This is a genomic window from Streptomyces sp. NPDC093261, assembly GCF_044753645.1.
Classification (GTDB): domain Bacteria; phylum Actinomycetota; class Actinomycetes; order Streptomycetales; family Streptomycetaceae; genus Streptomyces.
The window spans coordinates 472543-528310 of record NZ_JBIVNO010000004.1 but is presented as its reverse complement, the minus strand read 5'-3'; the positions used below and the strand labels follow the sequence as shown (position 1 = coordinate 528310).

Annotated in this window: 53 protein-coding genes (1 of these 53 cut by a window edge); 31 read left to right on the top strand and 22 right to left on the bottom strand. The window is 72.2% G+C overall.

What is annotated here, in order from left to right; genetic code table 11:
* Nucleotides 1–179 precede the first annotated feature (179 nt).
* The 8 genes from ACIP94_RS13915 to ACIP94_RS13880 all read left to right on the top strand — a co-directional run bounded on the left by ACIP94_RS13915 (nt 180) and on the right by ACIP94_RS13880 (nt 8690).
* Entirely contained in the window at nt 180–2888 is a 2709-nt protein-coding gene (locus ACIP94_RS13915; RefSeq protein ID WP_402424208.1) for a DNA translocase FtsK, read from the top strand.
* Nucleotides 2889–3179: 291 nt separating this feature from the next.
* Nucleotides 3180–4049, top strand: coding sequence for a helix-turn-helix domain-containing protein (locus ACIP94_RS13910; RefSeq protein WP_402424205.1), 870 nt, complete (start codon nt 3180–3182; stop codon nt 4047–4049).
* 124 nt (nt 4050–4173) lie between these two features.
* A complete protein-coding gene (gene rimO / locus ACIP94_RS13905; protein ID WP_402424204.1) occupies nt 4174–5646 on the top strand; it encodes a 30S ribosomal protein S12 methylthiotransferase RimO in 1473 nt (490 codons plus the stop codon).
* Nucleotides 5643–6461: a CDP-diacylglycerol--glycerol-3-phosphate 3-phosphatidyltransferase gene (gene pgsA, locus ACIP94_RS13900; protein ID WP_402424201.1), complete on the top strand. Its 819-nt coding sequence runs from the start codon at nt 5643–5645 to the stop codon at nt 6459–6461. The genes rimO and pgsA overlap by 4 nt, the downstream gene beginning before the upstream one ends.
* Nucleotides 6458–7003 carry a CinA family protein gene (locus ACIP94_RS13895; RefSeq protein WP_402424198.1) on the top strand — a complete coding sequence of 182 codons (546 nt, stop codon included), beginning with the start codon at nt 6458–6460 and terminating at the stop codon, nt 7001–7003. The genes pgsA and ACIP94_RS13895 overlap by 4 nt, the downstream gene beginning before the upstream one ends.
* A gap of 109 nt (nt 7004–7112) precedes the next feature.
* Nucleotides 7113–7490, top strand: a complete 378-nt coding sequence (locus tag ACIP94_RS13890; protein ID WP_037620346.1) for a helix-turn-helix domain-containing protein — start codon at nt 7113–7115, stop codon at nt 7488–7490.
* 257 nt (nt 7491–7747) lie between these two features.
* Nucleotides 7748–8218, top strand: coding sequence for a Dps family protein (locus tag ACIP94_RS13885; protein ID WP_402424195.1), 471 nt, complete (start codon nt 7748–7750; stop codon nt 8216–8218).
* Nucleotides 8219–8426: 208 nt separating this feature from the next.
* Complete coding sequence (locus ACIP94_RS13880) at nt 8427–8690, top strand: hypothetical protein (RefSeq protein ID WP_402424192.1); 264 nt, start codon at nt 8427–8429, stop codon at nt 8688–8690.
* 238 nt (nt 8691–8928) lie between these two features.
* Here ACIP94_RS13880 and ACIP94_RS13875 read toward each other — a convergent pair whose 3' ends face one another.
* The 3 genes from ACIP94_RS13875 to ACIP94_RS13865 all read right to left on the bottom strand — a co-directional run bounded on the left by ACIP94_RS13875 (nt 8929) and on the right by ACIP94_RS13865 (nt 15653).
* A complete protein-coding gene (locus ACIP94_RS13875; protein ID WP_402424189.1) occupies nt 8929–9690 on the bottom strand; it encodes an SDR family NAD(P)-dependent oxidoreductase in 762 nt (253 codons plus the stop codon).
* A gap of 33 nt (nt 9691–9723) precedes the next feature.
* Complete coding sequence (locus tag ACIP94_RS13870) at nt 9724–10566, bottom strand: Fpg/Nei family DNA glycosylase (protein ID WP_402424187.1); 843 nt, start codon at nt 10564–10566, stop codon at nt 9724–9726.
* 89 nt (nt 10567–10655) lie between these two features.
* Nucleotides 10656–15653: an ATP-dependent helicase gene (locus ACIP94_RS13865; RefSeq protein WP_402424184.1), complete on the bottom strand. Its 4998-nt coding sequence runs from the start codon at nt 15651–15653 to the stop codon at nt 10656–10658.
* Between the two features lie 98 nt (nt 15654–15751).
* On the opposite strand from ACIP94_RS13865, the gene ACIP94_RS13860 reads away from it, so the two are divergent.
* From ACIP94_RS13860 to ACIP94_RS13850, 3 genes are read left to right on the top strand one after another with little or no spacing between them, the layout of a single operon-like run.
* Complete coding sequence (locus ACIP94_RS13860) at nt 15752–16633, top strand: AraC family transcriptional regulator (RefSeq protein WP_402424181.1); 882 nt, start codon at nt 15752–15754, stop codon at nt 16631–16633.
* A 10-nt stretch (nt 16634–16643) separates the two neighbouring features.
* The gene (locus ACIP94_RS13855) at nt 16644–17426 is read left to right on the top strand and encodes an AzlC family ABC transporter permease (protein ID WP_402424178.1); all 783 of its coding nucleotides are present in this window, start codon (nt 16644–16646) and stop codon (nt 17424–17426) included.
* A complete protein-coding gene (locus ACIP94_RS13850; protein ID WP_402424175.1) occupies nt 17423–17731 on the top strand; it encodes an AzlD domain-containing protein in 309 nt (102 codons plus the stop codon). Before ACIP94_RS13855 ends, ACIP94_RS13850 begins: the two co-directional genes overlap by 4 nt.
* A 60-nt stretch (nt 17732–17791) precedes the next feature.
* On the opposite strand, the gene ACIP94_RS13845 is transcribed toward ACIP94_RS13850, so the two are convergent.
* Nucleotides 17792–18736 carry a hypothetical protein gene (locus ACIP94_RS13845; RefSeq protein ID WP_402424172.1) on the bottom strand — a complete coding sequence of 315 codons (945 nt, stop codon included), beginning with the start codon at nt 18734–18736 and terminating at the stop codon, nt 17792–17794.
* A 79-nt stretch (nt 18737–18815) separates the two neighbouring features.
* On the opposite strand from ACIP94_RS13845, the gene ACIP94_RS13840 reads away from it, so the two are divergent.
* Complete coding sequence (locus tag ACIP94_RS13840; RefSeq protein WP_402424169.1) at nt 18816–19010, top strand: DUF3046 domain-containing protein; 195 nt, start codon at nt 18816–18818, stop codon at nt 19008–19010.
* A gap of 61 nt (nt 19011–19071) precedes the next feature.
* The gene (locus tag ACIP94_RS13835) at nt 19072–20286 is read left to right on the top strand and encodes an AI-2E family transporter (RefSeq protein WP_402424166.1); all 1215 of its coding nucleotides are present in this window, start codon (nt 19072–19074) and stop codon (nt 20284–20286) included.
* Nucleotides 20287–20299: 13 nt separating this feature from the next.
* Here the strand turns inward: ACIP94_RS13835 and ACIP94_RS13830 are convergent, their stop codons facing one another.
* Complete coding sequence (locus ACIP94_RS13830) at nt 20300–21148, bottom strand: hypothetical protein (RefSeq protein ID WP_402424163.1); 849 nt, start codon at nt 21146–21148, stop codon at nt 20300–20302.
* A 336-nt stretch (nt 21149–21484) separates the two neighbouring features.
* Here ACIP94_RS13830 and recA point away from each other — a divergent pair, with 336 nt between their 5' ends.
* Both recA and recX read left to right on the top strand, forming a co-directional pair.
* Complete coding sequence (recA, locus tag ACIP94_RS13825) at nt 21485–22612, top strand: recombinase RecA (RefSeq protein ID WP_402424160.1); 1128 nt, start codon at nt 21485–21487, stop codon at nt 22610–22612.
* Nucleotides 22613–22615: 3 nt separating this feature from the next.
* A complete protein-coding gene (gene recX, locus ACIP94_RS13820; protein ID WP_402424157.1) occupies nt 22616–23392 on the top strand; it encodes a recombination regulator RecX in 777 nt (258 codons plus the stop codon).
* 228 nt (nt 23393–23620) lie between these two features.
* Here the strand turns inward: recX and ACIP94_RS13815 are convergent, their stop codons facing one another.
* From ACIP94_RS13815 to ACIP94_RS13780, 8 genes are all read right to left on the bottom strand, one after another.
* Entirely contained in the window at nt 23621–24022 is a 402-nt protein-coding gene (locus ACIP94_RS13815; protein WP_402424155.1) for a rhodanese-like domain-containing protein, read from the bottom strand.
* Complete coding sequence (locus tag ACIP94_RS13810) at nt 24019–24567, bottom strand: cysteine dioxygenase (protein WP_402424152.1); 549 nt, start codon at nt 24565–24567, stop codon at nt 24019–24021. Before ACIP94_RS13810 ends, ACIP94_RS13815 begins: the two co-directional genes overlap by 4 nt.
* A gap of 71 nt (nt 24568–24638) precedes the next feature.
* Entirely contained in the window at nt 24639–24686 is a 48-nt protein-coding gene (locus tag ACIP94_RS13805; RefSeq protein WP_309506048.1) for a hypothetical protein, read from the bottom strand.
* A 181-nt stretch (nt 24687–24867) separates the two neighbouring features.
* Nucleotides 24868–26544 (bottom strand): FAD-dependent monooxygenase, encoded by a 1677-nt coding sequence (locus tag ACIP94_RS13800; protein WP_402424150.1) that lies wholly within the window; start codon nt 26542–26544, stop codon nt 24868–24870.
* A gap of 346 nt (nt 26545–26890) precedes the next feature.
* The gene (locus tag ACIP94_RS13795; RefSeq protein WP_402424147.1) at nt 26891–27775 is read right to left on the bottom strand and encodes an amino acid ABC transporter permease; all 885 of its coding nucleotides are present in this window, start codon (nt 27773–27775) and stop codon (nt 26891–26893) included.
* Nucleotides 27772–28437, bottom strand: coding sequence for an amino acid ABC transporter permease (locus ACIP94_RS13790; RefSeq protein ID WP_402424144.1), 666 nt, complete (start codon nt 28435–28437; stop codon nt 27772–27774). Before ACIP94_RS13790 ends, ACIP94_RS13795 begins: the two co-directional genes overlap by 4 nt.
* 77 nt (nt 28438–28514) lie before the next feature.
* A complete protein-coding gene (locus tag ACIP94_RS13785) occupies nt 28515–29354 on the bottom strand; it encodes a glutamate ABC transporter substrate-binding protein (protein ID WP_402424141.1) in 840 nt (279 codons plus the stop codon).
* Between the two features lie 99 nt (nt 29355–29453).
* Nucleotides 29454–30230, bottom strand: a complete 777-nt coding sequence (locus ACIP94_RS13780) for an amino acid ABC transporter ATP-binding protein (protein ID WP_402424139.1) — start codon at nt 30228–30230, stop codon at nt 29454–29456.
* A 365-nt stretch (nt 30231–30595) separates the two neighbouring features.
* On the opposite strand from ACIP94_RS13780, the gene ACIP94_RS13775 reads away from it, so the two are divergent.
* Complete coding sequence (locus tag ACIP94_RS13775) at nt 30596–31282, top strand: response regulator transcription factor (protein WP_402424136.1); 687 nt, start codon at nt 30596–30598, stop codon at nt 31280–31282.
* Between the two features lie 10 nt (nt 31283–31292).
* Complete coding sequence (locus ACIP94_RS13770; protein WP_402424133.1) at nt 31293–32717, top strand: ATP-binding protein; 1425 nt, start codon at nt 31293–31295, stop codon at nt 32715–32717.
* A gap of 42 nt (nt 32718–32759) precedes the next feature.
* Here the strand turns inward: ACIP94_RS13770 and ACIP94_RS13765 are convergent, their stop codons facing one another.
* Complete coding sequence (locus ACIP94_RS13765) at nt 32760–33758, bottom strand: TAXI family TRAP transporter solute-binding subunit (RefSeq protein WP_402424130.1); 999 nt, start codon at nt 33756–33758, stop codon at nt 32760–32762.
* A gap of 97 nt (nt 33759–33855) precedes the next feature.
* On the opposite strand from ACIP94_RS13765, the gene ACIP94_RS13760 reads away from it, so the two are divergent.
* Nucleotides 33856–34260, top strand: coding sequence for a MazG nucleotide pyrophosphohydrolase domain-containing protein (locus ACIP94_RS13760; protein WP_402424127.1), 405 nt, complete (start codon nt 33856–33858; stop codon nt 34258–34260).
* Between the two features lie 450 nt (nt 34261–34710).
* On the opposite strand, the gene ACIP94_RS13755 is transcribed toward ACIP94_RS13760, so the two are convergent.
* The gene (locus tag ACIP94_RS13755) at nt 34711–34902 is read right to left on the bottom strand and encodes a hypothetical protein (RefSeq protein WP_402424124.1); all 192 of its coding nucleotides are present in this window, start codon (nt 34900–34902) and stop codon (nt 34711–34713) included.
* Between the two features lie 209 nt (nt 34903–35111).
* Here ACIP94_RS13755 and ACIP94_RS13750 point away from each other — a divergent pair, with 209 nt between their 5' ends.
* The 3 genes from ACIP94_RS13750 to tatA all read left to right on the top strand — a co-directional run bounded on the left by ACIP94_RS13750 (nt 35112) and on the right by tatA (nt 38441).
* Entirely contained in the window at nt 35112–35477 is a 366-nt protein-coding gene (locus ACIP94_RS13750; protein WP_402424121.1) for an ArsR/SmtB family transcription factor, read from the top strand.
* The gene (gene mgtA / locus ACIP94_RS13745) at nt 35467–38043 is read left to right on the top strand and encodes a magnesium-translocating P-type ATPase (RefSeq protein ID WP_402424119.1); all 2577 of its coding nucleotides are present in this window, start codon (nt 35467–35469) and stop codon (nt 38041–38043) included. Before ACIP94_RS13750 ends, mgtA begins: the two co-directional genes overlap by 11 nt.
* 140 nt (nt 38044–38183) lie before the next feature.
* Complete coding sequence (gene tatA, locus ACIP94_RS13740) at nt 38184–38441, top strand: Sec-independent protein translocase subunit TatA (protein ID WP_402424116.1); 258 nt, start codon at nt 38184–38186, stop codon at nt 38439–38441.
* A gap of 31 nt (nt 38442–38472) precedes the next feature.
* Here tatA and ACIP94_RS13735 read toward each other — a convergent pair whose 3' ends face one another.
* Nucleotides 38473–38703, bottom strand: coding sequence for a hypothetical protein (locus tag ACIP94_RS13735; protein ID WP_402424113.1), 231 nt, complete (start codon nt 38701–38703; stop codon nt 38473–38475).
* A 299-nt stretch (nt 38704–39002) separates the two neighbouring features.
* On the opposite strand from ACIP94_RS13735, the gene ACIP94_RS13730 reads away from it, so the two are divergent.
* Complete coding sequence (locus ACIP94_RS13730; protein ID WP_402424110.1) at nt 39003–39410, top strand: DUF3592 domain-containing protein; 408 nt, start codon at nt 39003–39005, stop codon at nt 39408–39410.
* A gap of 158 nt (nt 39411–39568) precedes the next feature.
* On the opposite strand, the gene ACIP94_RS13725 is transcribed toward ACIP94_RS13730, so the two are convergent.
* Complete coding sequence (locus ACIP94_RS13725) at nt 39569–40216, bottom strand: protein-L-isoaspartate O-methyltransferase (protein ID WP_402424108.1); 648 nt, start codon at nt 40214–40216, stop codon at nt 39569–39571.
* Nucleotides 40217–40333: 117 nt separating this feature from the next.
* Here ACIP94_RS13725 and miaB point away from each other — a divergent pair, with 117 nt between their 5' ends.
* Nucleotides 40334–41863: a tRNA (N6-isopentenyl adenosine(37)-C2)-methylthiotransferase MiaB gene (miaB, locus tag ACIP94_RS13720; RefSeq protein ID WP_402424105.1), complete on the top strand. Its 1530-nt coding sequence runs from the start codon at nt 40334–40336 to the stop codon at nt 41861–41863.
* 387 nt (nt 41864–42250) lie between these two features.
* Nucleotides 42251–42970 carry a class III extradiol dioxygenase subunit B-like domain-containing protein gene (locus tag ACIP94_RS13715; RefSeq protein ID WP_402424102.1) on the top strand — a complete coding sequence of 240 codons (720 nt, stop codon included), beginning with the start codon at nt 42251–42253 and terminating at the stop codon, nt 42968–42970.
* Between the two features lie 120 nt (nt 42971–43090).
* Here ACIP94_RS13715 and ACIP94_RS13710 read toward each other — a convergent pair whose 3' ends face one another.
* Together ACIP94_RS13710 and ACIP94_RS13705 are read right to left on the bottom strand one after the other, a co-directional pair.
* Nucleotides 43091–43324 carry an antitoxin gene (locus tag ACIP94_RS13710; RefSeq protein WP_402424100.1) on the bottom strand — a complete coding sequence of 78 codons (234 nt, stop codon included), beginning with the start codon at nt 43322–43324 and terminating at the stop codon, nt 43091–43093.
* Nucleotides 43325–43349: 25 nt separating this feature from the next.
* On the bottom strand, nt 43350–43610 hold the full coding sequence (locus ACIP94_RS13705) for a hypothetical protein (RefSeq protein ID WP_402424097.1): 261 nt from the start codon (nt 43608–43610) through the stop codon (nt 43350–43352).
* Between the two features lie 181 nt (nt 43611–43791).
* On the opposite strand from ACIP94_RS13705, the gene miaA reads away from it, so the two are divergent.
* The 6 genes from miaA to hflX all read left to right on the top strand — a co-directional run bounded on the left by miaA (nt 43792) and on the right by hflX (nt 52545).
* On the top strand, nt 43792–44730 hold the full coding sequence (gene miaA / locus ACIP94_RS13700; protein ID WP_402424094.1) for a tRNA (adenosine(37)-N6)-dimethylallyltransferase MiaA: 939 nt from the start codon (nt 43792–43794) through the stop codon (nt 44728–44730).
* A gap of 108 nt (nt 44731–44838) precedes the next feature.
* Nucleotides 44839–45327, top strand: a complete 489-nt coding sequence (locus tag ACIP94_RS13695; protein WP_402424290.1) for a hypothetical protein — start codon at nt 44839–44841, stop codon at nt 45325–45327.
* Between the two features lie 413 nt (nt 45328–45740).
* Entirely contained in the window at nt 45741–46700 is a 960-nt protein-coding gene (gene dapF / locus ACIP94_RS13690; protein WP_402424091.1) for a diaminopimelate epimerase, read from the top strand.
* Between the two features lie 337 nt (nt 46701–47037).
* Nucleotides 47038–49251 carry a RelA/SpoT family protein gene (locus tag ACIP94_RS13685; protein WP_402424088.1) on the top strand — a complete coding sequence of 738 codons (2214 nt, stop codon included), beginning with the start codon at nt 47038–47040 and terminating at the stop codon, nt 49249–49251.
* 133 nt (nt 49252–49384) lie between these two features.
* Nucleotides 49385–50857, top strand: a complete 1473-nt coding sequence (locus tag ACIP94_RS13680) for a M1 family metallopeptidase (protein ID WP_402424085.1) — start codon at nt 49385–49387, stop codon at nt 50855–50857.
* A gap of 194 nt (nt 50858–51051) precedes the next feature.
* Nucleotides 51052–52545 (top strand): GTPase HflX, encoded by a 1494-nt coding sequence (hflX, locus tag ACIP94_RS13675; RefSeq protein ID WP_402424082.1) that lies wholly within the window; start codon nt 51052–51054, stop codon nt 52543–52545.
* Nucleotides 52546–52661: 116 nt separating this feature from the next.
* On the opposite strand, the gene ACIP94_RS13670 is transcribed toward hflX, so the two are convergent.
* Complete coding sequence (locus tag ACIP94_RS13670) at nt 52662–53894, bottom strand: trypsin-like serine peptidase (RefSeq protein WP_402424079.1); 1233 nt, start codon at nt 53892–53894, stop codon at nt 52662–52664.
* Nucleotides 53895–54143: 249 nt separating this feature from the next.
* Between ACIP94_RS13670 and ACIP94_RS13665 the strand changes: the two genes are divergently transcribed.
* The gene (locus ACIP94_RS13665; RefSeq protein ID WP_402424076.1) at nt 54144–54728 is read left to right on the top strand and encodes a DsbA family protein; all 585 of its coding nucleotides are present in this window, start codon (nt 54144–54146) and stop codon (nt 54726–54728) included.
* A gap of 35 nt (nt 54729–54763) precedes the next feature.
* Here ACIP94_RS13665 and ACIP94_RS13660 read toward each other — a convergent pair whose 3' ends face one another.
* On the bottom strand, nt 54764–54976 hold the full coding sequence (locus ACIP94_RS13660) for a hypothetical protein (RefSeq protein WP_402424073.1): 213 nt from the start codon (nt 54974–54976) through the stop codon (nt 54764–54766).
* Between the two features lie 551 nt (nt 54977–55527).
* On the bottom strand, nt 55528–55768 hold the 3' portion of the coding sequence (locus ACIP94_RS13655; RefSeq protein ID WP_402424070.1) for a GreA/GreB family elongation factor. 221 nt of this gene lie beyond the right edge of the window; the window shows 241 of its 462 coding nt (coding positions 222–462); its start codon lies beyond the right edge, outside the window; the stop codon is at nt 55528–55530.

Below are 55768 nucleotides of genomic sequence, written 5' to 3'. Positions count from 1 at the left end.
TGACACACGGGGGGGGTCCCGGGCCTTTGCCGTCTGCCGCCCGGTGCGCCACGCCTCTGCGCCAAGCGGCTCAGTCCGCTTGAGCCCGCGTCAGTTTTGCGCCTCTCCCGGAGCGACACGAACGGGTGAAGCAGTGGCCACGCGTGTCCCCTGTCGCCTCCACCGGTAATCTCACACTCATGGCCTCACGTCCCGCAGCCAAGAAGTCGCCCGCGAAGAAGGCGGCCGCTCCGAGGCAGGCTCCGGCGAAGAAGGGCCCCGCGAAGAAAGCCGCCGCCAAGAAGGCCCCCGCCAGGAAAGCCGCGGCGAAGAAGCCGGCTCCCGCGCCGGCACCCAACCCGACCGCGGGCGTGTACCGCCTCGTGCGCGCTCTCTGGCTCGGCCTGGCGCACACCGTCGGAGCGATGCTCCGCGGCCTGGGACGGGGCGCGCAGGGGCTCGACCCGGCGCACCGCAAGGACGGCCTCGCGCTCCTGCTGCTAGGTCTGTCGCTGATCACCGCCGCGGGTACCTGGGCCAGTCTGCGCGGCCCTGTGGGCGACCTCGTCGAGATGCTGGTCACCGGCGCCTTCGGCCGGCTGGATCTGCTCGTGCCGATCCTGCTCGGCGCGATCGCCGTGCGCCTGATCCTGCACCCGGAGCGGCCGGAGGCCAACGGCCGTATCGTGATCGGCCTGTCGGCGCTCGTCATCGGGGTGCTCGGCCAGGTGCACATCGCCTGCGGCGACCCCGCGCGCAGCGGGGGCATGCAGGCGATAAGGGACGCCGGCGGCCTCATCGGCTGGGGCGCGGCCACCCCGCTCACGTACACCATGGGCGATGCCCTCGCGGTGGCCCTGCTCGTCCTGCTCACCTTCTTCGGGCTGCTCGTCGTCACCGCCACGCCCGTCACCGCCATTCCACAGCGGCTGCGGCTGATGGGGGTGAAGCTGGGCCTTCTGCACGCCCCGGACGACGGCGACGGCTTCCGCAGCGAGGACGACGAGCGCTACGACGAGCAGTGGCGCGAGGCACTGCCCCGCTCCCGCCGGCGAGGATCCGCCGAGGAGCCCTACGACCCGGACGGGGCCGAGCAGGAGGCGATCGCCCGGCGACGCGGCCGCTCCCGGCGCCCCGCCGTGCAGCAGCCCGCCATGGGCCGGCAGATGGACGCCGTGGACGTCGCGGCGGCCGCGGCCGCCGCACTGGACGGTGCCGTCCTGCACGGAATGCCGCCGTCCCCGCTTGTCGCCGACCTCACCCAGGGGGTCGCCACCGGGGACCGCGAGCCGACGACGCCGACGCCCGTGCCGGCCGCACGGCCCCAGCAGGACAGGCTCCCGGCCGACTCGGCGGTGCCCGACCTCACCAAGGCGGCGCCGCAGGAGGTCCGCGATCTGCCGCCGCGCGCCGAGCAGCTCCAGCTCTCCGGGGACATCACCTACTCCCTGCCCTCCCTGGACCTCCTGGAGCGCGGCGGCCCCGGCAAGGCGCGCAGCGCCGCCAACGACGCCGTCGTCGCCTCCCTCACCACCGTCTTCACCGAGTTCAAGGTCGACGCGGCCGTCACCGGCTTCACCCGAGGCCCGACGGTCACCCGCTACGAGGTGGAGCTGGGCCCCGCCGTGAAGGTCGAGCGGATCACAGCCCTCACCAAGAACATCGCGTACGCCGTCGCCAGCCCCGATGTCCGGATCATCAGCCCGATCCCGGGCAAGTCCGCGGTCGGCATCGAGATCCCCAACACCGACCGGGAGATGGTCAACCTCGGCGATGTGCTCCGTCTCGCGGCGGCCGCCGAGGACGACCACCCCATGCTGGTCGCGCTCGGCAAGGACGTCGAGGGCGGCTATGTGATGGCGAACATCGCGAAGATGCCGCACATCCTCGTCGCCGGTGCCACCGGTTCCGGCAAGTCGTCCTGCATCAACTGCCTGATTACCTCGATCATGATGCGGGCGACCCCGGAGGACGTGCGCATGGTCCTCGTCGACCCCAAGCGCGTCGAGCTGACCGCGTACGAGGGCATCCCGCACCTGATCACGCCGATCATCACCAACCCCAAGCGGGCCGCCGAGGCGCTCCAGTGGGTCGTACGGGAGATGGACCTGCGCTACGACGACCTCGCGGCGTACGGCTTCCGGCACATCGACGACTTCAACGAGGCGATCCGCAACGGCAAGATCAAGCCGCCCGAGGGCAGCGAACGCGAACTGCAGCCCTACCCGTATCTGCTGGTGATCGTCGACGAGCTGGCCGACCTGATGATGGTCGCGCCGCGCGACGTCGAGGACGCGATCGTGCGCATCACGCAGCTCGCGCGCGCGGCGGGCATCCATCTGGTGCTCGCCACGCAGCGGCCGTCGGTGGACGTCGTCACCGGTCTGATCAAGGCGAACGTGCCCTCCCGGCTGGCCTTCGCCACCTCCTCCCTGGCCGACTCGCGCGTCATCCTCGACCAGCCCGGCGCCGAGAAGCTGATCGGCAAGGGCGACGGGCTCTTCCTGCCGATGGGTGCGAACAAGCCGACCCGTATGCAGGGCGCGTTCGTGACCGAGGAGGAGGTCGCGGCGGTCGTCCGGCACTGCAAGGACCAGATGGCGCCCGTCTTCCGGGAGGACGTCACCGTCGGCGGCAAGCAGAAGAAGGAGATCGACGAGGACATCGGCGACGATCTCGATCTGCTGTGCCAGGCGGCCGAGCTGGTCGTCTCCACGCAGTTCGGATCCACCTCGATGCTCCAGCGCAAGCTGCGCGTCGGCTTCGCCAAGGCCGGCCGTCTGATGGATCTCATGGAGTCGCGCAACATCGTCGGTCCCAGCGAGGGATCCAAGGCGCGCGACGTTCTGGTGAAACCCGACGAGCTGGACGGAGTGCTCGCCCTCATTCGCGGGGAGTCTCACCCGTAGGGATCGGACGTTCCCGGAAGCGCCGCACGAGCGGGCCGCCCGGGCGCGTCACCGGCACGCCCGGCGACGCGCCCGGCATCCGACCGTGACCCACTCGTAAGTGATCCGTGAGCAACCGTTCCCCCGCCGCGCACGTCAACTTGAGCAAGACGACAGCAATATGTCCCACCATCAGGATGACCGGCCATTCAGATGGCGTACAAAGTCGTACCGCCCGGTTGCCCCACCCTTTCGTACCCCCCCTAGACTGAACTTCCAGCACAGGTGGCTACACGCTCGAAAGGCGCCCCCGTGTCCATCGGCAACTCCCCAGACGGCAACTCCCCTGAGGACGTACCTCCCTTCGACGACGCTCGCGAAGGCGCCCCCGCGTCGGAGCGCCCCTCGATCGGCCGAGCCCTGCAGCAGGCGCGCATCGCGGCCGGCTTGACCGTCGACGACGTCAGCAACGCCACCCGGGTCCGCATCACGATCGTGCACGCGATCGAACAGGACAACTTCACGCCGTGCGGCGGCGACGTCTACGCCCGCGGCCACATTCGTACGCTTGCACGAGCCGTGCATCTCGACCCCGCCCCGCTGCTCGAGCAGTACGCCGAAGAGCACGGCGGACGGCCCGCCCCGACCCCGGCGGCCCCGCTCTTCGAGGCGGAGCGGATCCGCCCCGAGCGCCGGGGGCCCAACTGGACCGCGGCCATGGTCGCGGCCATCGTCGCGGTGATCGGCTTCGTCGGCTTCACCCTGGTCAAGGGGGGTGACGGCGAGCAGAGCGCCAAGACACCGGTCGCCAAGGGTCCCCAGGCGAGCACCGGGAAGACCGCCTCGGCCACGCCCAAGAGCAGCAAGCCTGCCAGCCCGACGCCCGAACCGTCCGACAGCGCGATCGCGGCCGCGCCCGGCGACAAGGTGACCGTGCAGGTCAGCGCCGCCGAGGGCCGCAGCTGGATCTCCGCAAAGGACCACAACGGCCGCACCCTCTTCGACGGGCTGCTCAAGCAGGGCGACTCGCAGACCTTCCAGGACAAGGAGAAGATCGACCTGGTCCTCGGTGACGCGGGCGCCATCCAGCTCTACGTCAACGGCAAGAAGATCCAGGACGCCTTCCAGCCCGGCCAGGTCGAGCGCCTGACCTACACGAAGGGCGACCCCGTCACCGGGTGACGGACGGCCTCGGCGCCCGAGCGGTGACCGAGCGGTACGCAAGGGGCACGGGCACACGGGGTTGGCCAAGATCGGCCAACCCCGTCGACGTGGGCTGTCAGCGGGACGAAGTAGTCTTGAGCCCATGTCTGAACGCCGTACCGTCGCACTCGTCACTCTTGGCTGCGCCCGCAACGAGGTGGACTCGGAGGAGCTCGCAGGCCGTTTGGAGGCGGACGGCTGGGAGCTCGTGGAGGACGCCCAGAACGCGGACGTCGCCGTCGTGAACACGTGCGGCTTCGTCGAGGCCGCGAAGAAGGACTCCGTCGACGCCCTTCTGGAGGCCAACGACCTCAAGGGACAGGGCAGAACGCAGGCCGTCGTGGCGGTGGGCTGCATGGCCGAGCGGTACGGCAAGGAACTGGCCGAGGCCCTCCCCGAGGCCGACGGCGTGCTCGGTTTCGACGACTACGCGAACATCTCTGACCGCCTCCAGACCATTCTGAACGGCGGCATCCACGCCTCCCACACCCCGCGCGACCGGCGCAAGCTGCTGCCGATCACCCCGGCGGAGCGGCAGGAGTCCGCCGCGGGCATCGCGCTGCCGGGTCACGGTCCGGCCGACCTCCCGGAGGGCGTCGCCCCGGCCTCGGGCCCCCGTGCGCCGCTGCGCCGCCGGCTGGACGGCTCCCCGGTCGCCTCGGTCAAGCTCGCCTCGGGCTGCGACCGGCGCTGCTCCTTCTGCGCCATCCCGTCCTTCCGCGGCTCGTTCATCTCGCGCCGCCCGAGCGATGTGCTGAACGAGACGCGCTGGCTGGCCGAGGAGGGCGTCAAGGAGATCATGCTGGTCTCCGAGAACAACACCTCCTACGGCAAGGACCTCGGTGACATTCGTCTCCTTGAGTCCCTGCTGCCGGAGCTGGCCGAGGTGGACGGCATCGAGCGGGTCCGCGTCAGCTACCTCCAGCCGGCCGAGATGCGGCCCGGACTGATCGACGTGCTCACCTCGACCCCCAAGGTCGCCCCCTACTTCGACCTGTCCTTCCAGCACTCCGCGCCCGGTGTGCTGCGCGCGATGCGGCGCTTCGGCGACACCGACCGCTTCCTGGAGCTGCTGGACACCATCAGAAGCAAGGCACCGGAAGCGGGTGTGCGGTCCAACTTCATCGTGGGCTTCCCCGGCGAGACCGAGTCCGACCTGGCCGAACTGGAGCGCTTCCTGAACGGCGCCCGGCTGGACGCGATCGGTGTCTTCGGCTACTCCGACGAGGAGGGCACGGAGGCCGCGACGTACGACGACAAGCTCGACGGGGACGTCGTCGCCGAGCGACTGGCCCATATCTCCCGGCTCGCCGAGGAGCTGGTGTCGCAGCGCGCCGAGGAGCGCGTCGGTGAGACCGTCCATGTGCTCGTGGAGTCGGTGGACGCGGAGGAGGGGGCCTACGGCCGCGCCGCGCACCAGGCGCCCGAGACGGACGGCCAGGTGCTGTTCACCGGGAGCGAAGGCCTGGGCGTGGGCCGTATCGTCGAGGCGAAGGTGGTCGGTACGGAGGGTGTCGACCTGGTGGCCGAGCCGCTCACGGGCTCGCTCGGGTGTCCTGAGGAGGCGGGCAGATGACCGGAATCCCGGCATCCGCGGCGGGCGGCTCCTCCCGTCCGCGGGGCGCGGCATCCGTGCCGGGCGTCCCCGGCACCGCGGCCATGTCCGGCTCCAAGGCGGGCAAGGGACCGTCCGGCACCCCCGCCGCCCGGGCGGCCGACAGCCAGGACGCACCCGGTTCCTCCGGCTCCCCGGACGGGGTCCGGCCGCCGCGGGGCGGCAAGCTGACGGCCGCCGCGGTCAACCAGGCCAGTGTCTGGAACGTCGCCAACCTGCTGACGATGCTCCGCCTGGTCCTGGTACCGGGCTTCGTCGCGCTGATGCTGGCGGGCGGCGGATACGACCCGGCGTGGCGCTCGCTGGCCTGGGCTGCCTTCGCCATCGCCATGATCACCGATCTGTTCGACGGTCATCTGGCGCGCACGTACAACCTCGTCACCGACTTCGGGAAGATCGCCGATCCCATCGCCGACAAGGCGATCATGGGCGCGGCCCTCATCTGTCTGTCCTGGCTCGGCGACCTGCCGTGGTGGGTGACGGGTGTGATCCTCGGGCGTGAGCTGGGCATCACCCTGCTGCGTTTCCTGGTCATCCGCTACGGCGTGATACCGGCCAGCCGGGGCGGCAAGCTGAAGACGCTGACCCAGGGCGTCGCGGTCGGGATGTACGTCCTGTCGCTCACGGGGTGGCTGGCGACCTTGAGGTTCTGGGTGATGGCCGCGGCGCTCGTCCTGACCGTCGTCACCGGGCTCGACTACGTACGGCAGGCCATTGTGCTGCGCAGGCACGGCATCACCGAGCGCCGCGCGGCGGCCGAGGAGGCGGAACGTTGACATCGCTGGCCGCCGAAGTGCTGCGACTACTGACCGTGAGAGGCGAGACGCTCGCCGTCGCCGAGTCCCTGACCGGTGGTCTGGTGGCCGCGGAGATCACGGCGGTGGCCGGCGCTTCGAAGGCCTTCCGCGGCTCGGTGACCGCTTACGCCACCGATGTGAAGCGGGACGTCCTCGGCGTGGACGGCACTCTGCTGGCCGATCGGGGAGCGGTGGATCCGCAGGTCGCGACCCAGATGGCGGCCGGCGTACGCAAGGCGCTCGGGGCGGACTGGGGGCTCGCGACGACCGGCGTGGCCGGCCCCGATCCGCAGGACGGCCGGCCCGTGGGCACGGTGTTCGTGGCCGTGGACGGGCCGTTCGAAGAGGTTTCCGACGAACTTGGTGGCGGGAAAGTGGCGGCGCTGCGGTTGAACGGCGACCGTGCGGAAATCCGTATGGAGAGTGTACGGAGCGTACTCGCACTGCTTCTCGCGGAGCTTGCGGGCGAACAGACCGGGAATGAGCGGGCACAGGATACGGAACAGAACGGGGGGACTTGATGTTTGCAGCCCTGAGTGAACACAACAGCGCTCCCCGCACGGCCGCGGCGCAAGGCGGTACGGTGGGGCGTGAAGGATGCGGTTTCGCGGTCCGAGGAGGGAGCCACCGATGATTCTGCTCCGTCGCCTGCTGGGTGACGTGCTGCGTCGGCAGCGCCAGCGCCAGGGCCGTACTCTGCGCGAAGTCTCCTCGTCCGCCCGAGTTTCGCTCGGCTATCTCTCCGAGGTGGAGCGGGGGCAGAAGGAGGCGTCCTCCGAACTGCTCTCCGCGATCTGCGACGCGCTGGACGTACGGATGTCCGAGCTCATGCGGGAAGTGAGCGACGAGCTCGCACTCGCCGAGCTGGCACAGTCTGCAGCGGCCACCGAGCCGGTGCCCGCACCGGTGCGTCGCCCGATGCTCAATTCCGTGTCCGTCACCGGTGTCCCGCCGGAACGCGTCACGATCAAGGCGCCCGCCGAGGCAGTGGACGTGGTCGCCGCCTGAAGCCCCCCACAGGGGCGCGCACGCGCCGATGTGGACGAGAGCCCCGGCCGGGGCCCCTCCGGGAAGACCTGGAGGGCGCGGCCGGGGCTCTTGTGCGTCCGTGGCCGTGCTGCTCGCGGGACCGGGCGGGTGCGGCGGGCCCTGACGCTTGGGGGGCGGTGGCGCAGGCGGGCGCGCGGTCCCGTTTGCCGGGCCCGGGGGGTGCGGTCATCGTGGAAGGGCGCTCGGGGCCGTACGCACGCTTGCGAAGGATGCCGATGTACGTCGTGAAGAGCCCGCTGCCCGACACGCACCTCAAGATCGTGGCCGAGGCCCTCCAGGGAGCCCTGGTCGATCTGGTGGACCTTTCCCTCGTGGCCAAGCAGGTCCACTGGAACGTGATCGGGCCGCGCTTCCGCTCCATCCACCTCCAACTCGACGACGTGGTCGACAGCGCGCGCCTCCACTCCGACACCGTGGCGGAACGGGCCTCGGCGCTCGGCGTGCCCCCGGACGGGCGCGCCCCGACCGTCGCCCAGGGCAGCGGCATCGGGGCGGTACCCCAGGGCTGGGTCAAGGACACGGACGCGGTGGGCACGCTTGTCTCCGCGCTCGGCGCGGTCATCACACGGATGCGGGAGCGGGTGCGGGCGACCGCCGAGCCCGACCCGGTGAGCCAGGACCTCCTCATCGGCATCACCGCGGACCTGGAGAAGCACCACTGGATGTTCCAGGCGGAGAACGGGTGAGGCGAACAGGCGAGCGGGACGGGCGACGAGAGGCTCCGGCATCGCCTGGTGGGGCCGGGCGAGCGGGAGGGCGCGCGCGGGGTGCGCCGTGTGTGACAGATGCCCGGGGCATGCGCTGGGTCCAGTGCGCCTGTGTGCCGCTGGTGCGCCCTCCCTGGTGGTGACAGGGCGGTCTAGGGTCTGGTTCCTCGGGTTGGAGGTGACGGCCATGGCGGGGCGCACGGCGCGCTGGGGGGCGACGCTGGCGCTGGGGGCGCTGTGGTGGTGGGGGGTACTCCGACTCGTGCTGGCACCCGATGCGGGGGTGCTGGAGGGTGCGGTCGCGACCGGGGGGTGGGGGCTGAGCCTGCTGCCGGTGCACTGTGTGCCGAAGACCCGTGCCGTGGGGGCGGCCGGGCCGGACCAGCAGGCCGGGTCCTGGCGCCGGTGGTGGACCGCGAGGGGGCGCGGGAGGGGCGCGCAACCGGGGTGAGGGGGGCGAGCGGGTCGGCTGGAGACGGCGTCCGGGGGCGTTCAGGGGGCTCCTGGGTGCGGTTTACGGCCGGCCCGGCCGCCGAGGACCGCAAGGCCCTGTGGCCTGCGTGCGGGCCGTGCGGCCGCCTCGCGACGGGATTTCATCAGAGCGTCGCGACGGGGACCTCACCAGGGCGTCGCGACGGGGATCTCCAGGGCATTGCGACGGGGATCTCCAGGGCGTCGCGACGACGGTCTCACCAGGGCATCGCGACACCGCCGTTGGGGCGGAGGATCTGGCCCGTGGTGAACGAGGCGGCGTCGGAGGCGAGGTGCAGCACCGCGTGGGCGATGTCCTGTGGTTCGCCGACCCGGCCGAGCGGTGACAGCCGCGCCATGGACGCCTCCGTCCGTGCCCGGCTCTCCCTGTGCCGGTCGGTCATCGGCGTGCGGGTCCATCCCGGCGCCACCGCATTGACCCGGATCCCGTGCCGCCCGACCTCGGCCGCCAGCGTCTTCGTCAGCTGCACCACGGCCGCCTTTGCCGCGCCGTAGCACAGCAGCCCCGGACCGCCGGTGTCGACGGCGCCGGACGCCATCGTGACGATGCTGCCGCGGGTACCGTCCGCGATCATGCGACGGGCCGCCTCCTGGCAGGCGTAGAGCACACCCTTGAAGTTGACGGCCAGCACCCGGTCCAGGTCCTCGTCCCGGGTCTCCAGCACGAAGCTGCTGTGCATGATCCCGGCGACGGCCGCCATCGCGTCCAGGCGGGCGCAGGCTTCGACCGCCTGCTTCAGGCGCGCCCGGTCCGTCACATCGAGCGGGTGCGGATGTGCCGTGCCGCCGCGGTTCTTGATCAACGCCGCCGTTTCGTCCAGACCCTGTGCGTCCCGGTCCGCGCAGTGCACGGTCGCTCCGGCCTCCGCGAACAGCACGGCCGTGGCCCGGCCGATGCCGCTGGCGGCGCCGGTGACGAATGCGGTGCGTCCGCTGAGGTCGTACGCCGTGACGGGCATGGTCTCGACGGTACGAGCATTTCTGACGGGCCGTCAATTAGCTGTGCGGGAACGGCTGCCGCGCAGGTCCCCGGGGCGCGGCAGCGGAGCCGGGCCCCACTGGCAGGCCGGGCACCAGTAGGTGGGGCGGTCGCGGGAGCCGTCGCCCTGGTCGGCCACCCGGATCGGGGTGCCGCAGTACAGACAGGGACGGGGCGCACGCCCGTACACGAACAGGTTCTGCCCGCGCCGCCCCGTGGTGTTGCGCGCCGGGCGGTCGCGGTTGGCTTCCAGAAGCCGCCGGGCGAGGGCGGGGAGCTGTGCGACGTGCTCGGCCGGGAGGTCGCCGACGGGCAGCCACGGGGTCACCCGCAGCAGAAAGCACAGTTCGCTCTTGTAGATATTGCCGATGCCGGCCAGATTGCGCTGGTCCAAAAGGGCCTCGCCGAGGGAGCGGGCGGGGTCGCGCAGCAGGTTCTCCCGCGCCAGCGCGGGATCCCAGTCCGGCCCGAGGAGGTCGGGGCCGAGGTGGCCCACGGCGCGGTCCTCGTCGGCGGTGCGGAGCAGTTCCAGGACGGGCAGGCGATAGCCGACGGCCGTACGGTCGGCGGTGCCGAGGATCGCCCGGATCTGGTGGGCCGGGCCGCCGCTCCAGCGCTGCCCTGCCGCGAAGATCTTCCAGGCGCCGTCCATCTTCAGATGGGAGTGCAGGGTGAGTCCGCCCTGGATCCGGGTCAGCAGGTGTTTGCCGCGCGGGGTGACGTCCAGGACGGTACGGCCGGTGAGGTCGGCCGTGGCGTACCTGGGCACCCGGAGGTCGGAGCGGGTCAGCACCTTCCCCGCGAGCGCCCCGTGCAGACGCTTCGCGGCCAGATACACGGTGTCGCCTTCGGGCATGGGTCAAGGGTGACACGTCGGGACGGCGCGGTGGCGGGCCGATGGCCGGGGCAGCGGACCCGTACTGTCGCCGGGGTGCCGCACAGGGCTCACGCGCGGATGCGCAGGCCCCGCGGAGTCGCGATGAAACCCGCTCCTTCCAGGAGGATGCCGAAGGGGGACGACAGGGCGGAGGCGCCGTTGACGCGCTCCACCGTGACCGTGCCCAGGGAGCCCGCCCGCGCTGCCGCCCCGAGGGCCTCGGCGGCCGCACGCAGCCGCGTGTCCTCCGTCGGCTTGCCCTCCGGGTCCACGGGCCAGGCCAGCAGGGTCTTGCCGCCGCGCTCCATGTAGAGCGCCAGTTCGCCGTCGACCAGGACCACCAGCGAACCCGCCTTGCGCCCCGGCTTGTGCCCCGCGCCCGTGGGCGGCTCGGGCCAGCCGAGCGCGGCGCCGTACGCGTTGGCCGGGTCGGCGGCCGCGAGGACCACCGCGCGGGCGGGGCCGGTGGAGCGGGTCCGGTTCGGCGGCAGCCCCGGCCCGCGCTGTCCGTACGGCGGACGGAGGCCGGATTCCACGCCCGCCCCGGAGCCGGAGCGCGGACCTCCGAAACCCGGTGCGGACAGCGGGTCGGGGATCGCCGGGCCCGTGTCGAAGGGGTCGCCGAAGCCGGCGGTGGGTGGGCCCTCGAAGCCGTCGTGGTCTTCTGTGCCGAAGGGGCCGTCCGGGGTGTCGTCGTAGCCGGTGCCGAAGGGGCTCTCCGGCGAGGGCGCGTGGCCCCCCGGGAACCCGTTCGTGAAGCCGTCGGCGAAGCCGTTGCCGGCGCCGGATGCCGCGCCGGGCAGCGGTTCGCCTCGGTCGCGGGCGTTCGCCACCGCGCGCAGTCGGTCCACCGCGCCGTCCATCGCGAACTGTGCCGCACCCAGCCCCTCGACCACATAACCACGCCGGGCCTGGCCGCTGTCCTCGAAGGCGGACAGGACGCGGTAGACGGCCGAGAAGCCGCCCTCCACGCCTTCCGCCGCCACCGCGCCCCGGGTCACGACGCCGTGCCGGTCCAGCAGTGTCCGGGCCAGGGCGTGGGCGCGGACGGTGGGGTCCGCCTCACGGGAGGGCAGCAGCGACCAGCGGCCCGCGACGGTCGGCGGTCCCGTACGGGACTGGGGGCGGGCGGCGGCCGTGAGCGATCCGTACCGCCCGCGCGGGACCGCGCGCTTGGCGCGGTGGGCGGTGGAACCCGCGGTGCGGCCCGAGCCGAGCAGCGATCGCATCGGCGCCAGCGTGTCGTTCGTCAGCCGGCCCGACCAGGCCAGGTCCCAGATGGCGTCGGCCAGCTGGGGGTCCGTGACGTCCGGGTGCGTCGTGGCCCGGACCTGGTCGCCGATCTGCCGGAAGAACAGGCCGTAGCCCCCCGAGAGGGCGGCCAGGACCGACTGGTGCAGCGCGGTCAGCTCCAGGGGGTGCGGGTCGGGCAGCAGCAGGGGGGCCGCGTCGGCGAGGAAGAGGGAGATCCAGCCGTCCTTGCCGGGCAGCGCGCCCGCACCTGCCCACACCACCTCGCCGGCGGCGGTCAGCTCGTCCAGCATCGCGGGCGTGTAGTTCGCGACACGGGACGGCAGAACGAGCTTCTCCAGGGCGGACGCGGGCACGGACGCGCCCTGGAGCTGTTCGATGGCGCGCACCAGACCGTCCACGCCCCGCAGACCGTGCCCGCTGCCGACGTGCTGCCACTGCGGCAGGAACTGTGCCAGCGCAGCCGGAGGCACCGGCTCCAGCTCGTGCCGCAGCGCCGCCAGCGAACGCCGCCGCAGCCTGCGCAGCACGGTCGCGTCGCACCACTCCTGGCCGATCCCCGCGGGATGGAACTCTCCCTGGACGATTCGGCCGGACGCCGCGAGCCGCTGCAGCGCGCCCTCGGTGACGGCCACCCCGAGACCGAACCGCGCTGCCGCGATGGCCGATGTGAAGGGGCCATGCGTGCGCGCGTAGCGCGCGAGAAGATCTCCGAGCGGGTCCTTGACCGGCTCGGTGAAGGCCTCCGGGACGCCCACCGGCAGTGCCGTGCCCAGCGCGTCCCGCAACCGGCCGGCGTCCTCGATCGCCGCCCAGTGGTCGGTGCCCGCGATACGGACCTTGATCGCACGGCGGGCGGCGGCCAGCTCCGGGGCCCAGTGCGGCTCGGCTCCCCGCTCCACCAGCTCGGCGTCGGTGAGCGGGCCCAGCAGCCGCAGGACGTCCGCGACCCCCTCGATGTCCTTGACCCGCCGGTCCTCCGTGCGCCACTGCAGCTCTCGCTCCAGCTCGGTCAGCACCTCGGTGTCGAGCAACTCCCGCAGCTCCGCCTGGCCCAGCAGCTCCGCCAGCAGCCGGGAGTCCAGCGACAGCGCTGCGGCGCGCCGCTCGGCGAGCGGGGAGTCCCCCTCGTAGAGGAACTGAGCGACGTACCCGAACAGCAGTGAGCGGGCGAACGGGGACGGCTCCGGGGTGGTGACCTCGACGAGCCGTACCTTGCGTGACTCGATGTCGCCCATCAGCTCGGCGAGACCCGGAACGTCGAAGACATCCTGCAGGCACTCGCGGACCGCTTCGAGGACGATCGGGAACGAGCCGAACTCACTGGCCACCTGGAGCAGCTGGGCGGCGCGCTGACGCTGCTGCCACAGCGGAGTGCGGCGGCCGGGGTTGCGCCGCGGCAGCAGCAGCGCACGGGCCGCGCACTCGCGGAACCGGGACGCGAACAGCGCCGACCCGCCGACCTGGTCGGTGACGATCTGGTCGACCTCGCCCTTGTCGAAGGCGACGTCCGCCGCGCCGACCGGCGCCTGCTCGGCGTCGGCCGCCGTATACAGGGGTGCGCCCGCCTTCACCGGCTCCTGGTCGAGCAGGTCCAGGCCCATCAGATCCGCGTCCGGCAGGCGCAGCACGATGCCGTCGTCGGCGTGCATCACCTGGGCGTCCATGCCGTACCGCTCGGCCAGCCGGGCGCCCAGCGCGAGCGCCCACGGGGCGTGGACCTGAGCCCCGAACGGGGAGTGCACCACGACCCGCCAGTCGCCCAGCTCGTCACGGAATCGCTCCACGACGATCGTGCGGTCGTCCGGGACATGGCCGCAGGCCTCGCGCTGCTCGGCCAGGTACGACAGCACATTGTCCGCCGCCCAGGCGTCGAGTCCCGCCGCGAGCAGCCTCAGCCGCGCGTCCTCCTTCGGCAGCGAGCCCACCTCGCGCAGGAACGCGCCCACCGCACGGCCCAGTTCCAGCGGCCGGCCCAGCTGGTCGCCCTTCCAGAAGGGCAGCCGGCCGGGGACGCCGGGCGCCGGGGAGACCAGCACACGGTCGCGCGTGATGTCCTCGATCCGCCAGGAACTGGTGCCCAGGGTGAACACGTCCCCGACCCGGGACTCGTACACCATCTCCTCGTCCAGCTCACCGACCCGGCCGCCGCCCTTCTTCGGGTCGGCTCCGGCCAGGAAGACCCCGAAGAGCCCGCGGTCCGGGATCGTGCCCCCGGAGGTGACGGCGAGCCGCTGGGCGCCCGGGCGGCCGGTGATCGTGCCCGCCACCCGGTCCCACACCACGCGCGGGCGCAGCTCCGCGAAGGCGTCCGAGGGATAGCGGCCCGCCAGCATGTCCAGGACCGCGGTGAACGCCGACTCGGGGAGCGAGGCGAAGGGGGCCGCCCGGCGGACCGCGGTGAGGAGGTCGTCGAACTGCCAGGTGTCGAGCGCCGTCATGGCGACGAGCTGCTGGGCGAGCACATCCAGCGGGTTCGCCGGAATCCTGAGCGACTCGATGGAGCCGGAACGCATCCGCTCGGTGACCACGGCCGCCTGGACCAGGTCGCCCCGGTACTTGGGGAAGACCACGCCCGTGGAGACCGCTCCGACCTGGTGCCCCGCACGGCCCACGCGCTGGAGCCCGGAGGCCACGGACGGCGGTGACTCCACCTGGACGACGAGGTCCACCGCGCCCATGTCGATGCCCAGCTCGAGGCTTGAGGTGGCGACCACGGCGGGCAGCCGGCCCGCCTTCAGGTCCTCCTCGACGAGGGCACGCTGCTCCTTGGAGACCGAGCCGTGGTGGGCGCGCGCGAGCACCGGCGGCGCTCCCTGCGCCGCACCCGAGCCGCCCATCAGCTGGGCCGGGGAGTGGTGCTCGTCCAGCGACTCGCCGGTGGCCCGCTCGTAGGCGATCTCGTTCAGCCGGTTGCACAGCCGCTCCGCGAGGCGGCGCGAGTTGGCGAACACGATCGTCGAGCGGTGGGCCTGGACCAGATCGGTGATCCGCTCCTCGACATGAGGCCAGATGGACGGGCGCTCGGCGCCTTCCGACCCGTCGCTGACCGGGGAGCCGCCCAGCTCACCGAGATCCTCCACGGGGACCACGACGGACAGGTCGAACTCCTTGCCGGACTCCGGCTGGACGATATCCACCTTGCGGCGCGGAGAGAGGAAGCGCGCGACCTCGTCCACCGGGCGGACGGTGGCCGACAGGCCGATGCGGCGCGCGGGCTTCGGCAGCAGCTCGTCGAGGCGCTCCAGGGACAGGGCGAGATGCGCACCCCGCTTGGTGCCCGCCACCGCGTGCACCTCGTCCAGGATCACGGTCTCCACGCCCGTCAGCGCATCGCGCATGGCGGACGTCAGCATCAGGAACAGCGACTCCGGTGTCGTGATCAGGATGTCCGGCGGGCGCGTGGCGAGGGCGCGGCGCTCCGAGGCCGGGGTGTCGCCGGAGCGGATGCCGACCCTCACCTCCGGCTCGGGCAGGCCGAGCCGGACCGACTCCTGGCGGATGCCCGTCAGCGGACTGCGCAGATTCCGCTCGACGTCGACCGCGAGGGCCTTCAGCGGGGACACGTACAACACCCGGCAGCGCTTCTTGGGATCCGCGGGCGGCGGGGTGGACGCCAGCTGGTCGAGCGCGGCGAGGAACGCGGCCAGCGTCTTGCCGGAGCCGGTGGGGGCGACCACGAGCACGTCCGAGCCCTCGGCGATGGCGCGCCACGCCCCGGCCTGGGCCGCGGTGGGCGCGGAGAACGCCCCCGTGAACCAGCCGCGGGTCGCGGGGGAGAAGCCGTCGAGGGCTCGGTGTGCAGGACTGGGCATGCGTCCATCCTGCACCCGGCCACTGACAATCCCATCTGACCTGCACAAAAGCCCGGCCAGGCGGCCGGAAGGTGTGGGCCGTGCCGCAGAATGGAGGCATGGCAGGTTCCGGCGAGCGGGCACGGCACTGGCGGTACGAGGAACTGCCGGGCGTCGACCTGTTGCGGGCCCGCTACATCCACAAGACGTTCGTGCGGCACACCCACGAGAACTTCGTGATCGCGGCCATTGCCGACGGCGTCGAGATCTTCCACCACGGCGGTTCGGACCAGTACGCGGGCCCGGGAGCCCTGGCGCTGGTCAACCCCGACACCCCGCACACGGGCCGGGCCGGCGTGCCGGAGGGCTGGCGGTACGGGGCCGTCTACCCCTCGCCGCAGCTGGTGGCCGAGATCGCCGCCGAGACCACGGCCATCCGCGGCACCCCCGGCTTCACCAGTCCCGTCCTCGAGGACCCGTATGCGGCCGGCCTGGTCCACGAGGTGCTCCGGGCCACGGACGAGGGCAACGCGCTCGCCGCCGACACCCTGCTGCGGGTCGCCGTGACCCGGCTGCTGAGGCTCAACGGCGGGCCGATGCCGCAACGGGCCGTGCGCACCGCGGGAGCCCGGGCCGCCGCACGCGCGCGTGCCGTGCTCGAGGAGCGGATGGCGGAGCCCCCGAGCCTGGAACGGCTCGCGGCCGAACTCGGCGCCAGTCCCTTCTCGCTGCTGCGTGCCTTCCGCGACGCCTATGGGATGCCGCCGCACACCTGGCTGACCGACGCCCGCGTGCGCCGGGCCCGGCGTCTGCTGGACGCCGGGACGACGCCCGCCGAGGCGGCCGTCGCGGTGGGCTTCACCGACCAGCCCCACCTCAACCGTCACTTCACGCGGATCGTGGGCGTCCCGCCGGGGGCGTACCAGCGCGAGCGCAGGGGGACGGTGTCCGCGCCGCGGGGCGCAAGAACGTACAAGACCCGGGAGCGTGAGCGCTCGTAGCCTCCGCGGCGTGGCAGAACAGAGCGCTCTCGCGACCCTCCACAGGGGAGACGGTGAAAAGCCGGACGCCGCCGTCGTCCGGGACGCCCTCGGCGTCGGGGTGGCCGTCGGCCTGTCCGGTTTCGCCTTCGGGGTGACGTCGGCCGGCAGTGGACTCACCCTGCTGCAGACCTGCGCGCTCAGCCTCCTGGTGTTCACCGGCGCCTCGCAGTTCGCGCTCGTGGGCGCGCTCGCGGCGGGCGGCAACCCGTTCACGGCGGCCGCGGGCGCCTTCTTCCTGGGCGTGCGGAACGCGTTCTACGGGCTGCGGCTGTCGCAGTTGCTGGCCCTCCCGCGCGCGGTGCGGCCGTTCGCCGCGCAGTGGGTGATCGACGAGACCACCGCCGTGGCGCTCGCCCAGCCGACCCGGCGGAGCGTCCGCCTCGGCTTCACCGTGACCGGGCTCACCCTGTACGTGCTGTGGAACCTGACCACGCTGCTGGGGGCCCTCGGCGCGCAGGCCATCGGCGACACCAGGGCATGGGGGCTGGACGCCGCCGGGCCCGCGGTCTTCCTGGCGCTGCTCGCGCCGATGCTGAGGACGGCCACGGAGCGTGCCGTGGCGGGCGCGGCCGTCGTGCTGGGGCTCGGGCTGCTGCCGGTCCTGCCCGCCGGTGTGCCGGTCCTGGTGGCGGCGCTGGCGGCCCCGGTCGTCCTCTTCCTGGAGGGCCGGCGGACGGCGGCGAACGCGCGGGGCGCACAGACCGAGGCCGTGAAGAGGGCCGACCAGGCCCAAGGGGGAGAAAACCGTTGAACGTCTGGATCGCGATCGGCGTCACCGCCGTCGGCTGCTACGCCGTCAAGCTCCTCGGACTGCTCGTGCCGGCCGGGCTCCTGGAGCGGCCGCTCGTCCAGCGGCTCGCGGCCCTGCTGCCCGTCGCCCTGCTGGCCGCCCTCACGGCCCAGCAGACCTTCGCCGACGGCCGTGCCCTCGTACTCGACGCCAGGGCGGCGGGGCTCACCGCGGCCGCCGTCGCCCTGCTCCTGCGCGCCCCCTTCCTGGTCGTGGTCGGCGTCGCGGTCGTGGTGACGGCGGGGCTGCGCGCGCTCACGGGCTGAACGAGCGGCCCGCCCGCCCTCAGGGGCGTCGGCAACCGGCGGGCGAGCCGGCCCGGGGCCTCAGCCGATGGCCCGCCCGTAAGCCCGGAGGGTGAGCAGCGCCTCGACGGTCACCATGGGGCGGCATTCCAGGGCCGTGCCCGGAGCCCACCGGCGCCACCGGATGGGCCAGCCGCCGTCCTCTTGCTGCTCGGCCGTGAGGTGGTCCAGGGCGCGGTCCATCTCCTCGTCGGTGAACCACGCGCGCGCGAGGGAGTCCGGTGTCCGCGCGAAGTCGTACGCGAAGTGGTGCTCGCCCGGCGCGTACCCGGGGGCGACCGGGTACGCCTCCGGACGGCCGGGGTCCAGGCACACGAGCCGTTCCTCCCGCACCAGGCGGCCCAGCCGGTCGGCGGCCGCCTGCGCGCGCGGCCGGTCGGGTGCCGAGTCCAGGAACGCCACCGCCGCCTCCACCTCGTAGGGATGCGTCTTGCGCAGGGACTCGACCGCCTGCCAGCAGAAGTCGGTGGCCCGGAACAGCCACGCGTGCCACACCTCGTTGCGGTGCAGCAGGCCCACCACCGGGCCGGTGGCGAGGAGGTCGCTCGGCGGGTCGTCGACAACGGGCACGAAGGGGGCGGCCGGGTAGCCACGCTGGCTGGGATGGATCGCCGGAAGGGCACCGTCCGATGTCGACACGGCGGTCAGGTAACGGCATACGCGCTCGGCCCGCTGTCCGCCGCAGCGCCCGATCGAGTCCAGGACGCGCAGCGCGTGGGCGGTGTGCAGGGGCTGGCTGACCGGGCCCCGCAGATCGGGTTCGAGGGCATGACCGTACCCCTCGTCCTCGTTGCGGTAGGCGGCCAGCGCGGTCTCCACCGGGTCGGCGCCGCCGCCCAGGAAGTGATAAGCGAAGCGGCGCTGCTCCAGCACGCGCGCGGTGAGCCAGATGAACTGCTCGGCGCGGGAGAGCGGGGTGTGCGCCGGGGGCGCAGCGGGGAGTGGGGATGCTCCGGGTTCGGCCATGGTCAGACCGTAGGACGGAAAGCCGTCCTGGCAAGCGGTCCCGGGCCGGGCCCACTCTCAGGGGCTGGATACTGGAGTCATGCGGTTGACGGTTTTCTGGCAGCGGATGGCGGATCACTTCGGTGCGGCGTACGCCGAGACCTTCGCGCGCGACCATGTGATGTCGGAGCTGGGAGGTCGCACGGTGCACCAGGCGCTGGACGCCGGCTGGGAGGCCAAGGACGTGTGGCGGGTGGTGTGCGGGGCCATGAACGTACCGCACGAGAAGCGCTGAAGGCGCACGAAGATCCGCAGGGCGGTCTCCGGTTGTCGGTCGCGTCGGGGAGACTTGCTCCGTGGCCCCGACAGACGAGACCGCACAGGTCCCCCGGCAGGAATCACCGCTCGGCACGCCCCCGTCCGACCGGACCCCGGCGAGTGACGGCGCCGTGCCGGCCGCGCGCATGCCGCGGTGGCTGCCGCGCGCCATGGTGCTGGCGCTCGCCCTCATCGCCGTGTTCCAGCTGGGCAGCTGGGCGTTCCACCAGCTCACCAGCCTGCTGATCAACGTTCTCATCGCGTTCTTCCTGGCGCTCGCCATCGAGCCCGCGGTGAGCTGGATGGCCTCCCGTGGCATGCGCCGGGGACTGGCCACCTTCCTGGTCTTCCTCGGTCTCACGATCGCCGTGGCCGGGTTCGTCACCCTGCTCGGCTCGATGCTCGCGGGCCAGATCGTCAAGATGGTCGAGGGCTTCCCGGCCTATCTCGACTCGTTGATCAACTGGATCAACTCGACGTTCCACACCCACCTCAGACGCGTGGACGTCCAGGACAGCCTGGTCCACTCCGACTGGCTCAGGAAGTACGTCCAGAACAGTGCCACCGGTGTGCTGGACGTCTCCGCGCAGGTGCTGGGGGGCCTCTTCAGGCTGCTGACCGTCGCCCTGTTCTCGTTCTACTTCGCCGCCGACGGGCCGAGGCTGCGGCGCGCGCTGTGCTCGGTGCTGCCGCCGGCCCGGCAGGCCGAGGTGCTGCGTGCCTGGGAGATCGCGGTCGACAAGACGGGCGGCTATCTGTACTCGCGTGGTCTGATGGCGCTCATCTCGGGCATAGCGCACTACGTCCTGCTGGAGGCGCTGGGCATTCCGTACGCCCCCGTGCTCGCCGTCTGGGTCGGTCTGGTCTCGCAGTTCATTCCCACCATCGGCACCTATCTGGCGGGCGCCCTTCCGATGCTGATCGCCTTCACCGTGAACCCCTGGTACGCGGTGTGGGTGCTGGTCTTCGTCGTGATCTACCAGCAGTTCGAGAACTACATGCTCCAGCCCAAGCTGACCGCGCGGTCCGTGGACATCCATCCCGCGGTCGCCTTCGGCTCGGTCATCGCGGGCACCGCCCTGCTCGGCGCGGTCGGCGCGCTGATCGCCATCCCGGCGGTCGCGACGCTCCAGGCGTTCCTGGGGGCGTATGTGAAGCGGTACGCCGTCACGGACGACCCGCGAGTCCACGGGCACCGGCCCCGGGGCTCCGGAAGCGCCGCCGTGCGTCTACGGCGGTTCTTCCCCCGCTGAACACCGCCGGGACTCACCAGGTGAGTGCCGCCCAGACTCCCGCGCCGAGCACGGCGGCCGTGTAGGCGCCGACCGCCGCGCGCAGGACGCGCCGCCTGGCGGCGGCGCTCCAGGCGGTGCGGGACAGCAGCCAGGCCAGCGCGGGCAGCACCAGCACGGCGTGCAGGCTGACGCCGTGCAGGGGCTTGAGCGGGGCCGTCGAGTGGTACGCCGCCTCCTGGTGCCCGGTGCGGGACAGCATGACCCCGCGCGCGATCATCACCGCCCCCGACAGCAGCGCCACCATCAGGATCGCGAAGCCGGAGCGCAGCGCGAGCGGCATGCCCGAGGGGCCGCCCGGCCGGTGCCGGAACGCGGCCGCGGCGAACGCCGAGAGCACGACGACCAGGACGCCGCCGCCCACCGCGAGCATCATCGCGACCGCGGTGTCGAAGGGCGTGGAGGTGTTGAGGTGCGAGGGCACGTGACGCCATGCCTGGAGGGTGATCCCGGCGACCTCCACGACGCAGTCGGCGGCGAAGACGACGAGCAGCACGGTGCGCGGCCGTCCACCGATGCGCACGTACGAGGTCACCCAGGTGACCGCGATCAGCGTCAGCCCGAACGAGAGTCCGAACGTGACGGGCTTGCGCCAGGAGACCGGCCCGTCCCAGGGGCCGCCGTCGACGGCGAACACCAGCAGATGGGCCAGCCCCGACAGCACGAGGGTGGTGCCGGTCGCGAGACAGAGGCGTTCACCGGGGCGGGCGGCGTGCCACACGGCGCTCGTCCGGCCGGCGGGGACGGGGGCGGTGGCGATGACGGTGGCGGCCGTCCGGTCCGGGGCGGTGGTGGTGTGGAGGCGGGTTCCGTGTCGGTCCATGGGGACAGCGTCGGGGCCACGGGAGGCCGGGTCGTCCTACCGCAGGAGACTCCTGCCGTACGCCCCGGGAAGCAGCGCCCGCCACCGCGGGCGGGCACCGGCATTGTCGGTCCCTGAACGTAGGCTCGGATACGCCCGCGGTGCGCTTGACACGAAAATCGAACATCCATTCTTATGGAGCCTCCGGCTCGGCTCTCCGCGGGGATTTCCACAGGGGTTTGGTGGAGAAGTGCCCGAGTTATCCACAGGCCGGACGAGCGTCAGGGCGCATTGTCAGTGGCAGGCGTTAGCGTCTTTGACGTGAAGCGATCGACTCAAGCAAACCGGGTGGAACCCATGGCAGGTACCGACCGCGAGAAGGCCCTGGACGCCGCGCTCGCACAGATTGAACGGCAATTCGGCAAGGGCGCGGTCATGCGCATGGGCGAGCGGTCCAAGGAGCCCATCGAGGTCATCCCGACCGGGTCGACCGCGCTCGACGTGGCCCTCGGTGTCGGCGGCCTCCCCCGCGGCCGAGTGGTGGAGATCTACGGACCGGAGTCCTCCGGCAAGACGACCCTGACCCTGCACGCGGTGGCGAACGCGCAGAAGGCAGGCGGCCAGGTCGCCTTCGTGGACGCCGAGCACGCCCTCGACCCCGAGTACGCGCGCAAGCTGGGCGTCGACATCGACAACCTGATCCTCTCCCAGCCGGACAACGGCGAACAGGCGCTGGAGATCGTGGACATGCTGGTCCGCTCCGGTGCTCTCGACCTCATCGTCATCGACTCCGTCGCCGCGCTCGTCCCGCGTGCGGAGATCGAGGGCGAGATGGGCGACAGCCACGTGGGTCTGCAGGCCCGTCTGATGAGCCAGGCCCTGCGGAAGATCACCAGCGCGCTCAACCAGTCGAAGACCACCGCGATCTTCATCAACCAGCTCCGCGAGAAGATCGGCGTGATGTTCGGCTCCCCGGAGACCACGACCGGTGGCCGGGCGCTGAAGTTCTACGCCTCGGTGCGTATCGACATCCGCCGCATCGAGACCCTGAAGGACGGCACGGAAGCGGTCGGCAACCGCACCCGCTGCAAGGTCGTCAAGAACAAGGTCGCCCCGCCCTTCAAGCAGGCCGAGTTCGACATCCTCTACGGACAGGGCATCAGCCGTGAGGGCGGCCTGATCGACATGGGTGTCGAGCACGGCTTCGTCCGCAAGGCCGGCGCCTGGTACACGTACGAGGGCGACCAGCTCGGCCAGGGCAAGGAGAACGCGCGCAACTTCCTGAAGGACAACCCCGACCTGGCCAACGAGATCGAGAAGAAGATCAAGGAGAAGCTGGGCGTCGGCGTGCGTCCCGAGGAGCCCGCCGCCGAGCCGGGCACGGACGCGGCGAGCGGCACGCCCGCGGCCGAGGACCCCGCCAAGACAGCGCCCGCGTCGACGGCCAAGACGACCAAGGCCAAGGCCCCGGCGGCCAAGAGCTAGCCCGTGACACGACGAACCGACTGGGCCGAGTACGCCTTTCCGGTGGCCCCGCAGGGGCGGGGGAGCCGGAGCGTGGGGGGAGCGGTCGGGAGCGGCGACGGGGCGTACGACGACATGCGAGGCGACGCGGAGGCCCAGGGGGCGGGCGCTCCGCGTGAGGACGGCCATGCCCGAGGGGGACGCGGACGAGGGCGGCGGCGCGGCTTCGGGGAGCCGGCCGACGGCCCACAGGACGGAGGGTCCTCTTTCTCGTCGAGGGCCGAGAAGGGGGAGCCCCCGGCGGACCCGGTGGAGCGGGCGCGGGCGATCTGCCTGCGCCTGCTCACCGGGAGCCCGCGCACGCGCAAGCAGCTCGCGGACGCCCTGCGCAAGCGGGAGATCCCCGACGATGTGGCGGAGGAGGTGCTGTCGAGGTTCGAGGAGGTCGGCCTCATCGACGACGGTGCCTTCGCGGACGCCTGGGTGGAGTCCCGGCATCACGGCCGGGGCCTGGCCCGCCGGGCGCTCGCGCAGGAGCTGCGCACCAAGGGTGTGGACTCCGCGTTGATCGACGAAGCGGTGGGACAGCTCGACACGGAGCAGGAGGAGGCCACCGCGCGTGAACTCATCGCCCGCAAACTGCGCGCGACACGGGGCCTGGACCGTGACAAGCGCCTGCGCCGCCTCGCGGGCATGCTCGCCCGCAAGGGCTACCCCGAGGGGATGGCCCTCAGGGTGGTCCGCCAGGCGCTGGAGGACGAGGGGGAGGAAACGGAGGGGTTGGGGGACGGGGAGTTCTGAGCCCAGGGGGCCGCGGCCCGGGGCTGTGATACGGCCCGGCTGGCGCGGGGGAGATGTGGTCCGGTCTCACCGGGTGACCCATGGCCGGTGCGACGAGCGTCATGGGGCCCGGTGGTACGTGGGCGACATGCGGTCCGGTGGGACTGGGCACGGGGCGCGAGCCCTGGACACGGTGGACGCGCGGGGGCGCCGATCGCGTTCAGGGCTCGACGGCCCGTCAGGCCCGGCCTACGGTGCCACCGGCAGCCCCGCCGCCTTCCAGGACTGGAAGCCGCCCACCAGGTCCGTGGCACGGTGCAGGCCCAGTTGGCGCAGGGAGGCGGCGGCGAGGCTCGACGCGTAGCCCTCGTTGCAGACGATCACCACGCGCAGATCGTGGCTCGTGGCCTCGGGGACGCGATGGCTGCCCTGGGGGTCCAGGCGCCACTCCAGTTCGTTCCGCTCGATGACGAGAGCGCCCGGGATCAGCCCGTCGCGGTCGCGCAGGGCCGCGTACCGGATGTCCACGAGCAGGGCCTCTCCGGCGCGTGCGGCATCGTAGGCCTCCTGGGCCTCCACGCGGTCGAGGTCCTCACGGACCCGCTCCAGCAACGTATCGATGTCCACGGGGTATTCGGGTAGCGACGTCACTGCCAGTCCTCCGGGCGCTCGACCTGCTCCAGGCGCAGTACCTGCCCCGTGCGACTGTAGCGGCGGATCTGCGGCAGGGGCGGGTAATAGGCGTGGACCGAGATCGCGTGCCGCTCGGTGGACTCGTTGAGCACCTCATGCACATGGTGCTGCCCGAAGGAGCGGCCGCTGCCCGCCGACAGGTGCCGCTCGCGGTCCACCCCCTCGGTGAGTTCCAGGGTCCTCCAGCCGTCGGACGGCAGCCGGGCCGCGAGGGAGTTCTCCTTGAGTTCACCCGACGCGGTGACGAAGGCGCCCACCGAGTCGGCGTGGTCGTGCCAGCCGGTGCCCGTGCCGGGCGGCCAGCCGATCAGCCATGCCTCGCTGCCGCCGGGACCCTCGAGGCGTACCCAGGTACGGCCCTCGGGGTCGAGCGGGAGCGAGGAGACCAGCTCCGTGTTCGCGGCCGTCCGGCGCGCGAAGTCCAGCAACTCCGCCTGGGTGGGGACGGAGACGGGCGTGGCAGGGACAGGGGAGACGGAGGAGACAGAGGGGTGCACAGACAACGGGACCGTCCTGAGGTTCGCGAGGGGCGCGGTGGTGCCAGACGGCGCGCGCGGGTGAAGGGGTGGCGAGATCAGCAGGACGGACGACACACGCAGCCCGCATAGCGGACGAGGTCCATATGGACCCTCCGCCACAGGCGCACACAGGTGTCGGTCACGATCCGGAGTAGACCATGGAGGTGGCAGCCGGTCAACTCACCGTCACCATGTGGACGTCACGGTGACCGTGCGTTCGAGGGAGGGCATTCCGCGACCCCTCAGCCCGCCGGGAATGCCCCATGAGCCCCGGTTCCATACCCTTCAGCCCGCGTTCGCCGCCGCCTGTTCCTTCGCCGGGCCGCCCAGCGTCGCCTCCGCCGCCTGGTACAGGTCCGCCGGCCGTACCCCGCTCAGGGCCGTCACCAGGTGTCCGTCCGGGCGGATCAGAAGCACCGTGTGGGCGGCCGCGCCCGGATAGCTCTCGGCGACCAGCAGTTCCGCGGGATGCGGCAGGGCCGTCACGGCCGCCGCCAGTCGGGGCATGATCCCGGCCGACACCCAATGCCTGCGCTCCCACACCCCGGTGCCCGGCGCCACGAGCACCACCAGCAGCGATCCGCGCCCGAGACGGTCCCGCAGCCGTACGAACGAACCGTCCTCGGCCGTCACCCGCACATCCGCGACCGGCGCCCCGGGCTCGGTGTTCACCTGCGCCTCCGACTCGCTCGGCGCGGGCTGGAGCGGTGAGCCGGCGTACGTGCCCGGCGCGCCCAGCGCCCCGCGCCCCAGATGGCCGTCCGCGAGCAGCGCGTCCTGCCCGCGCGCGGCCCCGGGAACGTAGGCCCGCAGGGGTCCGCCGCCGCGCAGCACCGGCAGTGCCTGATCGGCGGCGCGCAGGCGGGCGGCGACCACGGCGCGGCGCTCGGTCTGATAGCTGTCGAGCAGTGCCTCGCGCGAGCCGTGATGCCAGGCCAGCGCCAGCTTCCAGGCGAGGTTGTCCACGTCCCTGAGCCCCTCGTCCAGGCCCTGGGTGCCGAGCGCGCCGAGCAGATGCGCGGCGTCCCCGGCGAGGAAGACCCGGCCGACGCGCCAGCGGCGGGCGAGCCGGTGGTGGACGGTGTGCACGCCCGTGTCCAGCAGGTCGTAGGCGGGGGTGGAGCCCCCGTGCCAGCCCGCGAGCGTCTCCCGCACGAGGGTCACCAGCAGCTCGGGAGTGACCAGGTCCTTGCCCGGCGGCAGCAGCCAGTCCAGGCGCCATACGCCGTCGGGCAGCGGGCGGGCGCCGATCTCACCGACCGAGGGACCCGAGGTCCGCCACGGCGGCGTCCGGTGCAGCAACGCCTCGCCGGGCCAGGGAAGTTCGGTGCGCAGCGCCGCCACGGCATGGCGTTCCACGGCCGTGCGTCCGGGGAAGCGGACGTCCAGGAGCTTGCGCACCGTCGAGCGCGGTCCGTCGCAGCCGACCAGATAACTGCCGCGCCACCAGGTGCCCCGGGGTCCACGAGTGTGTGCCGTGACCCCGGACGGCTCCTGCTCCACGGAGTCCAGCCGGCTCTCCACCGCGACCTCGACCAGCCCCTCGCGGGCGATGGCCGCGCGCAGGGCGCCGGTGAGGACATGCTGGGCGATGTGCAGCGGGGCCGGCCCGTCGGCGATCTCGGGCTCCCCGGCCATGCCCTTCCGGGTCTCGGCGGCGCTGTATCCGCCGCCGCGCTCCTCCGTGCCACCGGCCGGTGCGAACACGACCTCCCGCATCGTGTGCTTGCGCCGCATCGACCGCCACCCGGTCCAGCGCAGTCCGGCCCCGGTGAGCGGCCCCCCGGCCAATCGTTCCATCAGCGCGGTGGTGTCCTCGCGCAACACGACGGTACGCGCGGCGCGCTGCTCGTCCTTGCCGGGGCCCTCGTCGAGGACGACGGACGGCACCTCCTGACGCGCCAGCGCGAGCGCGAGCGCGAGCCCCACGGGCCCCGCTCCCACGATGATCACCGGATCCACGGCGCGGCGCCCCCTGCCCTGAGCGGTGTCCTGAGGGACGTACGGGAACAGGCAGTTGGAGCAGGGTGCACGATCACAGAACGTATGCAACCCACTGCCGCTGCGCCCGTCAAGCGAGCAGGGCAGTGGCGTGACGCCACTGCCCTGGGGGACAGGCGGTTCGAGCAGCCGTCGCTCCGGCGGACGGGTCGGCCCAGGACCGAGCCCGGACCGGTGGAGGACCGACCAAGGGCTGGCGGAGGACCGACCAAGGACCGGCGGAGGGCCGAGCCCGGACCGGCGGAGGGCCGAGCCCGGACCGGCGGAGGGATGACTGAGGACCGGCGGAGGGATGACTGAGGAGCCGTCAGGCGGCGACGCCCGTCGCCTCCGCGCCCGCGACGGCCGCCGGCGCCAGGATCGCTCCGGTCGACTTCTTGGCCCGCCGCAGCCGCTTCTCCAGCCAGCTCGCGAACATCGACAGAGCGAAGTTGACCACAAGGAACATGAAGGCCACGATCGTGAAGCTGGCGATGGTGTTGGCGCCGTAGTAGGAACTCATCGGCGAGACGGCGGACAGCAGTTCGGGGAAGGTGAGGAGCGCGCCGCCGAGTGCCGTGTCCTTCACGGTCACCACCAGCTGGCTGACGATCGCCGGCAGCATCGCGGTGACCGCCTGCGGCAGCAGGATCAGCCGCATCACCTGGTTCTTGCGCAGACCGATCGCCAGCGCTGCCTCGGACTGGCCCTTCGGCTGGGCCAGAATGCCCGCGCGGACGATCTCCGCGAGGACGGAGGCGTTGTAGAGGACCAGGCCGGTGACCACCGCGTACAGCGGGCGATCGTCCGAGGCGACGTTCGTGTACTGGGCGAAGAGGGCGTTGCCGAAGATCATCAGAACGAGCACCGGAATGGCTCGGAAGAATTCCACCACGATCGCGACCGGAACCCTGATCCATGCGTGATCGGAGAGCCGGGCGATACCCAGGACCGCGCCCAGCGGCAATGCTATGAGCACCGCCAGGGCCGCCGCCTCGAGCGTGTTCTGCAGACCCGGCAACAGATACGTCGTCCAGGCCTCCGTCCCGCCGAAGAACGGCTTCCACTTCTCCCAGTCCAGCTGGCCCTTGTCGTCGAGGCTGGTGAACACCCACCACGCCAGACCGCCCAGGGCGGCGAGGAACAGCACGGTCCAGACGACGTTGCGTCGTTTGGCCCGGGGCCCCGGGGCGTCGTAGAGGACGGAACTCATCGCTTCACCGCCACCTTCTTGCCCACCCAGCCGAAGATCAGGCCGGTCGGCAGCACCAGGCACACGAATCCGAAGCCGATCACCCCGGCGATCAGCAGGAACTGGGCCTCGTTCTCGATCATCTTCTTCATCAGCAGGGCCGCCTCGGCGACACCGATCGCGGCCGCCACCGTGGTGTTCTTGGTCAACGCGATCAGCACGTTCGTCAGCGGGATCACGACCGAGCGGAACGCCTGCGGCAGGACCACGAGCGTGAGGACCTGAGTGAAGGTCAGCCCCAGAGCACGAGCCGCCTCCGCCTGCCCGACGGGCACGGTGTTGATGCCGGCCCGTAGCGCCTCGCACACGAACGTCGCGGTGTAGGCGCTCAGGCCGAGCACCGCCAGCCGGAAGTCGATGGTCTCGAAGTCCGTGGCGCCGAGATTGACCCCCAGGGTCTGGTTGAGTCCCAGGGAGGTGAAGAGGATGATCACGGTCAGCGGGATGTTCCGCACGATGTTCACGTAGGCGGTCCCGAAACCGCGCATCACCGGCACCGGGCCGACCCGCATCGCGGCCAGCAGAGTGCCCCAGATCAGGGAGCCGATCGCGGAGAGTACGGTGAGCTGCACCGTCCCCCAGAACGCTCCCAGCAGGTCGTAGCGATCAAGAAAGTCGAACATGAGGTCCCGCGCTTCCGCGTGTCGGACAGGCCGGGTGCGCCACCCGCAGCGGGCGGCGCACGATCGTCAGGCCCTGCTTACTGGACGATGTTGCCGATCTTCGGCGCGGGCTCGTTCTTGTAGCCGGCGGGGCCGAAGTTCTTCTCCACGGCGCTCTTCCACGAGCCGTCCGAGACCATCTTCTCCAGGGCGGCGTTGATCTTCGCCTTGAGGTCGCTGCCCTTCTTGACGCCGATGCCGTAGTTCTCGTTGGTCATCTTGAAGCCGCCGAGCTTGAACTTGCCCTTGAAGGCGGCCTGCGAGGCGTAGCCGGCGAGGATCGAGTCGTCGGTGGTCAGTGCGTCGATGGCACCGTTCTCCAGACCCGTCAGACATGCCGAGTAGGTCGGGTACTGCTGCAGCTTGGCCTTCGGGGCGAGCCTGTCGTGGACGTTCTGCGCCGAGGTCGAGCCCGTCACCGAGCACAGCTTCTTCGAGTTCAGGTCCGAGGGCGACTTGATCGTGTTGTCGTCCGCACGCAGCAGCACGTCCTGGTGGGCGAGCAGGTAGGGGCCCGCGAAGTCGACCTTCTGCCGGCGCTCCGGGGTGATCGAGTAGGAGGCGGCGATGAAGTCGACATCACCGCGCTGCAGCATGGTCTCGCGGTCGGCGCTCTTCGACTCCTTCCACTCGATCTGGTTCGCGTCGTAGCCGAGCTGCTTGGCGACGTACGTGGCGACGTCCACGTCGAATCCGGTGTATCCCTGCGGCGTCTTCTGGCCGATGCCGGGCTGGTCGAACTTGATGCCGATCTTGATGGTCTTGCCGCCGCCGGAGGACGATCCACCGTCCTTCTTGTCGCCGGAGCCGCAGGCAGTGGCGGCGGTGGCGAGGGCGAGCACGGCGGCCGTGGCGGCGGTGACCTTGCGGAACTTCATGGTGAACATCCTTTGGGTGGTGAAGGAAGACACGTCGTGGCGGCGTGGTGTCGGGGATCGCCGGGGCCGTGAACGGCCGTGAAAGGCCATGAAGGGCCGTCAGTGGTGCAGGATCTTGGCGAGGAAGTCCTTCGCGCGGTCGCTGCGCGGGTTGCTGAAGAACTGCTCGGGTGCGGCCTCTTCCACGATGCGGCCGTCGGCCATGAACACCACCCGGTTGGCGGCCGAGCGGGCGAAGCCCATCTCGTGCGTGACGACGACCATGGTCATGCCGTCCCGGGCGAGTTGCTGCATGACCTCCAGGACCTCGTTGATCATCTCGGGGTCCAGGGCCGAGGTCGGCTCGTCGAAGAGGATGACCTTGGGATCCATCGCCAGCGCGCGGGCGATGGCGACGCGCTGCTGCTGGCCGCCGGAGAGCTGCGCCGGGTACTTGTCGGCCTGGGTGCCGACGCCGACCCGGTCGAGCAGGGCACGGGCCTTCTCCTCGGCCTTGCCCTTGTCCGTCCTGCGGACCTTGACCTGGCCCAGCATCACGTTCTCGAGCACGGTCTTGTGTGCGAAGAGGTTGAAGGACTGGAAGACCATGCCGACATCGGCGCGCAGCCGGGCCAGTTCCCTGCCCTCCTGCGGCAACGGCTTGCCGTCGATCGCGATGGTGCCCGAGTCGATCGTCTCCAGGCGGTTGATGGTGCGGCACAGGGTGGACTTTCCCGACCCCGAGGGGCCGATCACCACGACGACCTCACCACGGGTGATGGTCAGGTCGATGTCCTGGAGCACGTGCAACGCGCCGAAGTGCTTGTTGACACTCTTCAGGACGACCAGTTCGTCGGTCGCGGCCACCGAGTCCTTGGCCACCGATGCTGCGGTCATTACTGGTTGGCTCCGTCCTCACTCGGTTTCGGAGGACAGTAATGACGCCGTGCGACCAGCGTCATTACATCTGAGGGAGATCTGAGCATCACGATCCGGTAGCGGTCGTTCACATGGGGTAGCCACCGTGCGCGGCCCGCGTACCGGCTGAATAACGGAAGGCGTCCGCAACCGGATCCCTCTTGACGCCGTCCTTGTTCATCGGCGTGACTGCCTTGGTGCACGCGCCCGCGTGCACACGTTCGCATGGATGACGTTTTCCACCGTCGGTGGATGACGCCTTTCCCGTACAGAGCGCGAGTCGGCTCTTGTACAGGCCGACATCGAACGGGACCGTGGGACCGAGACATCCGGAGGGGGCCGGCATGAGACTGCTTCTCGTCGAGGACGACAACCACGTCGCGGCCGCCCTGTCCGCCGTGCTGGCGCGGCACGGCTTCGAGGTCACACACGCCCGCAACGGCGAGGAGGCCCTGCGGGCGCTGGTCCCCGAGGGCGCCGGCTTCGGCGTCGTCCTGCTCGACCTGGGCCTGCCCGACCAGGACGGCTACGAGGTCTGCGGAAAGATCCGCAAGCGCGCCGACATTCCAGTGATCATGGTCACCGCGCGCTCCGACGTGCGCTCCCGGATCCACGGCCTGAACCTCGGCGCCGACGACTATGTGGTCAAGCCGTACGACACCGGGGAGTTGCTCGCGCGCATCCACGCCGTCGCCAGGCGCATCCCGCACCTGGACGACACCGGCGCCACCGAGACCGTGCTGCGCCTTGGTCAGGTGCACATCGAACTGCCCACCCGCCGGGTCAGCGTGGACGGTTCGGTGATCCAGCTGACCCGCAAGGAGTTCGATCTGCTCGCCCTGCTGGCCCAGCGCCCGGGCGTGGTGTTCCGCCGTGAACAGATCATCAGCGAGGTCTGGCAGACCAGCTGGGAGGGGACCGGGCGCACCCTGGAGGTGCATGTCGCCTCGCTGCGCTCCAAGCTGCGGATGCCCGCGCTGATCGAGACCGTGCGAGGCGTCGGGTACCGGCTCGTCGCCCCGGCCCTCTAGCGGGGGACGGGTGGGCGCACGACTGCTTCCACTGCTCATCGTCCTGATGGCGGCCGTGCTGCTGGCGCTCGGTGTCCCGCTCGCGGTGAGCCTCGCCGCGGCGCAGCAGCAGCGGGTCGTCGTCGACCGGATCGATGACACGGCGCGCTTCGCGGCCCTCGCGCAGTTCGTCGCCGACCGGCCCACCACCGGCTCCCGGGTGGGGGTCGAGGACGAGCGCGGCGAGACCCTGCGCAAGGAACTCGCCATGTACTACAGCGTCTACGGCATCCGGGCCGGCGTCTTCTACCGCGACGACGTACCCATGGCCAACGCGCCGGAGGACTGGTATCTGCCGCAGGAGGGCGACGGCCGCGACGCCTTCAGCGAGGCCCTGCTCGGGCGCCGCAGCCACGACCCGGAGCAGGTGTGGCCCTGGCAGCGGACCCGGCTCGTGGTCGCCTCCCCGGTCATCCGCGACGGTGACGTCATCGCCGTCGTCGTCACCGAATCGCCCACCGGACAGATGCGGTCGAGGATCCTGCACGGCTGGGTGCTCATCGGCGCCGGGGAGATCGCCGCGATGCTGCTGGCGGTGGGTGCGGCCCTGCGTCTGACGGGCTGGGTGCTCAGGCCCGTACGGGTACTGGACGCGACGACCCACGACATCGCGACCGGGCGCCTGAAGTCCCGGGTCGCCGCCGCCGGCGGCCCGCCGGAACTCCGGCGTCTGGCACGGTCGTTCAACGAGATGGCGGACAACGTCGAGGAAGTCCTGGAGCAGCAGCGCGCGTTCGTCGCCGACGCCTCCCATCAGCTGCGCAATCCACTCTCCGCGCTGCTGCTGCGTATCGAGCTGCTCGCCCTCGAACTGCCCGAGGACAACGAGGAGATCGCCTCCGTGCGCACCGAGGGCAAGCGCCTCGCGCAGGTCCTCGACGACCTGCTGGACCTGGCGCTCGCCGAGCACGCCGAGGCCGACCTGCGGGTCACCGACGTGGGCGCGCTGGCCGCCGAGCGAGTGGCGGCCTGGAGCCCGGCCGCCGAGGCCAAGGGCGTACGGCTGACCGGGAACTGCCCGGCCACCACCGCCTGGGCCGACTCCGTCACGCTCGCCAGCGCCCTGGACGCGGTCATCGACAACGCGGTGAAGTTCACTCCGGAGGGGGAGCGCGTCGAGGTCACGGTCGCGGCGGACGGAGAGTGGGCCACGGTGGTGGTGACCGACGGCGGGCCCGGGCTGAGCGACGAGGAACTGGCCCGGGTCGGGGACCGCTTCTGGCGCAGCGCGGCCCACCAGAACATCAAGGGCTCGGGACTCGGGCTGTCGATCTCACGGACACTGCTGGCGGCGGGCGGGGGATCGATCGCGTACGCACGCCAGGAGCCGCACGGGCTGAAGGTGACGGTCACGGTGCCGCGGACGGTCAACTCGAGACGGTCCTCCGGTTCGTGAGGGCCGAGCCCGGCGGGTGATGCGCTACGCGGCGTCCCCTGGCTACGGCTTCACCGACTGGTAGTACCGCCGGGCGCCCTCGTGCAACTCCAGCGGGTCCGTGTAGATCGCCGTCCGCAGGTCCACGAGCTGGGCCGCGTGCACCCGGGCGCCGATCCGGTCCCGGCTGTCGATCACCGTGCGGGTGAGCTTCTCGGTCAGGTCCGCGTTCATGTCCTCCCGGGTGATCAGGAGGTTCGCGACGGCCACGGTCTGCACGGAGGAGCCCTGCTCTATGTCCGGGTAGGCGTCGGCGGGCATCACCGCGGCCCGGTAGTAGCGTGACGCGCCGCCCTGAGCGTGCAGCTTGGCCACCAGATCGCTGCCGATGGGCACCAGGCGGATCTGGAACTGGTTCGACAGCTGGGTGATGGCGCTGGTGGGAAGTCCGCCCGACCAGAAGAACGCGTCTATCTTGTGCTGCTTGAGCAGGTCGGGCATGGTCCCGATGCCGTCGGACAGGGCGGTGATGTCCTTCTTCGGATCCAGCCCGGCCGCGGCGAGCACATGCTCCGCTATCAGCCGCACCCCGGACCCGCCGGGCCCGACGGCGACGGTCCGCCCCTTCAGGTCCGCCACGGACTGCACGCGGGAGGAGCGCGGCACCACCAGGTGGACATAGTCGTCGTACAGCCGCGCGCAGCCGCGCAGCCCCCCGGCGCCCGGCTGCCTCTCCAGCCGGTAGGCCTCCACCGCGTCGGCCGCGGCGATCGTGAAGTCCGCCTGGCCCGTGGCCACCCGCCGCACGTTCTGCTGGGAGCCGTCGCTGTTCAGCAGCCGGACGTCCAGATGCGGCAGGTCCTTGGCGATGGCGTGCTGGAGCAGCGCGCCGTACTTCTGGTAGACGCCGGTCGGGGTGCCCGTACTGAAGGTGACCGTGCCGCTGGGGGACTCCTCGCCGAAGGGCAGCAGCCACCACAGCAGCAGCCCGACGACCGCGAGGGCGGCCGTCGAGCCCAGCAGCGCACGGCGTCTGCTCATACGGGGGAGTGCTCGGAACATGCGGGCGATCCTGCCAGGCCACAGGCACCGCTGACCAGGGCGGGGTGGGCCGGGCGCGCGGGAGAGAGGCGGCCGCGGTGGCCGATAGGGTTGGCGGATGCACCCTTCACCCGTCTCCCTCGTCCGGGAGTTCCACCTCGCCTTCGGCCTCGACGCCCGTACCGTGCCGACCGAGGTCTCCCCGGAGCTGGCCGCGCACCGCAGCGAGCTGCTCGCCGAGGAGGCAGCCGAGGTCGCCGAGGTGGCCGTCACCGGACCGCTGGACCGGCTGGCGCATGAGCTGGCCGACCTTGTGTACGTGGCCTACGGCACGGCCCTTGTGCACGGCATCGACCTCGACGCCGTGATCGCCGAGATCCATCGCGCCAATATGACCAAGATCGGCCCGGACGGCACGGTCGCCCGGCGGGAGGACGGGAAGGTCCTCAAGGGCGACCACTACCGCGCGCCGGACGTCTCGGCGGTACTGCGCCGGCAGGGGTGGGCGCCTTCATCGGCGTAGGGCGCACCCGTCGACGTAGGACGACTTCACCGGCGTACGACGTCTGGGCCGGCGTGCGGTCCCCGCGTCCGGGTGCGGTCCCTGCGTCCGGGTGCGGTTCCCGTGCCCGCAAACGGCACCTGTGACCGCGTGCGACGGCCGCGCCGGTCTACGGCACCTGCGTCCGCGTGCCGGCGTACGACGTCTGGGCCGGCGTACGGCTCCCGCGCCCGCGTACGGCCACCCGCCCGCGTACGACGCCCGCGCCGGCGTAAGGAAGGTGCCGCGCCGTCAGGGCTGCGGACGCCCTCACCGGCGCAGGAACCGCCCCACGGCGGTGAAGCCCTCGTGGACGAGTTCGAACAGCGAGTCGGCCACGGGGGGTTCGGCGGTCCAGCGTTCGAAGGCGACGCGGAACGTCGTCGTCGCGGTCTCGGTGGCGTACGCGGCCTCCGCCGGGCCGAGGCCGCGCTAGCGCAGGATCGCCTCGAGCCCGGCCGCCCATGACGCGAGCTTCACCAGTTCGCGCTCGCGCGGCTCCGGGGACTGCCGGATGATCGGGGTGCGCAGCACCAGCCGCTCCCGGCGCGGTTGCAGGGTGCCGGTCAGCGCCTTCAGGCCGTCGAGGGTCGCCCAGGAGTTCGCCGAGGGCCATCTGCTCACCGAGGCGGGCCGGCGCCGGCACTACGGCCACCACCGGCGACGGGGCGCGCCCTCCGGACGACTGACGACCCGTCATCCGTGGAGCGGTCACGGCCCTCGGCATTCTTCGTCGGCGGCCCGTGCCCACGTGGGGCCGAGCCCCCGGAGTCGCCCCCCTAAACTGGGGCGACTCTCAAGGGCAGACCCGCGACGGGAAGGGGACGACAACGGTGGCGGCAGGTGGCGGTGGTTTCGCGGAGGATCCGTCCGCCGAGGTGTGGTCGGAAGCGGCCGCCGCGTTCGGGCTGCTGGCCTCGCCCGCGCGACTGCACATCGTCTGGGCGCTCGCCCAGGGCGAGAGCGATGTCACCGGACTCGCCGAGCGCGTCGGCGGCGCGCTGCCCGCCGTGAGCCAGCATCTGACCAAGTTGAAGCTCGCCGGACTGGTGCGCTCCCGACGCGAGGGCCGCCGCCAGGTGTACTTCGTCGACGACGCGGACGTCGTGACCGTGGTGCGCCTGGTGGTGGACCAGCTCGGCGACCGCGCCGACCGCAGCCGCACCCGCGCCCCGGCGACCCGGCTCCGTGGCCTCTGATATCGCCGCACCGTCGCCGACCCGGTCCGCCGACGCCGGCCCCGGCCTCGCGGCGCCCACCTCCCTCCAGGAGCTGCGCCGTCTGCGGAGCAGTCCGCGTGGACTCACCGACGCGCAGGCGGAGGCCCGGCTCGCGGACCTCGGCGAGAACGTGCTCCCCGAGGCCCGTACCCCCTCCTGGTCGCGCCGCTTCGTGCGCGGCCTGCGCGATCCGTTCACCACGGTCCTGCTCTGCCTCGGCCTGGTGTCCGCGACGGTCAGCGCCTGGGGCACCGCCTGCGTGATCCTCTGTCTCGTCGCCCTCAGCTGCCTGCTGCGCGCCGTCGGCGAGTACCGGGCCGACCGCTCGATGGCCGCGCTGCGCGACCTGGTCGCCACCACCGCGACCGTGCTGCGCCGCCCGGACGCCGGCCGGCCGTCCCGGGAACGGGAGACAACCGCAGCCGAACTGGTGCCGGGTGATGTCATCCGCCTCGCGCCCGGTGATCTGATCCCGGCCGACGTACGGCTGCTGCGCACGAGCGGCCTGACGGTGCACCAGGCCGCGCTGACCGGTGAGTCGGCACCGGTCGCCAAGTACGCGCTCGACGCGCCCGCGGCCTGCGAGGCCGGCCCCTTCGAGCAGCCCCATCTGTGCTTCCAGGGCAGCAGTGTCGCCACCGGCGGCGGCACCGCGCTCGTCCTGGAGACGGGCACCCGCACCCGGTTCGCCCGGACCCACGGCGTCGTCCCCGCCCGGCGCGAGGCGAGCGCCTTCGAGCGGTCCGTGCACGGCATCTCCTGGGTGCTGATCCGGTTCATGCTGCTCACCCCGCCGTTGGTGCTGATGGCCAACGCGACGCTGCGCGACCGGGGCCTGGAGACGCTGCCCTTCGCGGTCGCCGTCGCCGTCGGCCTCACACCGGAGATGCTGCCGGTCATCGTCACCACCTGTCTGGCGCGTGGCGCCCGGCTGCTCGCCCGCACCCACGGCGTGATCGTGAAGCGCCTGCCCGCCCTGCACGACCTGGGCGCGGTCGATGTGCTGTGCCTCGACAAGACCGGCACCCTCACCCAGGACCGGCCGGTCGTCGAGCGGGCCCTGGACGGCGCCGGACAGGACGCGCCCGAGGTGCTGCGCCAGGCCGCCGCGACCGCCTGGTGGACCCTTCAGCTCGCCGATCTGCCCGCCCCGGACGCCCTCGACGAGGCACTGCTGGACGCGGCCGACGGAAGCTGGGAGGCGTACGAGGGCGTCGCCGCCGTGCCGTTCGACCCCGTCCGCCGGCTCGCCACCGCCGTGGTCCGCGGCGGCCTCGGCACCCACACCCTGCTCGTCAAGGGCGCCCCCGAGGCCGTACTGGAGCGCTGCGCGGTGGACCCCGCCGAGCGGGAGCGGCTGCTCGCGCTCGCCGCCCGCGAGGCGCGGGAAGGCCTGCGAGTGATCGCGGTCGCGAGCGGCGACCGCCCCGCCCGCCCCCGTCCCTACACCCCCGCCGACGAGCGCGGACTCACCTTCCGCGGCTTCGTCACCTTCCGGGACGCCCTCGCCCCGACCGCCGAGCGGGCCCTGCGGGACCTCGCCGCCCGTGGCGTCACCGTGCGGATCCTCACCGGCGACCACCCGGGCACGGCGGCCCGCGCCTGCCGCGACCTCGGCCTCGACCCGGGCGGGGTGCGGACCGCGGGCGCCGCGGACGACCATGCCGCGACCGTCGTCGCCCGGTGCACCCCCGAGGACAAGGCGCGGATCGTCAGCGCGCTGCGCCGGGCCGGGCACACCGTCGGCTTCCTGGGCGACGGCGTCAACGACGTGCCGGCGCTGCACGCCGCCGATGTCGGGATCGCCCCGCGCGACGCCGTGGAGGTGGCCCGGGAGAGCGCGGACGTCGTCCTCGCCTACAAGGACCTCACCGCGATCGACCACGCCGTCGCCGCCGGCCGGCACAGCAGCGGCAACATCGCCACGTATCTGCGCGTCACGCTCTCCTCCAACCTCGGCAACGTCGTCGCGATGCTCGCCGCGGGCCTTCTCCTGCCCTTCCTGCCGATGCTCCCGGCCCAGGTCCTGGCCCAGAACCTGTGCTTCGACGCGGCCCAGCTCGCCTTCGCGTACGACCGCCCCGCGGCCGGGGTGCTCACCCGCCCCACCGTGCTGCGCCCGCGCGACTTCCTCCGCTTCATCAGCGGCTTCGGCCTGCTCAACGCCATCGCCGACCTCGCCACCTTCGCCGTCCTCGCGCTCGCGCTGTACGGGCCCGACGCACTCGACGACGAGGCGGTCTTCCACTCGGCGTGGTTCACCGAGAACCTGCTCACCCAGGCCATGGTGATGGTGCTGCTGCGCTCCGGCCGAAGCCTCGTCGCGGGGCGTGCCCCGAGCCCGGTGGGCCGGGCCGCGGGCGTCCTCGCCGCAGTCGCCCTCCTGCTCCCCTTCACCCCGCTCGGCGCGACACTCGGCGTGATCGCGCTGCCGCTGGGCTACTACGCGCTGCTCGCCGCCGTCCTGGCGCTGTACGCGCTCGCGCTGTGGGCGATCCGGGCGCGCTACGAGCGGCGGTCCGCCGCCGGCGGCGATCACCCGTAGGTCACGGTTCGGGCCGAGCGCGCTCCTGTCGCTTCCGATGCGCCCTCACGCTTGTACAGTTGCGCAAAGTAGTAACCATGGCTGGACGGGCGAGCGGCGGAAGGCGTCCTCGGCCGATGCGAGGAAGGGCGGCGCGGTCAATGCTCCGCAACGGACTGGAACCCTGGCACCTGCTGATCGTGGCGATCGTCGTCATCGTGCTGTTCGGCTCGAAGAAGCTCCCGGACACCGCCCGTGCGCTCGGCAAGTCGATGCGCATCCTCAAGAGCGAGGCCAAGGCGATGAAGGACGAGAACGCGCCCTCGCCCGGCGTCGCCGAGTCCGCCCCGGTGACGCCGTCGGCGATCCGGACCTCCGCCGAGGCCGCGGCGGCCGAGCCGCCGGCCGCCGCGTCCTGACCCGGGGCTGCCGCCGCCCGGCTCGGACGTGTCAGGGGCTGGCGCCGTCGTAGCCGTACGTCAGGGGCTGGTCGTGGCTGCCGAGCCGGCGTCGGTACACATACAGCGCCGCCACCTGGACGCCGTCCGCCGGGTCCTCCACCTGGCAGGGGTAGGTCACCTGGAGCACCGAGGGCTGGTCCGCGACCTGTATGCGCAGGCCGTCGGCCGGCCCTCCCGCGAGGACCGCCGTCTCCCACTTCGTCGCGATATGAACATCCATGTCAGTACTGTAGAGTTGCGCAATCGTTGAAGTGTTGTGAGCTGCGCCACCTCGGCGGGTGATGCGCGGTCAGCGGGTGGAGCGCGGATCGACGGGAGGGCCAGGCGGACCGGTGCTCGGCCTCCCGGTCCGGCCGCGCCGTGATCCCCAGGCTCCCCGCCCAACTGCGCTCCCGCGCCCGCGGAATACGCCTCGGCTCGCTCTCGCCCCCACCGCGCCACCATGCGCAACCGGGCACCCGGGGCCCGCGTCCCCTGTTTGCGGGCCCCGCACGACCGGGCCCGGGAAGGGGTGACGAGATGTCCGACAGACTCATCGGCGTCGCGCTGTGCGGGACGGCGGGGCTGCTTCTCCTCGGGTGGGCGGCCGGGGACGCCAGGGTGGTGCGGCGGCTGCGGCGGGAGGGGATCCGCACCCGGGGTGTCGTGGTCGACAACGTGCGCGTCCACGACGGCGACGGTCCGGCATGGACGCCGGTCGTCGCCTTCACCGACCAGCGCGGCCACCGCGTGGAGTTCAGCCCCCGGATGCGGGGGAGCGGGCTGGGCCTGGCGACCGGGCGCGAGGTGCCGGTCCTGTATCTGGGGCACCACCCGCAGACGGCACGCGTGCACATGTGGCGGCACCTGGTGGGACCGGTGGTGTTCCTGCTGTTCTGTGCGGCGATCTTCCTGGGGGCCGGCGCACTGATCGCCGCGACGGCATGACGGGCGGGCGCGGGCATCGGCACCCGCACCGCCACCGCGACGCTGCTCGGTCAACTCCCGGGCCCACCCGGCCACATGGGGGCCGAGAGGCGGCAGGGGTCACATGGTCTGCCGAGCGGCTGCGCCGCGGCCGTAGGGCGGGCGAAGGGAATCGCCCATCAGTCCGGCGGGAAGCCGTGTCGTCCCTGGAGCCGGACGAAGCAGGCGGCGGTCAGCACCCGCAACCGCCGCAGTCCCCGTTCCGCGCGCTCGAAGCACACCACCTGCTCGTGCCCGCCCGGCCCGATCGGCTGCACCAGGCGGCCGTGCTGCCGCACCTGCGCGACGAGCGGCGCGGGCACCTCCGGGAAGGCGGCCGACACAAGGACCGCGTCGTACGGAGCCCGATCCGGCACACCGCACGTGCCGTCGCCGACCCGCAGGTCCACGTTCCGTATGCCCTGCCGCGCGAGGCGCGCGCGGGCCTGCCGGGCTATGTCCGGCCGCACCTCGATGCTGACCACGTCGGCGGCCAGCCGGGCGAGCAGCGCCGTCTGGAAGCCGAGGCCGGTACCGATCTCCAGGACGTGCTCGCTGCCGTCCAGACCGAGGCCCTCGATCATCCGGGCGGACAACGACGGCTGTGTGGTGACCTGTCCCTGACCGATGGCGACGGGCACGTCCCGGTAGGCGGCGGCCGTCTCCCCGTCCGGGACGAATCGCGCCCGGGGCGTCGTTCGCACGGCCTCGAGCAGTCGCCCGTCCCTGATCCCGGCCGCTCTGAGGGCGCGCACGAGATCCTCGGGATCCCTGGGCACCGAGGTCATGGGCAGATCACCACCACACCACCAGGCCGGGCAGCCGCTCGGCTGCGCGTTTCCACGAGGCGCCCGCTTCGGGCAGCACTGAGGAAGGGACTTCCAGGAAACGCCTACTCTTGAGGAATGACCAGCAGCAGCGACCGGAGCCTCGCAGTGGACGTTCCCGCACCCAAGAGCTATGAGATCCGCACCTACGGGTGCCAGATGAACGTCCACGATTCCGAACGGTTGGCCGGGCTGCTCGAAGAAGCCGGGTACGTGCGCGCCCCGGAGGGCTCGGACGGCGAGGCGGACGTCGTCGTCTTCAACACCTGCGCCGTGCGCGAGAACGCCGACAACCGGCTCTACGGCAACCTCGGCCGCCTCGCGCCGAAGAAGGCCGACCGCCCCGGCATGCAGATCGCCGTCGGCGGCTGTCTCGCGCAGAAGGACCGCGACACCATCGTGAAGAAGGCCCCCTGGGTGGACGTCGTCTTCGGCACGCACAACATCGGCAAGCTGCCGATCCTGCTGGAGCGCGCCCGGGTGCAGGAGGAGGCGCAGGTCGAGATCGCCGAGTCGCTGGAGGCGTTTCCCTCCACCCTGCCGACGCGGCGTGAGAGCGCGTACGCGGCCTGGGTGTCGATCTCCGTGGGCTGCAACAACACCTGCACCTTCTGCATCGTCCCCGCGCTGCGCGGCAAGGAGAAGGACCGCCGGCCCGGCGACATCCTCGCCGAGGTCGAGGCCCTGGTCGCCGAGGGCGTCTCCGAGATCACGCTGCTGGGACAGAACGTCAACGCCTACGGCTCCGACATCGGCGACCGGGAGGCGTTCAGCAAGCTTCTGCGCGCCTGCGGGAACATCGAGGGCCTGGAGCGGGTCCGCTTCACCTCCCCGCACCCGCGTGACTTCACGGACGACGTCATCGCGGCCATGGCCGAGACGCCGAACGTGATGCCGCAGCTGCACATGCCGCTCCAGTCCGGCTCGGACACGGTTCTGAAGGCGATGCGCCGGTCGTACCGCCAGGAGCGCTACCTCGGGATCATCGAGAAGGTGCGGGCCGCCATCCCGCACGCCGCGATCACCACCGACATCATCGTCGGCTTCCCGGGTGAGACCGAGGAGGACTTCGAGCAGACGCTGCACGTGGTGCGCGAGGCGCGGTTCGCGCAGGCGTTCACCTTCCAGTACTCCAAGCGGCCGGGGACCCCGGCGGCCACCATGGAGAACCAGATCCCCAAGGAGGTCGTCCAGGCGCGCTACGAGCGTCTCGTCGCCCTTCAGGAGGAGATCTCCTGGGAGGAGAACAAGAAGCAGGTCGGCCGCACCCTCGAGCTGATGGTCGCCGAGGGCGAGGGCCGCAAGGACGGTGCCACCCACCGCCTCTCCGGCCGCGCCCCCGACAACCGTCTGGTCCACTTCACCAAGCCGGACGAGGAGGTCCGCCCGGGCGATGTGGTGACGGTCGAGATCACGTATGCCGCCCCGCACCACCTGCTCGCCGAGGGCCCCGTTCTGGGCGTGCGCCGCACGCGCGCGGGCGACGCGTGGGCGAAGCGGAACGCGGCGGAGGCCGCCAGGCCGGCCGGTGTCATGCTGGGCCTGCCCAAGGTCGGCCTCCCGGAGCCCCTGCCGGTGGCCACGGCGGGGGCCTGCGGCTGCGACTGAGACCGGCGCGGGGGGCAATCGCGGCGGGGGTGTGGGCGGCGCGGCTGTGTGCGGGCGGGGCGTGTGCCGCGCACCGGCCCGCGTCCCGGCCCAGCCCCGGACGTGTGGCGCGCCGCCATGTGGTGGGGCGGTACGAGGCACGGCCGGGAGGCTGCGGCCGTCGGGGGGCTGACGTCGGCGGGGTTCCGGACTGCGTGGGCTGCCTGCTGGAGACGGGGGCGGTTCCGGGAGTACGACTGCGCGGGCGCCGCGGGCTGCGAACCGAGGCGGCCCGTGTCACCACTGCGGGACACGCGGGGCCGTGCCGGGCCCTCGCGTGTGCGGGCGCCCGGCCGAGCGCGTGCGCGGAGCCACAGGGCGCCGTCCGGCGGGGTTACGCTGCGGATCATGCTTGTCGCCGCCGCCGCCTGCCCCTGTCCGCCCCTGCTCGTGCCCGAGGTCGCCGCGGGCGCCGCGCCCGAGCTGGACGGTGTTCGTGCCGCGTGCGCGGACGCGCTGGGCGTGCTTGCCGCCGCGCGCCCCGACCGGCTGGTGGTCGTGGGCCCCGCCCGGGAGAACGGCTGCGGGCCGCATCCGCAGGGCACGCGGGGATCCTTCCGCGGGTTCGGGGTGGACGTCGACGTACGACTCGGCGGCGGAGGACCGGAGCCGGTCGCGCCGGAGCGGGAGCTTCCGCCCTCGCTCGCTGTCGCCGCGTGGCTGCTGGAGCGCCTGAGGTGGGCGGACGCGCCCGTGGAAGGTCTCGCAGTGCCGGAACTCCTGGCCCCCGAACGGTGCGTCGAGACGGGGGCGGCGCTCGCCGCGCAGGACGAGCGGGTGGCGCTGCTGGCCATGGGTGATGGGAGCGCGTGCCGCTCGGTCAAGGCGCCGGGCTATCTGGACGAGCGCGCGGCCGGCTTCGACGCCGCCGTGGCGCGTGCGCTCGGCGCGGCGGACCTGGCGGCCCTGAGAACGCTGGACGCCGGCCTGGCCCGCGAGCTGCAAGCCTGCGGCCGGGCGCCCTGGCAGATCCTCGCGGGCGCCGCGGAGGGCGCGGACCTCAGCGGCGCGCTGTTGTACGACGACGCGCCCTACGGGGTGGGGTACGTGGTGGCGACCTGGTCGTAGCACGTCCGCCCACCCGGAAGCGTGCGACCGCGCGCACGGGGCGAGAGGCGCGCGGGCCGGACACGGGGGACGGCCGGGAGCGCTGTGCCTCCCGGTCGTCCGCCGATGGAGCGTGCGGTGTCAGGACGCCGAGGGCGGCGTCCGGCCACCGGCCGCCGGGCCGGTGTCCCGGTGCGCGAGGCGTTCCATCGCGTGCTTCGCCTTCCCCGTGCCCGTGTCGATTTTGCCGCTGTACTTCCCCTTGGTCTTCTCGTCGATCATCTTCGCGGCCTTTTCCAGGCCACGATCGACCTGCCCTTCGTGCTGTTGCGCGAAGTTCGAGACCTTGGCCATCAGGTTGTCCACGAGACCCATGGTCCACCTTCCCTGCGAAGCGCGATCACGTGCGGGCGCCCTCCTCGACCTCGTTCTCGGCGGCCTCCGCGGCGGACTGCTGCCGGGGAATCCCGACGCCGTCCTCGGCGGTCGGAGCTGTCTCCTCCGCCGCCGTCTCCGGCCCGGTCTCGGCCCCTGCCGCCCCCGTGCCTCCGTCCGTCGCCGCCGCCTCGCTCCCGGCCGTCGTCCGCGCGGCCTCCGCGGCCGCGGACTGCGCCTCCTCCGTCGTCCTCGACCGCCGGAAAAGCCGTGCAAAAACGCCCATAACCACTCCATACGTTACTCGTGCGAGCGAAATACCGCGTAGCGCGGTGTGCCCGTTTGCATGGCCCGGTCGCCCCGCTCTCGAACCGGTGACCGGAACCCCGCATCAGGCAACGACCCCGCATACGGGGCGTAACGTCGCTCGTTCGAGGAGGGGTCGGGAGGTTTGCGAGACTGTTGCGGTGAGTAGTGCAGCCCCCGCACCGCGGGTCATCGCCGTCGTCGGACCGACCGCGGCCGGAAAGTCCGATCTGGGCGTCTTCCTTGCCCATCGCCTCGGCGGCGAGGTCGTCAACGCCGACTCCATGCAGCTCTACCGGGGGATGGACATCGGCACCGCCAAACTGACCCCCGAGGAACGCGGCGGCATCCCGCACCACCTGCTGGACATCTGGGACGTGACGGTCACGGCGTCCGTGGCGGAGTACCAGCGACTCGCCCGCGCCCGGATCGACGCGCTGCTCGCCGAGGGCCGCTGGCCGATCCTGGTGGGCGGCTCCGGCCTGTATGTGCGGGGCGCGGTCGACCACCTGGAGTTCCCCGGAACCGACCCGGAGGTGCGCGCCCGGCTCGAGGACGAGCTGGCCCTGCGCGGCTCGGGAGCGCTGCACGCGCGCCTGGCCGCCGCGGACCCGGGGGCCGCGCAGGCGATCCTGCCCAGCAACGGTCGCCGTATCGTCCGCGCCCTGGAGGTCATCGAGATCACCGGCAAGCCCTTCACCGCGAACCTCCCCGGCCATGACTCGGTCTACGACACGGTCCAGATCGGCGTGGACGTGGCGCGGCCCGAGCTCGACGAGCGCATCGCGCGGCGGGTCGACCGGATGTGGGAGGCAGGACTCGTGGACGAGGTCCGCGCACTGGAGGCGCGGGGTCTGCGGGAGGGGCGCACGGCGTCGCGCGCGCTGGGATACCAGCAGGTGCTCATGGCGCTCGCGGGGGAGTGCACGCTCGGAGAGGCGCGCGCGGAAACCGTACGCGCTACCAAGCGCTTCGCACGCCGTCAGGACTCCTGGTTCCGCCGTGACCCGCGCGTGCACTGGCTCAGCGGCGCCGCGGCGGACCTGCGGGAACTTCCGCACCGCGCGCTGGCGTTGGTCCAACGACCGGTTACAGCCTGATCACGTGATGGCATCGGGACGCCCCGCTCGTCATCCGGGCCTCCGGCGGCATGCCATCATCGAGCTTCGATCGACCAAGTGGAGTCCGAGTTGGGAGGGCGCGTGGCGATGGAGGCCGGCCCTCGCGACACCGCAGAGAGCGCGGGGCATGACACCGCGGAGGCCGGGGACCAACGGCTCAGTTCCGATGGCCCCGACGATCAGCCGCCGGGCGTGGTGACGGACGACGGGCCGGGCGTGGACGAGCTGTCCACCGGCCCCGAGGTCGAGGTCGAGCTGCGCCCGCAGCGCCGGCTGCGGATCTGGCAGCTCGCCCCCATCGTGGCGCTGGCGGCGGTGGGCTCCTTGATGTTCGCCTTCCCGCTGGCCTTCGAGTTCGGCGACGGCGGCGCCGTGGTCGCCATGCTCGGCCTGCTGATCTTCTCCTGTGCGGCCGGCTGGGGCATGATGGCCGCCCGCCGGGTCGGCTACACCTGGCCGGGTCTGCCGCAGCGCGGCTCCGGGCGGCGCCCGGACTGGCGGGTCGTCCTCACCTATGTCGTGCTGGTCGCCGCGGTCGTCGTGCTGGCCGTGTGGCGCGTGGCGCGACTGCGCTGAGCCGCCGGGGTCCCGCCGGACCGTCCGCTTCCACTCCCGGCCGACGGCACCCGTCGGCGGGCTGACCGGCGTACCGTGGTCCCGATCCGCCCGCTGGGTCCCCGTCACGATCCGGTCGCCGTCCTCCCGTCGCGATCCGCCCGCCATACCCCCTTCACGATCCGGCCGACCGCGCCCGTCGGCGGGTTGACCGGCGTACCGTGGTCCCGATCCGCCCGCTGGGTCCCTGTCACGATCCGGTCGCCGTCCTCCCGTCGCGATCCGCCCGCCACACCCCCGTCGCCATCCGGACGCCGCCCCCGTCGCGATCGGTTTCCGCACCCCCTCGCGACCTTCCCCCACGCCCCCGACCTGCCCGTCCGCCTCCCGGACCGATCGACCCGGGTGTCATGGCGACCCCGTACGATCGAGGAATGAGCACGCGGATCGCCTTCCTCAAGGGCCACGGCACGGAGAACGACTTCGTGATCGTCCCGGACCCCGAGAACGTCATCGACCTGCCCGCATCCGCCGTCGCCGTCCTGTGTGACCGCCGCGCGGGCATCGGCGGCGACGGTCTGCTGCACGTCGTGCGCTCCGCCGCACACCCCGAGGCCCGGGAGATGGCCGGCCAGGCGGAGTGGTTCATGGACTACCGCAACGCGGACGGCTCGATCGCGGAGATGTGCGGCAACGGCGTGCGCGTGTTCGCGCGCTACCTCCAGCGCGCGGGACATGTGACCGAGGGGGACATCGCTGTCGCCACACGCGGGGGCGTCAAGACCGTGCACATCGCGAAGAACGGCGACGTCACCGTCGGCATGGGCCGGCCCCTCCTCCCCGAGGACGGCGTCACGGTGAGCGTCGGCGAGCGCAGCTGGCCGGCCCGCAACGTCAACATGGGCAACCCCCACGCGGTGGCCTTCGTCGACGACCTCGCACACGCGGGCAACCTGTTCACCCCGCCCCCGTTCAGCCCCGCCGCCGTCTACCCGGACGGGGTGAACGTCGAGTTCGTGGTCGACCGCGCCCCTCGGCACGTTGCGATGCGGGTCCATGAGAGGGGCTCCGGTGAGACGCGCTCGTGCGGTACGGGCGCGTGCGCCGTGGCCGTCGCCGCGGCCCGTCGCGACGGCGCCGACCCGGCCGTCACGGGCGCCCCGGTGACATACACCGTGGACGTTCCCGGCGGCACGCTGGTGATCACCGAGCGCCCGGACGGCGAGATCGAGATGACCGGCCCGGCGGTGATCGTCGCCGAGGGAGAGATCGACACGGACTGGCTGCGGACCGCGGCCCGCGGACCCGGCACCCCGTCAACCCCCGCCGACCAGCGCCGCCTTGGGGGGCGAATGGGCGGCGCGCGGAGGCACGGGGGTAGCACGCGGACGTGACGCTGAGCACAGTGGCGTGGCCGGAAATCGCCCTCACCCACCCCGCCGCACGACTCCGGATCACAGTCCGGTCCCCTCGGGGTGCTCCGATCCGCAGCCGGGAACGTCCGGGCGTGTTCGAATCGACGGTCGGTACCCTGACCCCTGGCCCAAAGCCGTACACACCTGAACCATCGCTCGAATGGGTGATCCGTTTCACGCTCGGCGAGAGCCGGTCGGGCGGGTGTGATGGGCTCGATAGCATCAAGCACCGGCCCGGACGGGGGACCGTCGTCATCCCCTGCGCCGCGTAGGCCAAGGGGCACTCCGTCCGCCGGTCCACGAGCCGGAGGTGCCCATGAGTGCGGAGGCCACGAACCCTGCCACCCCCGCCCCTGCGACGCCGGGGACGCACCGCAGGAAGAGCCGCCCCCGGATCGACCTGCGCCGCCTTGGGCGCGCCGCCCTGCTCGGCCCCGCCACCCGCGACCGGCTGCCCGACGCCATCGGCCATGTCGCCGAGGCGCACCGCGCCCACCACCCCGATGCCGATCTCGAACCGCTACGCCGCGCCTATCTGTTGGCCGAGTCCTCACACCGAGGGCAGATGCGCAAGAGCGGCGAGCCGTACATCACGCACCCCCTCGCCGTGACCCTGATCCTCGCCGAACTCGGGGCCGAGACCACCACCTTGACCGCATCCCTGCTCCACGACACGGTCGAGGACACGGACGTGACACTCGACCAGGTGCGGGAGGAGTTCGGCGAGGAGGTGCGCTACCTCGTCGACGGTGTCACCAAGCTGGAGAAGGTCGACTACGGCGCCGCCGCCGAGCCCGAGACCTTCCGCAAGATGCTCGTCGCGACCGGCAACGACGTCCGCGTGATGTCGATCAAACTCGCCGACCGCCTGCACAACATGCGCACCCTCGGAGTGATGCGCCCGGAGAAACAGGCGCGCATCGCCAAGGTCACCCGGGACGTGCTCATCCCGCTCGCCGAACGCCTCGGCGTGCAGGCGCTCAAGACCGAGCTGGAGGACCTCGTTTTCGCGATCCTCCATCCCGAGGAGTACGAGCACACCCGGGAGCTGATCGTCGAGAACGCGGCGCACGGGGACGACCCGCTCGCCGACATGGCCGAACAGGTGCGCACGGTCCTGCGCGAGGCGGACATCCAGGCCGAAGTCCTCATCAGGCCACGGCACTTCGTCTCCGTGCACCGCATCTCCCGCAAGCGGGGCCGGCTGCGTGGCGCCGACTTCGGCCGGCTTCTGGTCCTGGTGAACGAGGACGCCGACTGCTACGGGGTCCTCGGGGAGCTGCACACCTGTATGACCCCGGTGGTCTCGGAGTTCAAGGACTTCATCGCCGTCCCCAAGTTCAACCTGTACCAGTCGCTGCACACGGCGATCGCGCGCGAGGACGGCGAGATCGCCGAAGTCCTCATCCGCACCCACCAGATGCACAAGGTCGCGGAGGCCGGCGTGATCGCGCTCGGCAACCCCTATGCCCCCGCGCCCGACGACCCCTCCGACGGCGAGCGTGTCGACCCCACCCGCCCCGGCTGGCTCTCGCGCCTGCTGACCTGGCAGGAAGCCGCCCCGGACACCGACACCTTCTGGTCCACCCTGCGCGAGGACCTCGCCCAGGACCGGGAGATCACCGTCTTCCGGCCCGACGGGGGCGCACTGGGACTCCCCGAGGGCGCGAGTTGTGTGGACGCGGCCTATGCGCAGTACGGGGAGGACGCGCACGCCTGTATCGGCGCCCGCGTCAACGGCCGGCTCGCGACGCTGAGCACCGTCCTGAAGGACGGCGACACCGTCCAGCTCCTCATGGGCCAGGACCCGGCCTCCGAGCCCTCCAGAGAGTGGCTGGAACACGCGCACACGCCCGCCGCGCGGATCGCCATCCAGCGCTGGCTTGCGGCGCATCCCGCCACGGAGGACCCGGCCGGCGGCGCGCCGGCACCGGGCGCCGCGCGGCACGGCCCCGAGGCACCTGCGGACGGCGCCGGTGCGCAGACCGCCGGGCCCGAGACCGCCGCACGCCCCGCCGCGCTTCCTTCACGCCCACTTCCCGCGCGTCCCACGGAGGACGCGCCGGGCGCGCGGGCCGCCAACGCGGTCGTCGACCTGCCCGGCGCCTCCGTACGTCTCGCCGGCTGCTGTACGCCCGTACCGCCCGACGAGGTCACCGGCTTCGCCGTACGCGGGGGTGCGGTGACCGTACACCGCGTCGAATGCGCCGGAGTGGCACGCATGAAGAGCACCGGGCGCGCGGAGATCGGCGTCCGCTGGGGCGACACCACCGACTGCCGGGTCACCCTCGTCGCCGAGTCGTTCGGGCGCCCGCACCTCCTCGCGGACCTCACCGAGGCCATCGCCCTGGAGGGCGTGGCCATCGTCTCCGCCACGGTCGAGCCGCCCAGCCAGCAGCGGGTGCGCCACACCTACACGTTGCAACTCCCGGACGCGGCCCATCTGCCTGCCCTCATGCGCGCGATGCGGAACGTGCCCGGCGTGTACGACGTCAGCCGGGCCCACAACGCCGCGGCGGCCGCCCGCTGAGCGCCGTACAGCCGTCCCACGGCCCTCCCACCAGGCGACGCCCGGGGCGCTCGGGGCCCTGAACTGAACCCTTTCGGGTGGGCCCGGCGCGCGCCGTCACCGCGGGATGCACGCGCGCTGGTAGCCGTGGTCCATGCCGCACACCCTCCGTTCCGTGATCCCCCGTGCCCGGCGTGCCCGGGCGGCCCTGCTCGCCTGTGTCGTCTCCGGCTGTCTGATCGCCGCCGGCGCCCCCGCGCCCGCCAAGCCCCTGGGCATCGGCGACCGGCTCTACCCGACGCTCGGCAACCCCGGCTACGACGTCCTGTCGTACGATCTCTCCTTCACCTACCCCGGCAGCAACAGCAAGCCGCTCACGGCCGTCACCAGGATCCGTGCGCGCGCCACCCAGCGCCTGGAGAGCGTCAACCTGGACTTCGCGCACGGCAAGGTGGCGTCCGTCGACGTCAACGGCGCGGCCGCGAACTTCACCACCGCGGGGGAGGACCTGGTGATCACACCGTCCGCCCCGCTCCCTGCGGGCGGCCTGCTGGTCATCACCGTGCGGCACACCAGCGACCCGAGGCCCGAGAAGGGCCGGGAGGGAGGCTGGGTGCAGACCGACGACGGGCTGGTGATGGCCAACCAGGCCGACGCCGCCCATGTGGTGTTCCCCTGCAACGACCACCCCTCCGACAAGGCGCAGTTCACCTTCCACGTGACCGCGCCGGACGGCTACACGGCCGTCGCCAACGGCCTTCCCGTGGACACGCGGCACAGCGGCGGCGCCACGACCTGGAGCTACCGCACCCAGCACCCCATGGCCACCGAACTCGCCCAGGTCTCCATCGGCCGCACCGCCGTGGTGCAGCGCCGCGGCCCTTATGGACTGCCCCTGCGCGACGTCGTCCCCGCCAAGGACGCGGCGGAGCTCGAACCCTGGCTGGCGAAGACGCCCGACCAGATCGCCTGGATGGAGAAGAAGGTCGGCCCGTATCCCTTCGAGACCTACGGGCTGCTGATCGCGCGCGCACGCACCGGCTTCGAACTCGAGACGCAGACGCTCTCCCTCTTCGAGAAGGACGTCTTCGGCAACCCCGCCTACCCTCGGTGGTACGTCGAGTCGATCATGGTGCATGAGCTGTCCCACCAGTGGTTCGGCGACAGCATCAGCCCCCGCACCTGGTCCGATGTGTGGCTCAACGAGGGACACGCCACCTGGTACGAGGCCCTGTACGCGGAGGAGACCGCGCACCGGCCGATGGAGGCGCGGATGAAGGCGGCGTACGGCCTCTCCGACCGCTGGCGCGTCACCGGAGGCCCGCCCGCGGCCCCCGAGCCGCCGCGGCCGGGCCAGAAGATCGCCATCTTCCGGCCGAGCGTCTACGACGGCGCCGCGCTCGTGCTGTACGCGCTGCGCCAGGAGATCGGGCGCCCCGCCTTCGAGCGCCTGGAGCGGGCCTGGGCCTCCCTGCACCGCGACGGCACGTCGACCACGGCCGACTTCGAGGAACTGGCGTCCCGCACGGCGGGGCGCGATCTGAGCGCCTTCTTCCAGGGCTGGCTGTACGGCAGGAAAACCCCGCCGATGCCGGGCCACCCGGACTGGCAGAGCAACCCCGTCTGAGCCCCGGTGCGGGACGAGAACCCGGGTGACGGGACGGGCCGTGCCGTGCGACCATCGACAGATCGGCGACGCCGCCCCAGGCCGGGCGCCGGGAATCTCCCGGGCCGCCCGAGCGTTGTGACCTGTGCGGGTGGTGTGGCCGAGGCGGCCCGCACCGTCGCAGCAAACGGAATCCCCAACGACGTAAGGACCCAATGACCTCCTCTTCTTCCCCTTCCCAGGACACCAAGCGCTTTGCGCACGCCTACCCCGAGGGTCTTCGGGCCGATGCCCTGATGGAAGAGGACGTCGCCTGGAGCCACGAGATCGACACAGAGCGGGACGGCGACCAGTTCGACCGCTCCGAGCGCGCGGCCCTGCGCCGCGTCGCGGGCCTGTCCACCGAGCTCGAGGACGTCACCGAGGTCGAGTACCGGCAGCTGCGCCTGGAGCGCGTCGTGCTCGTCGGGGTGTGGACCTCGGGGACCGCTCAGGACGCGGAGAACTCGCTGGCGGAGCTGGCCGCCCTCGCGGAGACCGCCGGCGCTCTCGTGCTGGACGGCGTCATCCAGCGCCGGGACAAGCCCGACGCGGCCACGTACATCGGCTCCGGCAAGGCCGAGGAGCTGCGGGACATCGTGCTCGAGACAGGCGCGGACACGGTCATCTGCGACGGTGAGCTGAGCCCCGGCCAGCTGATCCACCTCGAGGACGTCGTCAAGGTCAAGGTCATCGACCGTACGGCCCTGATCCTGGACATCTTCGCCCAGCACGCCAAGTCCCGAGAGGGCAAGGCCCAGGTCGCGCTCGCCCAGATGCAGTACATGCTGCCGAGGCTGCGCGGCTGGGGTCAGTCGCTGTCGCGGCAGATGGGCGGCGGCAGCGGCGGCGGCCTGGCGACCCGTGGCCCCGGTGAGACCAAGATCGAGACGGACCGGCGGCGGATCCGCGAGAAGATGGCGAAGATGCGCCGGGAGATCGCGGAGATGAAGACCGGCCGCGAGATCAAGCGCAAGGAGCGCAAGCGCCACAAGGTGCCCTCGGTCGCCATCGCGGGCTACACCAACGCCGGAAAGTCCTCCCTGCTCAACCGCCTCACGGGCGCGGGAGTCCTGGTCGAGAACGCGCTGTTCGCGACTCTCGATCCGACCGTGCGCCGGGCGGAGACGCCGAGCGGGCGGCTGTACACCCTGGCCGACACGGTCGGCTTCGTCCGGCACCTGCCGCACGACCTGGTCGAGGCGTTCCGCTCCACCATGGAGGAGGTCGGCGACTCCGATCTCATCCTGCATGTGGTGGACGGCTCCCACCCGGACCCGGAGGAGCAGTTGTCCACCGTGCGCGAGGTGATCAGAGAGGTCGGCGCCACGGACGTGCCCGAGATCGTCGTGATCAACAAGGCGGACGCGGCCGACCCCCTGGTGCTCCAGCGGCTGCTGCGGGTGGAGAAGGGTGCCATCGCGGTCTCGGCGCGCACCGGCCGGGGCATCGAGGCACTGCGCGCGCTCATCGACAACGAGCTGCCGAGGCCGGCGGTCGAGGTCGAGGCGCTCGTGCCCTACACCGAGGGCCGTCTGGTCGCGCGCGCCCACGCCGAGGGCGAGGTGATCTCCGAGGAGCACACCGCGGAGGGCACGCTGCTCAAGGTCCGGGTGCACGAGGAGCTGGCGGCGGAGCTGGCGCCGTACGTCCCGGCTGCCGCGTTCTGAGACAGATGCCGTAAGGCCCGCTCCCCGAGAGGGAGCGGGCCTTCGTGCGTTCGGGCCATCGTGGGTTCGGGCCCTCGTGGGTTCAGGGGCGTCCTGTCACACGCGGTCACGCCGCGTCACTGGTCGGCGAACTTCTCGCTGACCGAGTCGTACACGCTCCTGGCTTCCTGGGCGAACCGGGGTCCCGCCAGCCAGCCCGAGGTCACCGGGCCGATCGAGGTGTTGGAGACCAGCGCGGGCCTGCCGCTCGCGTCCCTCTCCACCCAGCCGCCGCCGGACGCACCGCCCGTCATCGTGCAGCCGATGCGGTACATCGTCGGGTCCGTCCGCAGGAGCGAGAGCCGGCCCGGCTTGTCCTGGCACTGGTACAGCTTCTGGCCGTCGTAGGGCGCTGCGGCCGGGTAGCCGGTCGCCGTGACGCTGTCGACCTTCGGCACGGCCGGCGCGTCGAAGTTCACCGGGAGCGCCGAACCGACCGTCTCCTCCAGTGACTTCCCGCCATTGCCCGCCTCCGGCGTCACATGGATGACGGCGAAGTCGTAGGACGCGCCCTGGCCGCCGGTCTCGCCGCCCTGCTCGATCCATTCGTGCGAGGTCTGCGCCCAGTCACCCCACCAGACGCCGTACGGGGCGACCTGCTGCCGTGTGGCATCGGCCAGTTGGTCCGCCGTCAGCCCGGAGTTGTTGTACGCCGGCACGAACGCGATGTTCCGGTACCAGCCGCCCTGCCTGCCGGCGTGTACACAGTGGCCCGCGGTCCACACGAGGTTGGACTTGCCGGGGTGCGCCGGATCCTTCACCACGGTCGCCGAGCAGACCATCGTGCCCTTGGGGGAGTCGAAGAACACCTTGCCCGCCGTGGGCACGTGCTCGTGGTAGGCGGCCGGCACCGCCTGCGCCGTCACCGGCGCGGGGGTGGGGTCGGTGACGCCCTGGTCGCCCGGGAGGCGGTCGGGGTTGACCCCCTTGTCGGGGTCGTCGGCCTTCCGCATCCGCTCCGGGTTCCACAGGCCCTTGATGACGGGGTTGACGAAGTCGCCGGCCTCGCGCAGCCAGTCGTCCTTCTTCCAGTTCTTCCAGGCGCCGTTCTTCCACTTGTCGACGTCGATCCCGTGCTCCTTGAGCTTTCGCTTGATGTCGTCCGGGATCTTGATCTTTCCGTCGTCGGCCGGGGACGCGGACGCGGACGTGCTCCCCCCGCCGCTCGCCCGGGCACTGTCACCGGAGTCGCACGCGGTCGCGGTCAGCGCCAGCGCCGCGGCGAGGCCGACTGCCGTCAGCACCGGGGAGGTTCTGCCGCGCACGCTCCCTTCCCTGCGCACGGTGAAGAGCGGCCGTATGCGTCGCATGGTCTGAACTCCCCCTGACATGAGCCGGTGTTGAACGGCCTTCCACACTATGGGGTCGCTGTGAGCGGCATCCCTGGGAACGGCAACGGTTCCGCTACAAGCCACCGTGACCGGCTTTCCGTAGTCGCCGTACGACCGTTTCCGATCGGCTCGGACCGCGGCCCTCAGACCGTCTTTCCATGGGCGCGCGAACCGGAGCTCTCCCGTGGGCCGGTCGTGGCATGTGTCCCGGTATGGCAGCCTCGTGTTATGACTCCGGCGAACACGACAGGTGCCGGCGGCGCCACGGTGTACTACGGAAACCTGGACAACGCCCACTCGCTTCAGGTGTTCCTCGAGCTGCGCGACCGGGGCAGTCGCCGCATGGCGGAGAGCCTTCTCGGCACCCTCCGTCAGGCCGCCGACGACAACAGGTTCGCTGTCAAGTTCCACTTCGCGGCGACCATGGACGACACGGTCGGCGGCAGCGGCTCCCGGCGCGGTCTGAGCGCCCTCGGCGCTGCGAGCGACGCGGGACAGCGGCAATTCAACGAGTACTTGGCCGCGTTGTTCGCGGCACAGCCGTTCCCGCCCGCAATCGACCGATTCTCCGACACATCCGTTCTGCTGTCGCTGGCGAGCGAGGTCGGCGGGCTGAGGTCCCCCGACTTCGACCGGAAGGTCATGGAGGGCGCCTATCTGACCTGGGCCGGAGAAGCGGTCGGCGGCTTCGCCTCCCTCGGCGTGGTGGGAACGCCGGTCGCCTGGTACGACGATCAGGTGATTCCTGTCGTGAAGGGCGAGGACGGACCCGCCATCTCGCCGCGGGAATTCCTGGCCCGGATCCCGGAGTGAGGCCGGACCGGGGAGCGGGCCTGCCTGCCTCTGCCTCACGCCGTCTCCTGCGACCGTCCCGGGTCGGGTGCCGCCGCGGGAGACGGCGGTGGCGCTCGGTACCCAGGGTGGTGCAGTCGGCCAAGCAGCGGATAGGCGCGCTGCTCGGTGGCCGCGAGCACGGCCGGATCGATGTCGGCCGGCCACAGCTCATCGGCCGCGGCGCCGTCGGCCTCGCACAGTTCCACGACCGCCTTCGCCAGACCCACCTGGACGAACGCGGACGGTGACCGGTGACGTGGTCCAGTGCCCGTTCGGGCCGCCCGGCGGCCTCCTCGCACGCGGCCAGCGCACGCTCCACCCGATCGCGGTCCGGCCGTGGATCACGAGCAGCGCACACAGCGGTGCCACGGCGATGCCCGCGATGCTGCCCAGAGCTCGGTCGACGACCAGTTGTCCGGCCGGGACGTGAGCCGCCAGGTCGCTCAGCAGCAGGGCCAACGGCGTGAGGAGGACGACGCCGAGGCACTGGTATGCGTGGAGGACGGCTACGGTCGCCCGGTTCCGGGTCTGCGCCTGCCGGGGTGGGTTCCCGTAGCGGACGTCTCCAGCGGCCCGGCGAGTGTGCGCAGCGCGGTGGCCACCGCCGGAGGCTGCGGTCGGTCCGGAGGCACCTGCCGGCCCGAGACTCCGAGCAGCCACGCCGGGGCTACTCCCGGCGCTGCGAGGGCGGTGGTCGAGCCGGGCCGGCCGAGTGGAGCCGGGCCACCGTCGTTTGCCTGTGGGGTGTACGGGCCTCACGGTCATCGCGGGCCCATGACTAACCCAGGGACACCACCACTGCGGTCGCCTGTCCCCCGGGCGCGTCGTAGCTCACCGTGTCGCCCGCATGGTGGCCTAGGAGAGCGCGCCCGAGCGGGCTGTCGGCCGTGACCAGCGTCGCGTCCAACTCCTCGGCCGACTCGCCGATCTGGAGGGTCTCCACCGTGCCGTCGGGGAAGCGCACGGTGACCGTGCTGCCCACGCCGACCAGGTCGGTGGGAGGCGGCCCCGCCGTATCG

What these genes read in the sequence shown, in the direction of transcription:
- ACIP94_RS13885 (WP_402424195.1), top strand. Translation starts at nt 7,748, where the DNA reads ATGTACGTCGTGAAGAGCCCGCTGCCCGACACGCACCTCAAGATCGTG.
- dapF (WP_402424091.1), top strand. Translation starts at nt 45,741, where the DNA reads ATGAGCACGCGGATCGCCTTCCTCAAGGGCCACGGCACGGAGAACGAC.
- ACIP94_RS13765 (WP_402424130.1), bottom strand. Translation starts at nt 33,758, where the DNA reads ATGTTCCGAGCACTCCCCCGTATGAGCAGACGCCGTGCGCTGCTGGGC.
- ACIP94_RS13840 (WP_402424169.1), top strand. Translation starts at nt 18,816, where the DNA reads ATGCGGTTGACGGTTTTCTGGCAGCGGATGGCGGATCACTTCGGTGCG.
- ACIP94_RS13845 (WP_402424172.1), bottom strand. Translation starts at nt 18,736, where the DNA reads ATGGCCGAACCCGGAGCATCCCCACTCCCCGCTGCGCCCCCGGCGCAC.
- recA (WP_402424160.1), top strand. Translation starts at nt 21,485, where the DNA reads ATGGCAGGTACCGACCGCGAGAAGGCCCTGGACGCCGCGCTCGCACAG.
- tatA (WP_402424116.1), top strand. Translation starts at nt 38,184, where the DNA reads ATGCTCCGCAACGGACTGGAACCCTGGCACCTGCTGATCGTGGCGATC.
- ACIP94_RS13705 (WP_402424097.1), bottom strand. Translation starts at nt 43,610, where the DNA reads ATGGGCGTTTTTGCACGGCTTTTCCGGCGGTCGAGGACGACGGAGGAG.
- ACIP94_RS13795 (WP_402424147.1), bottom strand. Translation starts at nt 27,775, where the DNA reads ATGAGTTCCGTCCTCTACGACGCCCCGGGGCCCCGGGCCAAACGACGC.
- ACIP94_RS13725 (WP_402424108.1), bottom strand. Translation starts at nt 40,216, where the DNA reads ATGACCTCGGTGCCCAGGGATCCCGAGGATCTCGTGCGCGCCCTCAGA.
- ACIP94_RS13890 (WP_037620346.1), top strand. Translation starts at nt 7,113, where the DNA reads ATGATTCTGCTCCGTCGCCTGCTGGGTGACGTGCTGCGTCGGCAGCGC.
- ACIP94_RS13685 (WP_402424088.1), top strand. Translation starts at nt 47,038, where the DNA reads ATGAGTGCGGAGGCCACGAACCCTGCCACCCCCGCCCCTGCGACGCCG.
- pgsA (WP_402424201.1), top strand. Translation starts at nt 5,643, where the DNA reads ATGACCGGAATCCCGGCATCCGCGGCGGGCGGCTCCTCCCGTCCGCGG.
- ACIP94_RS13830 (WP_402424163.1), bottom strand. Translation starts at nt 21,148, where the DNA reads ATGGACCGACACGGAACCCGCCTCCACACCACCACCGCCCCGGACCGG.
- hflX (WP_402424082.1), top strand. Translation starts at nt 51,052, where the DNA reads ATGACCTCCTCTTCTTCCCCTTCCCAGGACACCAAGCGCTTTGCGCAC.
- ACIP94_RS13865 (WP_402424184.1), bottom strand. Translation starts at nt 15,653, where the DNA reads ATGCCCAGTCCTGCACACCGAGCCCTCGACGGCTTCTCCCCCGCGACC.
- ACIP94_RS13880 (WP_402424192.1), top strand. Translation starts at nt 8,427, where the DNA reads ATGGCGGGGCGCACGGCGCGCTGGGGGGCGACGCTGGCGCTGGGGGCG.
- ACIP94_RS13670 (WP_402424079.1), bottom strand. Translation starts at nt 53,894, where the DNA reads ATGCGACGCATACGGCCGCTCTTCACCGTGCGCAGGGAAGGGAGCGTG.
- ACIP94_RS13870 (WP_402424187.1), bottom strand. Translation starts at nt 10,566, where the DNA reads ATGCCCGAAGGCGACACCGTGTATCTGGCCGCGAAGCGTCTGCACGGG.
- ACIP94_RS13875 (WP_402424189.1), bottom strand. Translation starts at nt 9,690, where the DNA reads ATGCCCGTCACGGCGTACGACCTCAGCGGACGCACCGCATTCGTCACC.
- rimO (WP_402424204.1), top strand. Translation starts at nt 4,174, where the DNA reads ATGTCTGAACGCCGTACCGTCGCACTCGTCACTCTTGGCTGCGCCCGC.
- ACIP94_RS13695 (WP_402424290.1), top strand. Translation starts at nt 44,839, where the DNA reads ATGGAGGCCGGCCCTCGCGACACCGCAGAGAGCGCGGGGCATGACACC.
- miaB (WP_402424105.1), top strand. Translation starts at nt 40,334, where the DNA reads ATGACCAGCAGCAGCGACCGGAGCCTCGCAGTGGACGTTCCCGCACCC.
- ACIP94_RS13730 (WP_402424110.1), top strand. Translation starts at nt 39,003, where the DNA reads ATGTCCGACAGACTCATCGGCGTCGCGCTGTGCGGGACGGCGGGGCTG.
- ACIP94_RS13775 (WP_402424136.1), top strand. Translation starts at nt 30,596, where the DNA reads ATGAGACTGCTTCTCGTCGAGGACGACAACCACGTCGCGGCCGCCCTG.
- ACIP94_RS13715 (WP_402424102.1), top strand. Translation starts at nt 42,251, where the DNA reads ATGCTTGTCGCCGCCGCCGCCTGCCCCTGTCCGCCCCTGCTCGTGCCC.
- ACIP94_RS13760 (WP_402424127.1), top strand. Translation starts at nt 33,856, where the DNA reads ATGCACCCTTCACCCGTCTCCCTCGTCCGGGAGTTCCACCTCGCCTTC.
- ACIP94_RS13780 (WP_402424139.1), bottom strand. Translation starts at nt 30,230, where the DNA reads ATGACCGCAGCATCGGTGGCCAAGGACTCGGTGGCCGCGACCGACGAA.
- ACIP94_RS13665 (WP_402424076.1), top strand. Translation starts at nt 54,144, where the DNA reads ATGACTCCGGCGAACACGACAGGTGCCGGCGGCGCCACGGTGTACTAC.
- ACIP94_RS13680 (WP_402424085.1), top strand. Translation starts at nt 49,385, where the DNA reads ATGCCGCACACCCTCCGTTCCGTGATCCCCCGTGCCCGGCGTGCCCGG.
- ACIP94_RS13860 (WP_402424181.1), top strand. Translation starts at nt 15,752, where the DNA reads ATGGCAGGTTCCGGCGAGCGGGCACGGCACTGGCGGTACGAGGAACTG.
- ACIP94_RS13785 (WP_402424141.1), bottom strand. Translation starts at nt 29,354, where the DNA reads ATGAAGTTCCGCAAGGTCACCGCCGCCACGGCCGCCGTGCTCGCCCTC.
- ACIP94_RS13710 (WP_402424100.1), bottom strand. Translation starts at nt 43,324, where the DNA reads ATGGGTCTCGTGGACAACCTGATGGCCAAGGTCTCGAACTTCGCGCAA.
- ACIP94_RS13790 (WP_402424144.1), bottom strand. Translation starts at nt 28,437, where the DNA reads ATGTTCGACTTTCTTGATCGCTACGACCTGCTGGGAGCGTTCTGGGGG.
- ACIP94_RS13915 (WP_402424208.1), top strand. Translation starts at nt 180, where the DNA reads ATGGCCTCACGTCCCGCAGCCAAGAAGTCGCCCGCGAAGAAGGCGGCC.
- ACIP94_RS13735 (WP_402424113.1), bottom strand. Translation starts at nt 38,703, where the DNA reads ATGGATGTTCATATCGCGACGAAGTGGGAGACGGCGGTCCTCGCGGGA.